The 57,671-nt window shown below is 53.1% G+C and carries 44 protein-coding genes (2 of these 44 running past the window's edge); 20 read left to right on the top strand and 24 right to left on the bottom strand.

Annotated features, from left to right (window positions below):
- The 3 genes in view from J2I46_RS22720 to J2I46_RS22710 are tightly spaced (at most 37 nt apart) and all read left to right on the top strand, a layout consistent with a single transcriptional unit that may run on beyond the window.
- A protein-coding gene (locus J2I46_RS22720; protein ID WP_207331353.1) for a DinB family protein crosses the window boundary here: on the top strand, nucleotides 1-21 show its end. 435 nt of this gene lie to the left of the window's left edge; the window shows 21 of its 456 coding nt (coding positions 436-456); its start codon lies off the left edge, out of view; its stop codon occupies nucleotides 19-21.
- Between the two features lie 37 nt (nucleotides 22-58).
- Complete coding sequence (locus J2I46_RS22715) at nucleotides 59-595, top strand: DUF4442 domain-containing protein (protein ID WP_207331352.1); 537 nt, start codon at nucleotides 59-61, stop codon at nucleotides 593-595.
- Entirely contained in the window at nucleotides 592-1,281 is a 690-nt protein-coding gene (locus J2I46_RS22710) for an alpha/beta hydrolase (RefSeq protein WP_207331351.1), read from the top strand. The genes J2I46_RS22715 and J2I46_RS22710 overlap by 4 nt, the downstream gene beginning before the upstream one ends.
- Here J2I46_RS22710 and J2I46_RS22705 read toward each other — a convergent pair.
- Nucleotides 1,264-1,752, bottom strand: a complete 489-nt coding sequence (locus tag J2I46_RS22705; protein WP_207331350.1) for an FKBP-type peptidyl-prolyl cis-trans isomerase — start codon at nucleotides 1,750-1,752, stop codon at nucleotides 1,264-1,266. The genes J2I46_RS22710 and J2I46_RS22705 overlap by 18 nt on opposite strands.
- A gap of 272 nt (nucleotides 1,753-2,024) precedes the next feature.
- Here J2I46_RS22705 and J2I46_RS22700 point away from each other — a divergent pair, with 272 nt between their 5' ends.
- Nucleotides 2,025-4,346, top strand: coding sequence for a PAS domain-containing hybrid sensor histidine kinase/response regulator (locus J2I46_RS22700; protein ID WP_207331349.1), 2,322 nt, complete (start codon nucleotides 2,025-2,027; stop codon nucleotides 4,344-4,346).
- A 220-nt stretch (nucleotides 4,347-4,566) separates the two neighbouring features.
- Here the strand turns inward: J2I46_RS22700 and J2I46_RS22695 are convergent, their stop codons facing one another.
- From J2I46_RS22695 to J2I46_RS22655, 10 genes are all read right to left on the bottom strand, one after another.
- On the bottom strand, nucleotides 4,567-6,555 hold the full coding sequence (locus tag J2I46_RS22695) for a heavy metal translocating P-type ATPase (RefSeq protein ID WP_207331348.1): 1,989 nt from the start codon (nucleotides 6,553-6,555) through the stop codon (nucleotides 4,567-4,569).
- A gap of 8 nt (nucleotides 6,556-6,563) precedes the next feature.
- Nucleotides 6,564-7,184, bottom strand: a complete 621-nt coding sequence (locus tag J2I46_RS22690; RefSeq protein ID WP_207331347.1) for a hypothetical protein — start codon at nucleotides 7,182-7,184, stop codon at nucleotides 6,564-6,566.
- A 27-nt stretch (nucleotides 7,185-7,211) separates the two neighbouring features.
- Complete coding sequence (locus J2I46_RS22685; RefSeq protein WP_207331346.1) at nucleotides 7,212-8,438, bottom strand: efflux RND transporter periplasmic adaptor subunit; 1,227 nt, start codon at nucleotides 8,436-8,438, stop codon at nucleotides 7,212-7,214.
- Nucleotides 8,438-12,886, bottom strand: a complete 4,449-nt coding sequence (locus J2I46_RS22680; protein WP_207331345.1) for a CusA/CzcA family heavy metal efflux RND transporter — start codon at nucleotides 12,884-12,886, stop codon at nucleotides 8,438-8,440. The genes J2I46_RS22685 and J2I46_RS22680 overlap by 1 nt, the downstream gene beginning before the upstream one ends.
- Before the next feature lie 112 nt (nucleotides 12,887-12,998).
- A complete protein-coding gene (locus tag J2I46_RS33365) occupies nucleotides 12,999-13,466 on the bottom strand; it encodes a DUF6660 family protein (protein WP_310589072.1) in 468 nt (155 codons plus the stop codon).
- Between the two features lie 175 nt (nucleotides 13,467-13,641).
- Nucleotides 13,642-14,805 (bottom strand): molecular chaperone DnaJ, encoded by a 1,164-nt coding sequence (gene dnaJ / locus J2I46_RS22675; protein WP_207331344.1) that lies wholly within the window; start codon nucleotides 14,803-14,805, stop codon nucleotides 13,642-13,644.
- An 83-nt stretch (nucleotides 14,806-14,888) separates the two neighbouring features.
- Nucleotides 14,889-15,452, bottom strand: a complete 564-nt coding sequence (locus J2I46_RS22670; protein WP_207331343.1) for a nucleotide exchange factor GrpE — start codon at nucleotides 15,450-15,452, stop codon at nucleotides 14,889-14,891.
- A gap of 110 nt (nucleotides 15,453-15,562) precedes the next feature.
- Nucleotides 15,563-16,444, bottom strand: a complete 882-nt coding sequence (locus J2I46_RS22665) for a DNA/RNA non-specific endonuclease (RefSeq protein WP_207331342.1) — start codon at nucleotides 16,442-16,444, stop codon at nucleotides 15,563-15,565.
- Nucleotides 16,445-16,621: 177 nt separating this feature from the next.
- Entirely contained in the window at nucleotides 16,622-19,081 is a 2,460-nt protein-coding gene (locus tag J2I46_RS22660; RefSeq protein ID WP_207331341.1) for a TonB-dependent receptor domain-containing protein, read from the bottom strand.
- 417 nt (nucleotides 19,082-19,498) lie between these two features.
- Nucleotides 19,499-20,380, bottom strand: coding sequence for an SMP-30/gluconolactonase/LRE family protein (locus J2I46_RS22655; RefSeq protein WP_207331340.1), 882 nt, complete (start codon nucleotides 20,378-20,380; stop codon nucleotides 19,499-19,501).
- 236 nt (nucleotides 20,381-20,616) lie between these two features.
- Between J2I46_RS22655 and J2I46_RS22650 the strand changes: the two genes are divergently transcribed.
- From J2I46_RS22650 to J2I46_RS22635, 4 genes are all read left to right on the top strand, one after another.
- Nucleotides 20,617-20,841, top strand: a complete 225-nt coding sequence (locus J2I46_RS22650; RefSeq protein ID WP_207331339.1) for a hypothetical protein — start codon at nucleotides 20,617-20,619, stop codon at nucleotides 20,839-20,841.
- Between the two features lie 80 nt (nucleotides 20,842-20,921).
- Nucleotides 20,922-21,821 (top strand): phosphogluconate dehydrogenase (NAD(+)-dependent, decarboxylating), encoded by a 900-nt coding sequence (gnd, locus tag J2I46_RS22645; RefSeq protein ID WP_207331338.1) that lies wholly within the window; start codon nucleotides 20,922-20,924, stop codon nucleotides 21,819-21,821.
- Nucleotides 21,822-21,992: 171 nt separating this feature from the next.
- On the top strand, nucleotides 21,993-23,345 hold the full coding sequence (locus J2I46_RS22640; protein WP_207331337.1) for an OmpA family protein: 1,353 nt from the start codon (nucleotides 21,993-21,995) through the stop codon (nucleotides 23,343-23,345).
- Nucleotides 23,346-23,418: 73 nt separating this feature from the next.
- Nucleotides 23,419-24,306: a trypsin-like peptidase domain-containing protein gene (locus J2I46_RS22635; RefSeq protein WP_207331336.1), complete on the top strand. Its 888-nt coding sequence runs from the start codon at nucleotides 23,419-23,421 to the stop codon at nucleotides 24,304-24,306.
- A 152-nt stretch (nucleotides 24,307-24,458) separates the two neighbouring features.
- On the opposite strand, the gene J2I46_RS22630 is transcribed toward J2I46_RS22635, so the two are convergent.
- Nucleotides 24,459-25,730 carry an MFS transporter gene (locus tag J2I46_RS22630; RefSeq protein ID WP_229379892.1) on the bottom strand — a complete coding sequence of 424 codons (1,272 nt, stop codon included), beginning with the start codon at nucleotides 25,728-25,730 and terminating at the stop codon, nucleotides 24,459-24,461.
- Nucleotides 25,731-25,842: 112 nt separating this feature from the next.
- A complete protein-coding gene (locus J2I46_RS22625; protein WP_207331335.1) occupies nucleotides 25,843-26,688 on the bottom strand; it encodes a M12 family metallopeptidase in 846 nt (281 codons plus the stop codon).
- Nucleotides 26,689-27,139: 451 nt separating this feature from the next.
- On the opposite strand from J2I46_RS22625, the gene J2I46_RS22620 reads away from it, so the two are divergent.
- Nucleotides 27,140-29,578 (top strand): PAS domain-containing sensor histidine kinase, encoded by a 2,439-nt coding sequence (locus J2I46_RS22620; protein ID WP_207331334.1) that lies wholly within the window; start codon nucleotides 27,140-27,142, stop codon nucleotides 29,576-29,578.
- A 314-nt stretch (nucleotides 29,579-29,892) separates the two neighbouring features.
- Nucleotides 29,893-30,891, top strand: coding sequence for a glycoside hydrolase family 43 protein (locus tag J2I46_RS22615; RefSeq protein WP_207331333.1), 999 nt, complete (start codon nucleotides 29,893-29,895; stop codon nucleotides 30,889-30,891).
- A 115-nt stretch (nucleotides 30,892-31,006) separates the two neighbouring features.
- Here J2I46_RS22615 and J2I46_RS22610 read toward each other — a convergent pair whose 3' ends face one another.
- Nucleotides 31,007-31,543, bottom strand: coding sequence for a pyridoxamine 5'-phosphate oxidase family protein (locus tag J2I46_RS22610; RefSeq protein ID WP_207331332.1), 537 nt, complete (start codon nucleotides 31,541-31,543; stop codon nucleotides 31,007-31,009).
- 723 nt (nucleotides 31,544-32,266) lie between these two features.
- Between J2I46_RS22610 and J2I46_RS22605 the strand changes: the two genes are divergently transcribed.
- The 6 genes from J2I46_RS22605 (at nucleotide 32,267) to menD (ending at nucleotide 42,314) form a co-directional block, all read left to right on the top strand.
- A complete protein-coding gene (locus tag J2I46_RS22605; RefSeq protein WP_207331331.1) occupies nucleotides 32,267-35,425 on the top strand; it encodes a SusC/RagA family TonB-linked outer membrane protein in 3,159 nt (1,052 codons plus the stop codon).
- 69 nt (nucleotides 35,426-35,494) lie between these two features.
- Nucleotides 35,495-37,024 (top strand): RagB/SusD family nutrient uptake outer membrane protein, encoded by a 1,530-nt coding sequence (locus tag J2I46_RS22600; protein ID WP_374758101.1) that lies wholly within the window; start codon nucleotides 35,495-35,497, stop codon nucleotides 37,022-37,024.
- A 183-nt stretch (nucleotides 37,025-37,207) separates the two neighbouring features.
- Nucleotides 37,208-37,711 carry a (2Fe-2S)-binding protein gene (locus J2I46_RS22595; RefSeq protein WP_310589074.1) on the top strand — a complete coding sequence of 168 codons (504 nt, stop codon included), beginning with the start codon at nucleotides 37,208-37,210 and terminating at the stop codon, nucleotides 37,709-37,711.
- Nucleotides 37,708-39,909, top strand: a complete 2,202-nt coding sequence (locus tag J2I46_RS22590; protein ID WP_207331328.1) for a xanthine dehydrogenase family protein molybdopterin-binding subunit — start codon at nucleotides 37,708-37,710, stop codon at nucleotides 39,907-39,909. The genes J2I46_RS22595 and J2I46_RS22590 overlap by 4 nt, the downstream gene beginning before the upstream one ends.
- Nucleotides 39,910-40,042: 133 nt before the next feature.
- Nucleotides 40,043-40,465 (top strand): EVE domain-containing protein, encoded by a 423-nt coding sequence (locus tag J2I46_RS22585; RefSeq protein ID WP_207331327.1) that lies wholly within the window; start codon nucleotides 40,043-40,045, stop codon nucleotides 40,463-40,465.
- Between the two features lie 124 nt (nucleotides 40,466-40,589).
- Nucleotides 40,590-42,314 (top strand): 2-succinyl-5-enolpyruvyl-6-hydroxy-3-cyclohexene-1-carboxylic-acid synthase, encoded by a 1,725-nt coding sequence (gene menD, locus J2I46_RS22580; protein ID WP_207331326.1) that lies wholly within the window; start codon nucleotides 40,590-40,592, stop codon nucleotides 42,312-42,314.
- 62 nt (nucleotides 42,315-42,376) lie between these two features.
- Here the strand turns inward: menD and J2I46_RS22575 are convergent, their stop codons facing one another.
- From J2I46_RS22575 to J2I46_RS22550, 6 genes are all read right to left on the bottom strand, one after another.
- Entirely contained in the window at nucleotides 42,377-42,952 is a 576-nt protein-coding gene (locus tag J2I46_RS22575; protein ID WP_207331325.1) for a DUF4142 domain-containing protein, read from the bottom strand.
- A gap of 112 nt (nucleotides 42,953-43,064) precedes the next feature.
- Nucleotides 43,065-43,877 (bottom strand): class I SAM-dependent methyltransferase, encoded by an 813-nt coding sequence (locus tag J2I46_RS22570; RefSeq protein ID WP_207331324.1) that lies wholly within the window; start codon nucleotides 43,875-43,877, stop codon nucleotides 43,065-43,067.
- A gap of 229 nt (nucleotides 43,878-44,106) precedes the next feature.
- Nucleotides 44,107-44,946 (bottom strand): DUF2911 domain-containing protein, encoded by an 840-nt coding sequence (locus J2I46_RS22565; protein WP_207331323.1) that lies wholly within the window; start codon nucleotides 44,944-44,946, stop codon nucleotides 44,107-44,109.
- Between the two features lie 190 nt (nucleotides 44,947-45,136).
- Entirely contained in the window at nucleotides 45,137-45,319 is a 183-nt protein-coding gene (locus J2I46_RS22560) for a hypothetical protein (protein WP_207331322.1), read from the bottom strand.
- Nucleotides 45,320-45,437: 118 nt separating this feature from the next.
- Nucleotides 45,438-46,223 carry an MBL fold metallo-hydrolase gene (locus tag J2I46_RS22555; RefSeq protein WP_207331321.1) on the bottom strand — a complete coding sequence of 262 codons (786 nt, stop codon included), beginning with the start codon at nucleotides 46,221-46,223 and terminating at the stop codon, nucleotides 45,438-45,440.
- A 280-nt stretch (nucleotides 46,224-46,503) separates the two neighbouring features.
- On the bottom strand, nucleotides 46,504-48,987 hold the full coding sequence (locus J2I46_RS22550) for a S9 family peptidase (RefSeq protein WP_207331320.1): 2,484 nt from the start codon (nucleotides 48,985-48,987) through the stop codon (nucleotides 46,504-46,506).
- 212 nt (nucleotides 48,988-49,199) lie between these two features.
- On the opposite strand from J2I46_RS22550, the gene J2I46_RS22545 reads away from it, so the two are divergent.
- On the top strand, nucleotides 49,200-50,357 hold the full coding sequence (locus J2I46_RS22545; RefSeq protein WP_207331319.1) for a sensor histidine kinase: 1,158 nt from the start codon (nucleotides 49,200-49,202) through the stop codon (nucleotides 50,355-50,357).
- On the opposite strand, the gene J2I46_RS22540 is transcribed toward J2I46_RS22545, so the two are convergent.
- From J2I46_RS22540 to J2I46_RS22530, 3 genes are all read right to left on the bottom strand, one after another.
- Nucleotides 50,324-50,629 (bottom strand): helix-turn-helix transcriptional regulator, encoded by a 306-nt coding sequence (locus tag J2I46_RS22540; RefSeq protein WP_207331318.1) that lies wholly within the window; start codon nucleotides 50,627-50,629, stop codon nucleotides 50,324-50,326. The genes J2I46_RS22545 and J2I46_RS22540 overlap by 34 nt on opposite strands.
- Before the next feature lie 292 nt (nucleotides 50,630-50,921).
- Entirely contained in the window at nucleotides 50,922-52,937 is a 2,016-nt protein-coding gene (locus J2I46_RS22535) for a c-type cytochrome (protein WP_207331317.1), read from the bottom strand.
- Between the two features lie 6 nt (nucleotides 52,938-52,943).
- Nucleotides 52,944-54,809, bottom strand: a complete 1,866-nt coding sequence (locus J2I46_RS22530; protein ID WP_207331316.1) for a 3-keto-alpha-glucoside-1,2-lyase-like domain-containing protein — start codon at nucleotides 54,807-54,809, stop codon at nucleotides 52,944-52,946.
- A gap of 157 nt (nucleotides 54,810-54,966) precedes the next feature.
- Between J2I46_RS22530 and J2I46_RS22525 the strand changes: the two genes are divergently transcribed.
- The 3 genes from J2I46_RS22525 to J2I46_RS22515 all read left to right on the top strand — a co-directional run bounded on the left by J2I46_RS22525 (nucleotide 54,967) and on the right by J2I46_RS22515 (nucleotide 56,569).
- Nucleotides 54,967-55,758 carry a 3-keto-disaccharide hydrolase gene (locus J2I46_RS22525; protein ID WP_207331315.1) on the top strand — a complete coding sequence of 264 codons (792 nt, stop codon included), beginning with the start codon at nucleotides 54,967-54,969 and terminating at the stop codon, nucleotides 55,756-55,758.
- A 107-nt stretch (nucleotides 55,759-55,865) separates the two neighbouring features.
- Nucleotides 55,866-56,369: a SixA phosphatase family protein gene (locus J2I46_RS22520; protein WP_207331314.1), complete on the top strand. Its 504-nt coding sequence runs from the start codon at nucleotides 55,866-55,868 to the stop codon at nucleotides 56,367-56,369.
- The gene (locus J2I46_RS22515; RefSeq protein ID WP_207331313.1) at nucleotides 56,366-56,569 is read left to right on the top strand and encodes a hypothetical protein; all 204 of its coding nucleotides are present in this window, start codon (nucleotides 56,366-56,368) and stop codon (nucleotides 56,567-56,569) included. The genes J2I46_RS22520 and J2I46_RS22515 overlap by 4 nt, the downstream gene beginning before the upstream one ends.
- A gap of 64 nt (nucleotides 56,570-56,633) precedes the next feature.
- Here the strand turns inward: J2I46_RS22515 and J2I46_RS22510 are convergent, their stop codons facing one another.
- On the bottom strand, nucleotides 56,634-57,671 hold the 3' portion of the coding sequence (locus tag J2I46_RS22510) for an aminotransferase class V-fold PLP-dependent enzyme (RefSeq protein WP_207331433.1). It continues 135 nt past the right edge of the window; only the last 1,038 of its 1,173 coding nucleotides appear in the window; its start codon lies off the right edge, out of view — the gene reads right to left on this strand; the stop codon is at nucleotides 56,634-56,636.

Here is a 57,671-nt window from a genome sequence, read left to right as displayed (position 1 = left end):
AAAGGAAAGCTCCACGCTTGATCATATATTTTAATTCTTTCTCAACGTTTCTACCCGTATGAAACCGGCTTTCCTGCAAACCACCCGAACGGAGTCTGGCAAAACCTGGCGATTCAGAACGTTCATGAACTGGTATCCGATGTATTTCGGCACCGGTGGGAAAATCCTGTTCTGGTCGGGAGACTGGCGGGAGGTGCACCTACGCCTACGCCGGAACATCTGGAGCTATAACTACGTCGGGACAATTTTTGGCGGCAGCCTGTTTTCGGCCTCTGACCCGTTCTACATGCTGATGCTATATCATGTGCTGGGTCGCGATTTTGTGGTGTGGGATAAAGCAGCCAGCATCCGTTTCCGGAAGCCCGGCCGTACAACCCTCTATGCCAGGTACGTCCTCACTGAAGATCTGATCGACGGAATCCGGGCCGATGTGGCTGCCCATGGCCAGACTGAACGCGTGTTGCCACTGGAATGGGTCGATGCCAATGGGGTTGTGCACGCGCAGATCGAACGGACGCTCTACGTGGCCGATAAACAACATTACGAACTGAAAAAGCAGGATCGCCAGTCGTCGCGGTTTGATCGGAAAGCATGATCACAGAACATCGGGTAACGGTTCAGCGAACGGCTCGCTACTACACACTGGGCGCATCTGCCGAGACGTCGGACCGGCCGGGTACGTTGTCGAAGCAGACGCGCCGGATTTGGTTTGTCCTGCATGGCTATGGTCAGCTGGCTCAGTACTTCATCCGTCGGTTCGACGTAGTAGCCAATAACGAAACGCTGATTGTGGCCCCTGAGGGGCTATCGCGGCTCTACACTGACCAGCAATCCGGGAAAGTAGGGGCTTCGTGGCTCACCCGCGAGGATCGCGACAACGAAGTGATCGATTACGTAGCGTACCTCGATCAGGTACTGGCTTCGGTTCTCGGCGAACACTCGCTTGATGGGCTGGAAGTAACGCTGATGGGCTTTTCACAGGGGGCGTCAACCGTCTGTCGCTGGCTCGATAACAGCAGGCAGATTCGTGCCGATCGATTAATTCTCTGGGCAGGCTATTTCCCCAACGGCCTGAGCGACATTCTGAGCCCGAAAACAATCATTGATCTGCCGGTGGCTTACGTGTATGGCGATCAGGATGAGTACATCAGCCAGTTGAGCGACATCGGGCAGTACCTAAATCGGCTAAAGACCGATGTCCCACAACTGGAGTTGATTCCTTTTCACGGCAGGCACGTTGTGAACCGGGACGTATTGAAAACGTTAGTTGACCGACACTAAGTCGATCTGAAAAACCAGAATTGAATTGGCGGGGATACCGGCCTGTTCCTGATCGCCGTAGGCCAGGCTGGGTGGTAAATAAAGCGTAATACTACCCCCCGGCGCAATGAGCGGAATTCCTTCCTGCCAGCCAACAATAAGCTGATTCAGGCCGAAGCTGACATCGTTACCACTATCAAAGCTGGTTCCGTTGGTGAGCGCTCCTTTATAATTGACCGTCACCGTTGAACAAACTGTTGGCTTCGTTCCCGAACCGGGCGCCTTCACTGAATAATAAAACCCACGCGGATCGGCAGTGGCGCTGATGTGATTTGAGCTGATGTATTGTTTGAGGGTGGCCAGTTCGGCTTCGGGTGCTTTGATCGTAACCGCTGCAGTATCGCAGGGCCTCTGATCGCCCGTTTGGCAACTGCTACTGAGCCAGATAAGGGCCAGAAAGGCAATTGAACTCTTTTTTACGCGCTGTATCATAAACGGCAAGTTACTCTTTTTCGCGGAGGAGGTCGGCATCATAGTGCTATAGAAAACGGGTTTTTGTTGCCAGCCGTCCCGGTCAAAACTGTCAGAACACCCGTCATTCGTGCTCGATACGACTGGCTGAGCGGCTGAAATAACCCTGTTTATTTTTCCGTGCGGCAAGGAGTTCAACAACCTTATACTCATTAAATGAATTATTTATCATCTTGGTCGACAGTTGCCCGGTTCATCTACCTGGTATACCCCCGAGAAACATTCAATTTAGTATGACTGGTGAGGAGCAAGAGTTCATTGCTGCCGAGAACGAGCGGTTAACATTTGCGCTTGAGGCAGCAGGCGTTGGTACCTGGGACTATGATCTGCAGACCGGACAGGCGCAGTGGTCATCGCTTTGTAAACAATTTTTTGGATTGCCTCCCGATGCTCAGGTAACGGCAACCGATCTCCTGGCGCGGGTTCACAGCGACGATCGGGCCTGGGTTGACCAGGCCAACAGGCAGGCGCTTAGCCCGGATGGCACGGGGCAGCACCGCATCACCTATCGAACGATGAACCCCGACGGTACGCTGCGTTGGGTAGAAGCCAAAGGAAAAACAGTACGTAATGCGCAGGGGAAGGCCATCCGATTTAGTGGCATCGTGCAGGATGTTACCCAGACGGTTACGGCCAACCAAAAGATCGAACAAGTCCAATGGCAGGTGCTTGCTTCGTTCGAGCAGGCGCCGGTTGCTATGGCCTTATTCAGTGGCCCTCAGTTTGTGATCACCATGGCCAATGATCGGGTGCTGGAATATTGGGGGCGAGTGCGTGAACAGGTGCTGAACAAGCCGCTGTTCGACGCGCTCCCCGAAATTCGTCAGCAAGGGTATGAAGAGTTGTTGACGGGTGTGTATACGACCGGAAAGCGGTTTGTGGCCAAAGAGCTTTCGGTCATCCTGGAGCGTAAGGGAAAACTGGAACGTACCTACATCGATTTCGTCTACGAGCCATTTTATGGGGTAGACAGCGCCATCACAGGGGTGAGCGTGGTCTGCATTGAAATTACCGACCAGGTGCTGGCCCGTCAGAAGATGGACGATGAGCAAAACCGGTTAACTACTATTCTGAACGAAATGCCGGTTGGGGTACTGATCGCCAGGCCAGTTGGCGAACTGATCTTTATCAATCAACAGGTCGAGCGAATATTCCGCCAACCAATTCCGAAAAGCCGCCACATCGAGGCCTATGAGCAGTGGCCGCTCTTCAACCCACTGACGGGCGAGCCCTTTACCGTTGCGGAGCTGCCAATGACCCGCACGTTGCGGAGTAGGGAGGTGGTTACCGGCGTAGAGATGAAACTTCGGCGGGGTGATGGTTCGTGGGGCTATGTCAGCGTGAATAGTGTACCCGTTCTGGATAACGACGGACAGTTGCTCTACGGGGTGCTTGCCTTTGTTGATATAACAGAGCGAAAACAGGCTGAAGCAGCCGTAATAGAGGCCGATCGGCGGAAAGGTGAATTTCTGGCCACGCTGGCTCATGAGTTGCGCAATCCACTGGCACCCATTCGGAACACCTTACAGATACTGAGGCTGACAGACCAGACGAAGCAGTTGGTCAGCGCAGCCGTAGAGCTGATGTCGAGGCAGGTAGACCAGTTGGTACGCATGGTCGATGATCTGCTTGATGTGAGCCGTATCGGGCAGCGTAAGCTTGGGCTCCGGTTAGAACGGGTTGAGTTGAATCAGGTAGTGCGGCAGGCCGTAGACGCAAACAGTATGCTCTTTGAACAGAGCGACCGTGAGCTTACCGTATCAATACCAATCAGCCCTGTTTATCTCCAGGCAGACGCTACTCGCCTGACGCAGGTAATCAGTAATCTGCTGAACAATGCCGTTAAGTTCACTCCTCAGGGCGGCCATATCTGGCTGTTGGTAGAACGACTGGAAACCGAAGCCCTGTTGTCTGTCCGGGATACGGGAATAGGAATAGCGGCCGAGCAGTTAGAGGCAATATTCGAGATGTTCGTGCAGGCTGATACATCGCTTGAGCGTAGCCAGAGTGGGTTAGGACTTGGACTGACCCTGGTAAGGCAACTGGTCAGTTTACACGGCGGCCGGGTTGAGGCCCATAGTAATGGCCCTCAGCAGGGCAGCGAATTCAGGGTGTTTCTACCCCTATCGGTTGAGCCGGTGCCCACACGGCAGAGCGGCAGTGCCAGTCTCGAACGGCCGATAACCGGCCGACGTATTTTGGTGATTGACGATAATCCGGACGCTACAACTACGCTGGCAATGCTATTGAAGGTTAAAGGCCATCAGGTAACCACCAGGAACGATGGCAGAGAAGGCATTGCTGCTGCTGAATGTGAACGGCCCGAAGTCATTGTGCTTGATATCGGCATGCCAAATCTCAACGGCTACGAGGTATGCCGGTTGATTCGTGGACAACCCTGGGGACAATCGATGCTGATCATCGCTCTGACGGGTTTCGGATTCGATGAAGACAGGCGGCTCAGTAAAGAAGCAGGATTCGACGCACACCTGGTTAAGCCACTGGATCTGGCGGCATTAACCCAATTACTATCAACCCTGCCTGACAATCAGTAATGGTACATACTAAACGAACCCCCCCGCACACAATCTGTATACGGGGGGCGTATTTGCGTATTCATCGGCGGCTCGAGCCATGGTCTCTGCCGTGAAGTAAGTAAAAAGAGCCTTTATATGGTTGATAATAAAGGAATTGTAATTTTTCTGTATTGCCAGGGCACAAACTGTGCCCAAATACGAACGAAAGCTGAGACACAAGACAGGAATGGCGTAACGGTCATCGGTCAAACTTTAAATTCTGTACCCGTACGGCATTGAGAATGGCCAGCATAGCTACGCCTACATCAGCGAAAACAGCTTCCCACATCGTTGCCAGACCACCCGCTCCTAACATCAGCACAATTCCCTTGACAACCAATGATAGAGTGATATTCTGCCAGACTATTCGGCGTGTGGCCTGGCCAATTGCAATAGCCATTGCAATTTTTGCTGGTTCGTCATTCTGGATAATTACGTCGGCAGTTTCGATAGTGGCATCTGAGCCTAGACCGCCCATAGCCATTCCTACATCGGCCAGCGCCACCACTGGCGCGTCGTTGACGCCGTCGCCCACGAAGGCCAGTTTTGCCTTTGGGTTAGTAGCCAAGTCGGCTTTCAGCCGCTCAACCTGAGCTACTTTATCTTCGGGCAGCAGATCGCCGTGCCATTCGTCAACGCCAACCTGCTTAGCTACCACCTCGACGACGGCCGATTTATCACCCGACAGCATGACCGTGCGAATACCGTCGGCCTTCAGCCGGTTTACCGCCTCGGCAGCATCTGCTTTTATCTCATCGGCAATGGTGAAGTACCCGGCAAATTGCCCGTCAATGGCAGTCATGACAATGGTGTAGGGAATCGTTGTCAGGGCCTCGTCAAACGTGACCCCGAACTTCCTGAGCAGTTTGGCATTACCCGCCAGCATCTCTTTCCCCTCAACAAGACCTTTCAACCCGTGCCCGGCAATCTCCTCGACATTTTCAACCGGAACCGATTCATAGCCTTTCCCCGCATACTCGATAATCGCCGTAGCGACGGGGTGAGTTGATTTACTTTCCAGCGCCGCCGTTAATCGGGCCAGTTCTTTGGGGGCGAGGCGTACGGATTTTACCTCCTGGACCTTAAATACGCCTTTGGTCAACGTACCTGTCTTGTCCATGACGACCGTCTTCAACTGAGTCATCAGATCCAGAAAGACGGATCCCTTGAAGAGGATACCCTGTTTCGACCCAGCCCCAATACCGCCGAAGTAGCCCAGAGGAATGGAGATTACCAGTGCGCAGGGGCAACCGATGACCAGGAATACCAGGCCCCGGTAGAGCCAGTCGGCAAAGCGGTAGTCAGCCACGAAGAAGTAAGGCAATACGGTCACTAGCAGGGCCAGAACACAGATCGCCGGAGTGTAGATTTTGGCGAAACGGGCAATAAACTCCTGGGTCTGCGCCTTTCGGCCGGTAGCCTGCTGCACGAGTTTGAGAATGCGCGACAGTTTAGAGTCCTGATAGGGCGTAGTCACGTCCATCTCGACCAACGACTGCCGGTTAATCATACCTGCCAGCACCGCCTCTCCTTTGGCAATGGAGCGGGGAACGCTTTCGCCTGTCAACGCCGCCGTATCGAACGTACCTGACTCGGAGCGCATGGTACCATCAAGCCCCACTTTCTCTCCGGCTTTAATCTGGATGACGTCGCCAACGCCAACCGTAGCCGCTTTAACGGTTTGGGCCTGTCCATTTCGGAGAACGGTCACCTCATCGGGTCGTACGTCCAGTAGGGCTTTGATTGAGCGACGCGCCCGAAGCACGGCGGCATCCTGAAACAACTCTCCGATGGTATAAAATAACATCACGGCTACGCCTTCGGGGTATTCCCGAATCCCAAACGCGCCTAGTGTCGCTACGCCCATCAGGAAAAATTCGGTGAACACGTCACGGTTCAGGATACTGCTCCACGCCCGCTTCAGCACCGGCCAGCCAACGGGGAAATAGGCCACTATGTACCAAATCAGCCGCCATGGGTCGCGGAACCAGCTTTGAGCGTAACTATCCAGTGCAATGCCCCCCAGCAGGAATACCAGGCTACTAATAGCGGGCGTATAGGTACGCCAGGTTTGCTCCGGTCCTTTTTTGGCAGGAGCAGCGTCGGCGGCTGGCGTTGTGCCATCTTCAATTAAATCAACATCGTCACCGTGATCGTGTCCGTCGCCATGGTCATGTTCGTGTGCCATACGTAGTTTTAGAGTTCTATAAAAAATGTAATAATGCCGAGGCCAATCAAAATGCCTCCGGTTATGCGTTTTTCGTTGCGGTCAAGCCAGTGCCAGTCGACGCGGGCTAATCCCCGGTACGACAGGGCAGTTAGCCCCGCCATGAAGGCGATGGTCACGGTGGTATAAGCTATCGCCAGCGTGGTAATGGCGGGCCAGCCCAGCGTTCCAGCGGAGAAGAAGAAGGTTTCAATCTCCAGACAGGGAGAGAACAGCATCGCCACTGACAGGGAAGTAATGATGGTTGCTTTGGAACGGCCGGCCAATCCCCTGGGTACGTGCTCGTGGGGCATGTTGGCGTTGTGCATGGCAACATAAATGAGACCCATGAAGACCAGCAGCGATGAGGCCATCAGCCGGGCCTGCGCTTCCAGTTGCTCGGATACATTCATGCCGATAGCGCCGATAGCCACCCCCAGCACCACTGTACTAAGCGTGTGGAAAAAGCCGCTTATGACCACTACACCCAACGTTTCCCGTTCCGACCAGTTTTCGGCGCGGCCAATAAGCACGACCGGCAGCCAGTGGTTAGGGATTGCGGCGTGGGTTGATCCTAGTAAAATGCTGCCTATCAGTAAGTTCCAGAGCATCTGTTCCGTGTTTATCGACGCTTGCTATTAATGGTCGTGGCCACCCCCTTCATCACCGCCACCGCTCGCCGACAGGATGTCGTAGGCACCAGCCAGTACTACCTGCGCATCAGCCGTCATACCACTGGGCAACGCCACAGACCGGTAGCCGTTTTGGGCTGTTCCGGCCCGTACAGGCACCGGCCGGAAACGGTAGTGGGTCTGATCCTGGCGGGATTCTTTTCCGGCAAACACAAAAATTTGATTGCTGGTACCCGCCTGCACCACCGCTGCCTCAGGCAGGGCAGGTTCGGTAGCGGCGCCCGTCTCGATAGATGCTTTCAGAAAGGTGCCTGGTCGTAGACTACCGGACACCGGATTGTCGAGACTTGCGTAGACCTTGACCGTGCGGTCGGGACTAACTTCCCGGTTGATGAGCTTGATGCGCCCCATCCGTTCGCCCGCCGTGCCGACTACCGACAGCCGCACACGCTGGCCAACCTGCATCCGGGTCAGATCGGCCTCAAAGACTGTCAGTTCAGCCAATAAGCCAGTAGTGTCCATGATCTCAAACAGGACGTCGTTGGCCGCTACGAAACTGCCCCGGTTCACGTTGACCTGGGTAAGCGTGCCGCCAATGGGTGCCCGAACGCTGAGGCTGCGGGTAATGGTTTCGGGCGTCAGGTTAGCCGGGTTCAAGCCCAAAATAGCCAGTTGCTGACGCAGTCCGCCCGCCCGCGCCCGCAACGTACCCAGCTGTGCGGTTGCCTGTTGCAGCGTTTTCAGAGCGCCTACGTTCTCGCGGCTCAGCTCATTTTGCCGCTCAAACTCCTGCTGCTGGTAGGTCAGTTGACTGATCGTTTCCAGATACTCCTGCTGGATGCGAATAAACTCGGGGTTTTCTAATATTGCCAGCGTTTGTCCCCGCCGCACCGCTGTGCCAGCCAGCAGATTAGCCGATCTGAGAATTCCCCCGTATGGCGTGGCGATCGACACCTGTTGACCGGGCGGCACGGTCAGCGACCCGTTAACGCGGATCAGCTGGCTCATTTGTCGCCTTTCCAGTCTGCCTAGTTTTACGCCGACGGCCTGGTATTGGGCTTCGGTCAGCTCGATCAGACCGGCTTCGTCGTGGTCGGCTTCAACCTTGGCCGTATCTGTTTGGGCGGTAGTAGAACCCTTTCTAGCCGCGTTTTCGGCTGATTCGTGCTTACAGGCAGTTCCCATGAACAGGGTAAGCCATGTGGCAGTAATAATGAGGTGGCTTCGTTTCATTAGTCGGTTTGCCCCAACAGAAAGTCGAGGCTGATTAAGGTTTGATTGAGGTCATTGCGCGCAGCCAAGTAGCCGGTCTGGATCTCGCTGACGGTTCGCAGGTTTTGTAGCAGTTCGACGTTTCCGATCTCGCCAGCCCCGTAGGCTCTGGTTACCTGCTCTCTAATCAGGGTGGCCTGTGGTAGCGCCGATTCGCGGTAGTAAATCAATGCCTGCTTGTTTTTCTGGTAGGTTTGAACGGTCGTGGCTAACTCTCCTTCCAGGGTATGTTGCCGAGCGGTGCGCTGCGCTTCAGCTCGTCGCTGACTGATGCGAGTGGCTTCTAGGCGAGCTTTGAGGGGCTTGGCGAATAAAGGGATCGATACACCCACTTGCCCATAGGTAAAGCGGTTGCCAAACCCATAGAACTGCTCGCCCGCTCCGTCGGGAAGCGTCTGGAATCCCTGTAGTGACTGATTTGCTATCCCCAGCGTAAAGTCGGGTTTGAGCCGGGCGGCTTCTACGTCGGTTTCACGCCGGAAAATGTCGATCTGGCTGTTCAGCTGAGCCAATTCCGGGTTTTGGGCCAGCAATGAGGAATCGATCTGGGGTAGTATCCGTTCAGTTAATGGCGTGTCGGGAAGGGTAGGCGGGGTCGGCAATGCCAGCAGCGTCTGTAACTGTCTGGCCAGTATCTGCGTGTCCAGCTTATTCTGAAGCAAAGCAGTCTGCGCCTGCCGGCACTGCACCTGGGCGGCGGTCAGTTCCAGCAGGGTACCTTCGCCGGTTCGTCGACGTACCTCTGCTCCCCGGGCTATGGCGTCGTACAAACTGTCCTGACTGCGCAGAAAACCGGCTAACGATTGTACGTACCACAACTGATGGTATGTGGCTTTCACCTGCCGGGTCAACTCAACGTAAGAAAGGCGACCTTCGGCTTCGGCTCCCCGGGCGCGGGCATCGGCCAGCGAACGTAGCCCCCGCACCAGCGCTGGATTAGGCAAGCGCTGAGCCACAGTAAACGACTGGTCGATGTACCGACTGTTGTACTGGCCGAAGGTCATGCCCACGTCGGTTTTACCCACATCACCCGCCGTACCTCGTAGCGCCTGCTGATAGCCAACGCTGAGCTGCGAGACGCGCACCAACGGGTTGTTGGCACTTGCCTGCCGCAGGGCCTCAGCCAGCAGTATACCTTTGCCGCTGCCTGGCGAAGGGAGAGTAGCCCCTTGAGCCGCAACCTGTGCTTTAACCAGGGGTGACCACAAACTACTTATAGCGAAAAGCCCCAGTATGAACCAGCCTGCTACCGAGGCGGGGACAGATACGGATGCTGAATTGGGCTTTGGCCGACCAAATTGCCGACCAAACCGCCGCTCGACCAGTACATATAGCACCGGCAAGACAAACAAGGTCAGTAGGGTAGCCGAAACCAGGCCCCCAATGACCACCGTTGCCAGCGGTTTCTGCACCTCGGCCCCGGCCGAACTCGACAGAGCCATTGGCAAAAAGCCCAGTGAAGCTACCGCAGCGGTCATCAGTACGGGTCGCAATCGCACGGCCGTTCCCTCGAAGATGACGTTAACCAGATCGGCTTCACCCGCCAGCCGGAGCCGGTTGAACTCACCGATCAGCACGATGCCATTCAGTACGGCTACCCCGAATAAAGCAATGAAGCCCACCCCCGCCGAAATGCTGAACGGCATACCGCGCAGCCACAGGGCCAGCACTCCGCCAATGGCTGCCAGCGGAATAGCTGAGAAAATCAGTAATGACTGCCGTACGGAGCCTACGGTGAGAAACAGCAGGAGAAAGATCAGGGCCAGCGCTGCTGGCACGGCGATCGACAAGCGTTCGCGGGCTTCGATCAGGTTCTCGAACTGGCCGCCGTAGGTGACGTAATAGCCGGGTGGGAACTTGATCTGACTAGCCAGTTTCTCCTGCAACTCCAGCACCACGCTTTCCACATCTCGTCCCCGAACGTTAAACCCCACCGTTAACCGTCGTTTGGCATCTTCACGCTGGATCTGGTTCGGGCCGGGTTGTAGCTCTACGCTGGCCAGTTGTGACAGCGGCACAGCGGGACCGTCGGCAACAGGAATAGTAAGAGCCCGCACGTCGTCAATACTGCCCCGTTCATGTTCGGCCAGCCGTACCGTTAGTTCATAACGCCGTTCACCTTCATACACCAGACCCGCACTCTGTCCGGCGAAAGCTGACGCCACAGTCTGATTTACTTCGTCTACGCTCAAACCGTGGCGGGCCAACGCCTCCCGATCCACCTTCGCCACGATCTGGGGCAACCCCGACACTTGTTCCACGTAGCGGTCGGTTGCGCCTGCCACGCCCCCAACCAGGTTATTGATCTTTTTGGCCAGCCGGGTCAACTCGGTTAGGTCTTCCCCAAAAACCTTGATGGCTACATCTTGTTTGGCGCCCGAAATAAGCTCGTTAAAGCGCATCTGAATGGGTTGTTGAAACCCGAACTCTACGCCCGGAATGGATTCGAGGGCCTCGGCCATTTTAGCGGCCAGTTCCTCCATACTGCTTGCCGATTTCCACTCGCTTTGGGGGGTGAGAAGTACCATCAGGTCGCAGGCTTCTACGGGCATGGGGTCAGTGGGGATTTCGCCTGCCCCAATTTTGCCGATGACCTCGCGCACTTCGGGAAACTGCTTGCGCAGCAACCGGCCTGCCTGAAGGGATTTGTCGATGGTTTGGGTCAGCGAGCTGCCCGTGCGTACCCGAAGCTCAACAGCAAAGTCACCCTCATTGAGTTGCGGAATAAATTCGCCTCCCAGCGTGGTAAACAACCATACCGCACCCGCCAGCAGTACCATAGACATGGCCAAAACGAGAGCTTTCAGGCGCATCGTTCTACGCAACAGTGGCTGGTACCGACGCTGAAAGAAGCCCATAAGGCGATCGGAGAACGTCTGTTTGTGGGTGATCGTCTTGCTTAAGAAAAGGGCCGACATCATGGGGACGTAGGTCAGCGACAGGATAAATGCCCCCGCAATGGCAAAAACGACTACCTGCGCCATCGGCCTGAACATCTTGCCTTCAATGCCTACTAACGCCAGAATGGGCAGGTAAACAATCAGGATGATAATTTCGCCGAAAGCCGCTGAACTGCGGATGCGGCTCGCCGATTCATACACCTCCTCGTTCATTTGCTGCTGCGTGAGCCGGGCTACCTGAACCAGCCCTAAATGGTGCAGCGATGCTTCGACAATGATAACGGCTCCATCTACGATCAGGCCGAAGTCAATGGCACCCAGGCTCATGAGGTTGCCCGATACACCAAAGAAATTCATCATACTGATTGCAAAGAGCATAGCCAGCGGAATCACCGAAGCCACAATCAAACCCGCGCGCAGATTGCCCAGAAACAGGATCAGGACGAGAATGACGATCAATGCGCCTTCGATCAGGTTCCGGCTTACTGTACTGATCGCTCGATCGACGAGTTCGGAACGGTCCAGAAAAGCGTGAATATCTACGCCTTCGGGTAGGGTTCGACGAATTTGCTCAATGCGGGTTTTTACCTGCCCGATCACCACATTGGCGTTTTGCCCTTTGAGCATGAGCACCAGACCGCCGACTGCTTCCCCTTCGCCGTTCCTCGTCAGAGCCCCGTAGCGTACGGCTGAGCCAAACTGAACAGTGGCCACATCGCGAATCAGGATGGGGGTACGTCCGCTGGTGCGCCGAACCACAATCCGCCCGATGTCGTCCAGATTAGTTACCAGCCCCTCAGTACGAATAAAGTAAGCGCTGGGCTTTTTGTCGATGTAGGCCCCGCCGGTATTCTGGTTGTTGCGCGAGAGGGCGGTAAACAGATCGCCGATGCTCAGACCGTAAGACCGCAGCCGGTCGGGGTCGATCGCTATTTCGTATTGCTTTACTAATCCGCCGAAACTGCTCACATCAGCCACGCCGGACGTACCCAGAAGTTGCCGCCGAACCACCCAATCCTGGATAGATCGAAGTTCAGTGGGCGAGTAGCGGTTGTCGAAACCCGGTCTGGCATAGAGGACGTACTGGTAAATCTCACCCAGTCCCGTTGATACCGGCCCGATGGTGGGCTCGCCCGTTCCAGCCGGAATCTGACTGCGAGCATCAACCAGCCGCTCGCTAATTTGCTGCCGGGCCCAGTACAGATCGGTTTTATCGTTAAAAACGATGGTGACAACTGATAACCCGAATCGCGATATAGACCGTACCTCAACAACTTCAGGTACGGTAGCCATCGTCTGTTCGATTGGGAAGGTAACGAGCCGTTCAATCTCCTGGGCGGCCAGCGATGGGCTGCGCGTAATGATCTGTACCTGGTTGTTGGTAATATCGGGCAGTGCGTCGATGGGGAGGCGACTGAGTGAATAGCCACCCCAAATCACCAGGGCTAGCGTTAGTAGCCCCACAATGAGTTTATTCTGAATGGAAAATAGAATGATGCGATCCAGCATAGTGAGATCTGAACAGGTTGGTAACAAGAAGATGCTGTATATGCGCAATCGCACAACTGCGCCCCTCGCAGAAGGGTGTAGTCGAGTCAATAGCCATAAACGGAAAGGGTGTTCAGACCCGAAGTTGGGGGGGCTGCCAAATGGCAGTGATCGGATTGAGCGGGTGAACCGGCGCGTAGGTAAATAAAGCTACGGCTATCGTCACTAGGTCGACCGAAGGGAGAAGTGAGTAGTGAAAGCGAGAAACAACGGTAATAGTGACGGCGCAGCAGGCACAGGTGCAGAAAGGCGTGCACCTGTCGTGTTCGTGATGAGACCGTTCCGATCCTGCAGCCGCTACGATCATGGCTTGCTCCGTCTGCCCATCGAGGAGCAGAGGTCCATCTGAACAGGGCCATAACGACAACCCAAGCAGATACACAGACAGTATGAGGGTGAGCCACTTCACAGTCTCAAAGGTACGCCGCCAGCTTATGCAACAGGTAGTCAAAAACCAACTTGTCCTAAATAAGCTGCTGGAACGTTCCACGACCGCCCGATTCCCAACCTCTGAGTGGGCCAGAAAATGGGAGAGGCTCATACAGGGCAAAAAGTACACGGGCGCTCATACCCTGTTAGGTACACTAAAGGTTTAAATCAGAGCTAAATGAACGCCCCGTTTTCCTGTAATAAACACCCGGACATTTACTAAAAAACCCTGTATACTAGCCGTATACAGGGTTTTGCTGCAGATTCTTCAATGAACGAATTAAGACTCAACCGTGGAAGAAATCTTTCATCTTTTCGAAAAAACCTTTGTCGCTTTTGTTTGGCCTAGGGTGGAAGTTTGGTGATACCCGCAGCTTCTCCAGAATACCACGTTCTTCGGAACTGAGTGTTTTGGGCGTCCAGACATTCACATGAATCAGCTGGTCGCCGCGGCCGTATCCGTTCAGGTCTTTAATACCTTTGCCTTTCAGGCGAAGTATTTTGCCACTTTGCGTACCGGCTTCCAGCGTAATACGGGCCCGCCCGTCGATTGTCGGCACTTCAACACTGGTGCCCAGCGCTGCATCGACAAAATTGACATACAGATCGAACACCACGTTAGTACCGTCGCGTTTCAGATCGTCGTCCTCTTCTTCTTCAACAACGATCAGCAGGTCGCCGGCTACACCGCCGCGTGGGGGTACGTTACCTTTACCGCCTACCGACAGTTGAATGCCTTCCGATACGCCCGCCGGAATTTTAATCGGGATAACGTCTTCCTGCAGTACGCGTCCTTCGCCGTGGCAAACGTCGCACCGGTCGGTTACCAGTTTGCCTTCGCCGTTACAGGTACCACAGGTAGCCGTAGAAACCATCTGCCCCAGCATGGTATTGACCACCTTGCGGGTTTGGCCCGTTCCCTGACAGGTTTGGCAGGTTTGAACGGCCGTGCCGTTTTTTGAGCCGTTTCCGCCGCAAGTCTGGCAGGCAACGTGCCGTTTAACCTTAATCTTTTTCTCAACACCGTTCGCAATTTCCTGGAGGTCGAGTTTCAGCTTGATACGCAGATCAGAACCGCGACGAACGCGCTGCCGTTGCTGACCACCGCCACCACGCCCACCGCCGAAGAACGACCCAAAGGGAGATTCATCGCCGAAAATATCGCCGAACTGACTGAAAATATCATCCATCGATGGCCCACCAGCGCCGCCGCCAGCCGCTCCGCCAAGTCCGGCATGCCCAAACTGATCGTAGCGCGCCCGTTTATTATCGTCGCTCAGGACATCGTATGCCTCCGCAGCCTCCTTGAATTTCTCCTCGGCAGTGGGGTCATCCGGGTTTTTATCCGGGTGGTGCTTGATCGCCATCTTGCGGTACGCCTTCTTAATGTCGTCCGCTGAGGCTTTCTTGTCAATCCCCAGAATCTCGTAAAAATCGCGTTTCGTTGCCATCTCTTAAGAAATTAAGAAGTAAGCGTTAAGAAGGTAAGAACAGTCCGCCGCTCTCACTTCTTAACGCATACTTCTTAATTCATCTATGCTCCTACAATCACTTTAGCGTAGCGGATAACCTTATCATTAAGCAGGTACCCTTTTTCAATTTCGTCAATTACTTTGCCTTTCAGGTCTTCGGTAGGGGCGGGGAACTGCGTTACAGATTCGTGCAGATCGGCATTGAATGGCTCGCCTTTGCTGGTCATCGGCTTCAGGCCTTTGTTTTCCAACACCTTCGTAAGTTTGCTGTAAATCAGATTGATGCCTTCCTTGGCAGCGGCAACGTCAGTTGTAGAGTCGAGCGCCTGCATGGCTCGCTCGAAATCATCGACTACGGGCAGCAGGGTTACCATCAGACCTTCGCTGGCGGTTGATATCAACTCCAGCTTTTCTTTGGCCGTGCGCCGACGGAAATTCTCAAAATCAGCGTATAGGCGCAGGTATTTATCTTTCATTACCGCCAGTTCAGAGCCAATGGCTTCGGCCGGTTCAGTTACTTCGTCGGTCACGCCGCCGTTAATAACTTCTGCCTCTTCGGTTGTAATGGGTTCGGTTGAGTTGTCAGGTTGTGGTACAGACTCGTCCACAATGTCTTTATTTTCCATACAAACAGGTCGTATTTCTCGCTAAATCGGGTTGCAAAGGTAGGTGCAAATCCACTGCCAATTCTATTCAGGCTGACAAGATGGCACATTGGGAACGACAACGCACGCTGCTACTGTACGGTCAGGTACAGCGATTGAACCGTTGCCTGGTCTGTTTTAGCTTCGATTACCCGTTGTATGGCTTCAGGAAGGTTTGCCAGAAGATCGTATCCTGTTCGTTGCTCGATCTGATCAACATTCACCCGGTAGTCTGACCACTTCTCGTCGCCAACGGCGTTGGTATTGGGCATCCAGACGGCAATTACGCGGGTTTGTCCGTTGATCCGTTGCAGATCATTACTGCCGACGGGTAACACCACGATGACTTTCCAGAGAGCAGCCGGTACGGTTAGCTTGCCTCCGGCTAGTGTGGTTGCTGCCCCGTTATTGCCCGTTCCGCCTTGTCCGGTGCTTCCGGCGATGATATAGCATTCGTTGCCGGATGCCAGCAATGACCGGGTGTAATCTTCCAGTAACCGCCAGCTTTGCTGATTAAAGCGTGGCGCCTGTGGTACAATGTTCGAGAGGGTGAATGTCACGCGGTTTTCATCCGCCGTTGAGTCGCGATCATCTGACGGACACAGATGCCCCCGGTCGAAACCAGAGTTGGTGTAATCAGCATGACGTACCTGGTAGGCACCAGCCGGTAGCGTTGTTTCGGGAATAAAATTGCCGCTGTAACGGTCAGCTGCCCCTTTCCAGGCCGTAGACAGATGCCAGCTTACCCAATTGGCACCGCCGCGACCGGCGTTGTAGCCAATGACAAACATCCCTTTATCAATCAGGTAATTGTTCACATCCGACGTACCTGCGTTTGAGGGGTTTCCCAGGGCCAGGTTATTATCCCGCGTTGGAAGAGTCGAACCTGATGTGTTTACGTCGGTTTGCTTACAGCCGGGCAGGCTCATAACCAGTATGAGCAGGCTGGTCATGTATATTGAAACTAACTTCATATGTTGAATGATGCTTGTAGGCAAAGTTCACTCAACTATGGTTAGTTAATGTACTATATGTTCATTTATTCTTTAAAGGCGTAAAAACAGGTCGGCCAATAAAAAAAGCCAGTCCTCATCATGGGACTGGCTTTTTGGTTTACTTAACCTAAACTAATCAAAAAAAATCTTGTAGGCTTAACTGCCTGATTGCATGCGGTTTTTCAGATCGTCGGCGCCGGTGTTACGCTGGCGGGCGGCTTTCACGTTCTGGTTGCCGAAGCGGTAAGTGAACGAGGCCCGAACAACGCGACTTTGCCAGAAGGATTTAATAGCAAAGTCGATATCCTGAAACTTGGCAAGGCCGCTGAATTTATTGCCCCAGAAAATGTCGTTGATATTGAGGCTAAACCGCCCTTTCTTTTCCCAAACCTGCTTTTGAATGCCTATCGACAGGGCGCTTTGTGGCTGGTACCGGTAAAACCCGTAGACGCCGGCGCCGTTGTAGTAGCCACTTACCTCAACCGACATTGTTTTGCTCAAGGTGAGGTTCTGGCTGCTATACACATTCCACGAAGTCTGTTGCAGGGTCAGCAACTGATCATTGTAGTAGGTCTTGTAATTGTTGTAGAAGCCCGACAGGTTGGTCTGCATCTGCCACCACTTCGTCACCTTCACCGGAAAGCTGATCGTCAGATTGATGTTATCCTGATGGTCAATGTTTTCGCTGGTCACATACGTTTTGTTCTCGGCCGGGATCTGGTGGGGCACTTCGCTAATGATGGCGTCGCTGATGCGGCTGTAGGCGAGCGTGGTGATGAACACCTGCTTGAACGTATGCGTCAACTGGAGCGAGTGGGTAAACTGAGGCCGAAGGTTCGGGTTACCCTGCTGATACGTGTACGGATCGAGGAAGAAGATAAAGGGGTTCAGCGTCTGGTAGTTCGGACGGTCGATCCGGCGGCTGTAATTTAGCGACAGGGCGTTGTTCGTATCCAGCTGCTGCGTCAGGAATACGCTGGGGAACAGGTTGGTGTAGGTACGTTCCCGAAGGTCATTCAGCGTTACTGAGTTGCCAACCGATTGGGTATGCTCAAGGCGCAGGCCTGTTTGTAACTGTGTTTTCTTGCCCAGTTTAGTACTGTAATTGGCATAGGCCGCCGATATGTTTTCTGTGTAAATAAATCGGTTCGAGCGGGTTTGGTCAACGGCCCATACGTCTGATTTTGTTTCAAACGTAAGATCGTTGTCTGACTGTACCCGGCTGCTTTTCAGGCCCGCTTCAAACTTTCCAGTCCCTAGTGGGTGGGCGTAATCAAGTTTGGCCACCAGAATGTTGATGCTCGAGGGCATGGTGTTACGCACTGAATCGGGGCGGCCGGTAGCACTTCCATCGGGAGAGAAATACTGCGTACCCAACGTATTGCGCGAACGGCCATCGTAAGTAACGTAGTCGACATCGGCGCTCAGCTCCCGGCCCTTATCGTCAAACTGGTGCTTGGCATTCAGGTTATAATTCAGATTGGTCAGGTTGTTTCCCGTCACACCATTGGTAGAAAACCGGCGTGTCACGGTAAGTTGTTCGTTCAGGATGTCTGTATTGCTTTGTGAGTTGGGCTGATTCCAGGCTTCTGAAAATCCACTGAACAGTAGGCCAATAGTAGTTTTTTTCGACATTGACCAGTCGGTACCCAACTTGAAGTTATGGTTTTGGCTGCTGCTAAACCGGCTGCTGTGTTGATCGAAATACGTTACGTTGCCCTGGTATGGAATGCGGCGATAGATGTCGTTCCGGTTGAAGTTGTTGTATTGCCCGAAACTGTAGGTGCCAAACAGGTTTACTTTCCCTTCGCGGTGGTTCAGGTTCAATGAGGTTGATGCGCGGCCACGACCATTCGGTTGCAGTGTCTGACCGGCACCAATCGTGAAGGTGCCGTTGGTGCCGAAATTCTTATTCTTCTTGAACTTGATATTGATGATGCCTGAGTTACCCGCCGCATCGTACTTCGCTGACGGATTAGTGATTACCTCTAGTTTTTCGACGTTATCGCTGGGGGTATTGCGTAGCAGATTCATCAATTCCTGCGTAGACAGGTAAGAACGTTTGCCATCTATTTCAACGATAACACCACTTTTGCCCCGCACTTTGAGTTCCTCATTCTGCTGATCAACCGTGACACCGGGGGCTTTCTCAAGTACTTCCAGCAGCGTATTGCCTGCAGCAACGGCGCTGTTCTCAACGTTCACAACCATGCGGTCAACCTGTTGCTCAATGAATGGCCGCTTGGCTACCACCGTTACTTCGGCAAGTTTCCGTTGTTCTTCAGCAAGCTTCAGTACGGGCAACTTGATGGTTAGATGATCGGCATCCAGCGAGAATGCCGCCGTGTAGTTTTTCGCGTAACCGACCTGTTGCGCAGCCACCAGATACTGACCGGCTGCGATATGATCAAACAGGTACGTTCCTTCTGCGTCGGCAACGGCACCTTTCACCAGTGTTGAATCACTTGCTTTGACGAGCAGCATCGTTGAAAACGGCAGTGGCTTATCAGCCTGGTCGATGCACTGACCGGAGATTGAGCCTCTGATCGCCTGCTGAGCGTTTGCCAGCGTAGATGAATACCAGTATAGAACGGAGAGTAGAATGACTAATCGCATAAGGAAAGGTGGCCTCGGCCGTTATTGATAGTGTAAAACAAAGGTACTATGCAGTACATAGTACCTTATCTTACATGAACGGCTGGTTTATTGGGATTAGTGGTTTCTGATGATGTGGACTGCCTGGGCGTACTGGGTAGTAGGGCCAACTATACAATAGATGAGCGCATGGGCGGTGTGCGTTGCATGGAGCATGATAAAAAGTTGACCGGGCAATGAAACGGCTCAACAGACTGGCAGCGTACGCACATGAAAAAACCCGGCACTGTGCAGCAGACCGGGTTTAGAATAGAGGCAACGTATGCGGTTACGTCCAATCGAGAGACCACAAGCGCGAAGCAAATCCGCCTGCGTCGTCTTACTCTGGTTAGCTACGTTACTGCCGACAGGTAGATGCCTCGGAAAGGGTAACCGTGGCTACTCGACACGATAGGCAACAACCGTGTTTTTAAAGAATGTTGGAACGAGGAGTAACTTTCCGCGTTTGATGTACTCAATATCGGCCGAGTTGATTTTGCTGGCGCGGGTATCCAACAGACTCTGCTTTTCCCCCAATTTGTCGACGAAAAATACCTGACCATTCCAGTCAGATACGAAAAAGCCCGCTTTCCCATCGGAGACGATGCCGTCGGTAACGGTCATTCCCTCGGCAATGGTTGTTATTTTTTGCGTTGCCAAATCTACCCGACGCAGGGCACCGATCTTGGTGCTGCCAATTAGCAGGGAGTTTTTTCCTTCGGCAAGCAGACCGTTCGGTTTGTTTAGTTGCTCGCCCGACATGACGACTTCCCAGTTACCGTCTTTGAGTCGGTAAATTTTATCGAACCGGCTATCCGATACGTAGACTATGCCATCGTTGGTCACCGTGACATCATTCAGGAAGGCATTTTTGGGGTCAATGGCGTCATATGTTTTTTCAACCTGACCCGTTGCTGTGTTGATTTCAACCAGCCGATACACGTCCGTTACATAAAGTTTCCCTTTAAACAGCCCCATGCCTTTAGGGGCGTTTAGGCCAGTGGCCCAGCGCAGATTCGTGACTTTACCGTCGGTTGTCATCTGGCTAATGAAACCGTTGCCATCCAGTTCGTCAGCTTTGCCGTCGATGTTGGCCACGTAGACGATCTCCGATGCGGCATCGAACAGAACCGATTCGGGCGTACGCAGCAGGGTAGAGTCTGACTCCCAGACTTTTACTAGTTTTTTTGGCTTGGGTTTTGCTACACTAGCTTGGCTGATTCCCAGAAAAAGCCCGGTGGCTATAAACAGGCATGAAATAGAGCCTGACAAATTGATCATGATGTGTTTGTTTTCCGGGAGCAAAAGAAAGGCAGTTTTCAGCCACTACAACGTCGATTGGCATATTTTCAGCAATCGGCAGGCCAGATTCGCCCTTAGTTCCTGTTTATCAGTAAACTAACAAAAAAGTAATCGTTGTCTCGTTTGTTCAGGTAAATTAGAAATTGACTGTATTTTTTAATAAACCTTCTCACTATGAACAGGTTATTGACCTGCTACCCTCTAAACATTCGACCATGTTTACCCAACACAACCAACAAAACGTGGCTTCTCCGCTGAAAGCAAGTATACAGGATCTAGCCCGCCTGCATCAGTTCTACGACCCATCCGACGAAATGCTCTGGGCATTTTTCAACGCACGTGTGCTGATGAATCAGCCGATTGAAGTAGATGATTTCGTGTTGCAAATTGTGTTGTCTGATGAACCATATGGGCAGATTCCGACGACCGCCGTGGGATAAATGCCGGGCTATGCGTAACATTACGCGGCTTTTCGGGGCTATTTCCGGCATTTAGTTTCACTCCACTCTCCGTCTGTTTTATGCAAATTGGATTTGTTGGCCTTGGTAAAATGGGCTTTAATATGGTGCTCAACTTACTGCGCCATAAGCACGAAGTAATAGGTTATGACATCAACGAGGGGTTGGTGAATGACATAAAAGCAGAAGGTGCTCAGGGTGTGCTTACGCTACCCGACCTATGCAACTCGCTACAGGGGCGACGCGTACTCTGGCTGATGATTCCGGCTGGTCCGCTGATCGACCGGGTGATCGACCAACTGTTGCCACTTGTCAGCGAAGGTGATATTTTAATTGATGGAGGGAATTCGCATTACAAAGACACGATGCGCCGCTACGCAATGCTGAAAGAAAAAGGCATCAATTACGTAGACTGCGGCACAAGTGGCGGTATGGAAGGGGCACTGAACGGGGCCTGTACGATGGTTGGTGGTGATCCTGATGTAGTATCGTACATCGCACAGGTGTTTACCGATATGTCAGTTGAGAACGGTTACCTCTACACGGGGCCGGCTGGTAGTGGCCACTTTACCAAGATGGTCCATAACGGAATTGAGTACGGCATGATGCAGTCGATTGCCGAAGGCTTCGAGGTGCTGGAAAAAAGTCCGTTTCCGTATGATTATCAGGCTGTTGCCAAGATGTGGAACAACGGTTCGGTTATCCGTAGCTGGCTGATGGAGCTGACGGAAAGTGCGTTCACGAAAGATGCAAAGCTGGAAGGTATTCTGGGCCGGATGCACTCGTCGGGCGAAGGAAAATGGACGCTGGAAACGGCGCTGGACATGGGTGTTCCAACACCGGTCATCGCCATGTCGGTGCTGATGCGGTATCGGTCACTGCAGGAGGATACGTTCTCTGGCAAAGTGGTGGCAGCACTGCGAAATGAGTTTGGCGGCCATGCAGTAGATAAGAAGGGGTGATTGATTAATCGGTTGATTGGTTGACTGCTCCGCAGACCGTTGCTGTTTCCTGACAGCGCCAGTCCGTAAGCCAACCAATCAACCGATTAACCATTCCCCAGTAGCCTAAGTATCCGTAACATTCCCCTTTGCCCCGCGGTTGATAGCCTGATTCACTATTCTAAATCAGACATGGCTGTTAATCTGCTTACTTATCTATCCGATCAGTTCACGCCCTCGGTCATTGACCAGCTAGGCCAACGGATTGGCGAGTCGCCTGCCAATACAGGCACGGCCATCAAGGCAATTATTCCTATCGTACTTGGTGGTTTAGCACAACGTACCCACACGCTTTCCGACGCCGACGAAATTGTCGACTTTCTCCGTCATACGTCGTATACCAAATCCGGTACCCCGCTCGACATCGCCCAGGTGAGCGACACGGCCGCCGAAACGCACGAAGCCGTGTCGTCGGGAAGCACATTCATTGAACGGGTGCTGCCAACGAATGTCGATAAGGTAGCCCGTGCAATTGCCCAGCACAGCCACATCAATCGGACCTCGGCCCTGAGCCTGATGGATCTTGTTGGGGCGGTTCTCGAAGGTGTACTGGGGCGGCAGTCTCTCGAAAACGGAATGACGGGTCTGAATATGAGTACACTCGTTGGTGGGCAGGTGGCCGACATCCGGGCTGGTATTCCGGCTGGACTGGCTGGCCTGGCCACATCGCTCGGATTCGATAAGCTGGGTGGCCCGGACACGGGCGAAGGGCAGCAGGTGACTACGTTTATGAGTACACCTGTTAACCCTGATATTCCCAAAAGTCCGCTGGTTGAACGCGAACGGGAAAATGTCAACTGGCTGCGGTGGGCAATGATTGCCGTCGGGGCACTCATCCTGTTCCTGATCATTCAGAAGTGCAGCCAACCACAGACAGCTACAGACGGCGTATACACCGATACCACAGCCCGGTCTGAGCCAGACAACCGAGAAGATACATCCGCTACAACCCGGGCCAACGTGGCTGAGTCGAACGGAACGCCCGCAGGTACGTTGCCGGGTGGACCGGCGGGTGCCGCTGCGGCTGCGGCTGAAGAAAAGCGGCAGATGGAGTTGCCCGGTGGTCGCCGGATCAGGGTGATTCCCAATACCTTCAACGCAAATCTGGCGCAGTTTCTGGCTGGGAAAACCCGGCCATTGCCCCGCACGTTCACGTTTGAAAACCTGACGTTCGAAACCAATTCGACCCGGATTACGAGTGAATCGCAACCGAACGTAAACGACCTGATCGAGATTATGAACGCCTATCCGACGTTGCAGATCAATATTCAGGGGCACACCGATAACACAGGTGATGCGGCGGCGAACAAAAAGTTGTCGCTCGATCGGGCAAATGCCATTCGGTCGGTACTTACGTCGGCCGGGGTGGCAGCTAACCGAATCACCACGCAGGGGTTCGGTGCTGAGAAACCAACGGCTTCAAACGATAATACCGAAGGCCGACAGCAGAATCGGCGCATTGATGTAGTGCTGACGAAGATTTAATTCGTGGCTGTCTGTAGCGATGCAAGCGCTTGCGTCGCTACAGACGCTATTTTTGCAGCTTAGATCACAACCTATGTTTGCAGACGCGATTGACCTTGTCGATCCATTTACCCGCCCCATTCATTCTATTATCCGGCTTTATGGCCACAATGAAGTTATTCCCGGCTCGGCTACCCTTTTCTTTGTCAACGATGAAGCCTGCGCCATCACCTGCAAGCATGTTGCCGAGCTGATTGTTCAGTCTGATTCAATTTTTGGTCAGTTCAACGCCTTCAGAGCTGAACTCCGGCAGTTTCAGCGCGATAAAAACTACGCCCATCTATTGCAGAAACTGGAAACGAAGTACGGCTTCAAGGGTGAAACTGTTATCCGGGTCCGGAATATGTTCATGAACTGTGTGGATCAGTTCACGGAACTGAAAGTAGACCTGCACCCGCTGTATGACCTGGCCCTGATTCGGTTTATCGGGTACAACCGCACCCTGTATAAAGGCCACGCCACCTTCCTACGGGATAGCTCACGGGCTCGTCCGGGCCGGTCGCTATGCCGACTGGGTTATCCGTTTCCTGAGTTTACCAATTATCGCTACAATGAGCCCAACGATGATATAGAATGGGTGAGCGATGGACGGGATGTTACGCCGAAGTTTCCGATCGACGGGATCATTACCCGCTTGTTATCGGATAATGGCACTAACGTAACCGGTATAGAACTGAGCACGCCGGGCCTGCGCGGTCAGAGCGGCGGTCCTTTATTTGATGTGAATGGGCTGGTTTACGGCATGCAGGCCGAAACGCGTCATCTCCATTTGGGCTTCGATATCGAGGGGCGCGACGTGATGGTCAATGGCCGAAAAGCCCGCGTTTCGAACTATCCATTCCTGAATGTAGGTGCCTGCGTACACGTCGACGTTATTAAACGGTTCCTGAGCGACCATAACGTTGCTTACTCCGAGGGGTAAAAAAGCGACCGTCATGGAATCAGGATGAGGGCTACTCCCGCCGACCAGCAAGCGGCACTGACAGCAGGCGTTGACAAACAGGAAAAAGCAAAGCGTGAGCAGCTACAAAGCACGATTGACCAACTACGATCAGCCGCAGTCAGGTACGTTCCTTAGCTAAGTCTGACTTTAAACAGATCTTTTGAGCGTGTATATATGTAGCTGACAACCAGAACGGTAACCACGCCGCCCGCCAGTACTGACCGGACCGTGCCTAGTATCCGTGCCGCCACGCCCGATTCAAACGCGCCAATCTCGTTGGACGAGCTAACGAAAATGCCATTCACGGCCGCCACCCGTCCGCGGAGATGATCGGGCGGGAATATCTGCATGATCGTTTGGCGGATAATGACGCTAACGCTGTCGAACGCACCGGTAAGCGCCAGCATAATCAGCGACAGATAGAAATTGGTTGAGAGGGCAAAGACAATGGTTGCCACACCAAACGCCACTACCGCTAGCAACATATTGCGCCAGGCATTGTGGGTGGGCGGGTATTTTGCCATGGCCAACATGGTAATAACCGCCCCGATCGATGGAGCAGCCCGCAAGGCACCCAGCCCTTCAGCACCAACTTTCAGAATGTCTTCGGCGAAAATGGGCAGGATGGCCACCACGCCGCCAAACAGCACCGAGAACAGGTCCAGTGAAATAGCGTAGAGAACGATCCGGTTGCTGAAGACGAATGCAAACCCCTCGCGTAGGCTACTCCAGAAGCCAACATCGGTTAGGGATTGAGTACTGACAACCGGATGCCGCTTGATTAATGACAGGAAAATAAAGCAGAGTATGTACAGAAAAATGGCGGTCAGCAGCGTATTCTCAAAACCGATCGTGGCGTAGAGGACTCCCGCAACGCCAGGCCCGACAATGGCCCCGGCCTGCCAGAATGAACTGCTCCAGGTCGAGGAATTAGCGTACAACTCACGGGGCACCAGAAACGGTTTGAGCGACGAACTGGCCGGCGAATAAAAGCCACGGGCGGTTCCGATCAGCATGAGCACGCCGTAAATAACGGCTAATCGGGTTGTCTGCGAAAACTGACTGACAACGGCCGGCTGAAAGGCAGCATACAAAATAACCGACCCCAGCATAACGACGAGCAAACTGATCTGAAGGATCCGCTTTTTATCACGCCGGTCGGCTAGGTGACCACCAAAAAGGGAAAGTGCGATGAACGGAATGGCTTCGGCCAGCCCAACCAACCCTAAAGCCAGTGGGTCGCGCGTGATTTTGTAAAGTTCGTAGCCCAGAATTACTTCCTGAATCAGGAGAGTGATCGTAAAGAAAAACGAGTTGAGGATATAATACAGAAAATCGGGTATGCGTAGCGATGCAAAGGGGTCGTAGGGTGGAATTGCGGCGCTGGAGTCGGGAGAAGCCATGAAGAAATGAGCAGTGTCTACAGGTAAAAGCCCAAAGTTGCGCCACAGGTTCATCGTGCAGCGCAACTTTGGGCTTTAAACAAAACGTAGATTGACAGAGCAATTAGACGCCCTAGGGGTACATAGCCTGTACCGTAGCAATATCCAGCGGCGAGAGCGCATCACGCTGACCGGTAAAGGTAGAGCCGTCTTTCTTGGTGATGGTTGGTTGCCCGTTCACCGAGAAGCTCCAGGAGTGGTACATCATCACCGAATTGAAGTCGAACCCACCCGGCTGATCAAAGCCATCCTTGTTTTGCTGCACATACGTCTGAAAATCGGACTCGTAGCCAGGCTGAATATTTTGCGTCAAAATGGTGACCGAGTTGTCGCGATCGGCGCGGCTGTGTTCGTGGTATAGTCCAACAGTATGCCCAATTTCGTGGATAGTATTCCCCGTTGTGCACCAATCGCCCAGCGTGATAAACTGCTGACCCCCAAGCCGCCCTACATACGACGAGCAACCGCCACCTGGTTTGAAGGTAACGTAGCTGTATTGGGTTGTACGCTGCACAAACCGAATGGCGGTGTTGGCTTCCCAATGCGCAATGGCTGCGGTGACACGATCCTGATAAGGTAGGGTAGGATCAATGGTGTAATAAACAATTTTTCCGGTCCAGCGCAGGCTTTTCAGCGTTCTGCCTGTTCCTTCTGTGGCGTGGTCTGCGTCGGATAAATCGCTGGTAGACAGAATGATATCTCCCTGATATACAGCTTTTCCATTGATGGCCCGGTAGGTTATTGGCTGGCCACGATACGTACCTGACTGCACAGTGCCTGACTGGCGGGGGTAAGCTGTTTCGAGCGGGTCGCCATTATGCTTGGGCGCCAAATTGGTTTGCTGCTGGTCTGATGAACAGCCGATGAGACATAGAGCTGCCATGGCAGCTCCCGCGAAGGAGAGTGTAGAAGTTTTCATTAAAACAGTTGAATAAATGTGTAAGCGTTCATTAAAATACTACTCAATTTCTAGGCCAGAATATAAATTCCCCAATCTCTAATAATATACGTTATGGCCATTTTTTCTGGATTTATATACGAGTAAAAAAGATGAAATAAGTTGATCGACTCCGGAATTAACAATAAAACTCTACTTAAGTAATAGACATAGTTCTTATTTTTGCTGGCAAACTTATTGAGACAGTGCGACCAATTTACTGGTCAGCTTTTCATAATTTTTTGTATAATAAAACACAGTGTTGATAAAAAAACAGGCTGATTCACTTGCTCAAAGCGAGCAACTGGTAGCCGTATCCAAGCGAGTGACAAACACGTCTAAGCCTACCCAGTTATTGTTAACTCCGATTAGTGAAAATCAATTGATTCCTCATTAGATCAGGCAGCTACTCAACCATCCGTCTTTTCCATCGATGAACCACTTGCCAAAACAACCCGAGCAACTGACCGCATTAAATGAACGGCTTGATATCAACTTCGCCATCCAGGCTGCTGGGTTTGGGGTTTGGGAACTGGATCCCAGGACGAATCAGGTGGTCTGGGATGAGCGGTGTCGAGAACTTTTCGGGTTTGCCAGGGCTACGTCCCTCACCTTCGAAGAGGCTGTTCAGGGCGTACATCCCGATGATCGCGATCGAATCACTCAGGCAATAGAGCGAGCGATCGATCCACACTATAAAGTGAACTATGATCAGATATTCCGCACAATTGGCATCGACGATGGCCAACTGCGCTGGGTGCATTTTCGGGGACAAAGCTATTTTACGCCAGGCGGTGAAGCGTACCGTTTTGCGGGTATAGGTCAGGATGTAACCCAGCAGGTGCTTGACCGTCAGGTGTTGGAAGATAGCCGCACCCAGCTACGCCGTGTGATCGAGGTATCGCCTGTGGCTATGGCGCTTCATGTGGGACCTGACCATCGGATAGAGCTAGCCAATGATACGATCCTGATGTTCTGGGGTAAAGACCGCTCGGTGCTTGGTCATCCGTTTCGTGAGGCGGTGCCTGAGCTGGCCGGGCAAAACTTTTTTGAACTGATCGACCAGGTATATGCTACCGGAGAGCCGTACCAGGCCCTGGCAACGCCGGCGCAACTGGCCATAGATGGGCAGGTGAGCACCTACTACTTTAATTTCTCACTCAAGCCACTACGAAATGGCCAGGGCCAGGTATACGCCACCCTGAATACGGCCGTCGATGTGACCGAGCAGGTATTGGCTTACCAACGGCTGGCGGATAATGAAGCGCATCTGAAACTACTGCGCAACACGGTTCCCGCCATGATCTTCTATCTGGACGATCAGCAACGGTACCAGTCATATAACGAGACGTTTAGGAAGTGGTTTGGTGTTGATGCCACCGAAGCGCTTGGCAAAACGGTGCGGGAGTTTCTTGGCGAGGTTGCGTATCAGAAGGTATTGCCGCAGTTAACTGCAGCCTATGCAGGGCAGCAGGTGGGGTATGAATTGTGGAGCCCGTCGCGAATGGGTGAAAGCCGTTGGCTGGCTATCACCTACACCCCGCATAAGTCGGAGTGGGGAAACGTCCTTGGCCTGATCGTTCATGCGGCCGATATTACCCAAAACAAACAGATTGAGCTCGATTTACGGGAAAGTGAGGATGCCCTGCGCAATGCCATCAACCTGGCTGAACTTGGTAACTTCAGCATCGACCTGACCACCAACCAGGTTACTGTATCAGCGCGCGTTGCTGACTGGTTTGGCTTCGATACCCAGACAGTCGGGACCGAATCGTTTCTGAGGGGCGTTGGTGAGCGCAATCGGGACCATGTACGGGCCAGCCTCTTCAATACACTGCTGCCTGGTTCGGATGGGCGCTACGACCTCATTCACTCGGTTGTCAGTGCCCGAACTGGCCAGCGGCGTATGCTGCAGGCAATAGGACAGGCTTTTTTCGATACTAGCGGAAAGCCCCTCCAAATTGAAGGCACAGTCAAGGATATAACAGTACAGCGGGAATTACAGATGGTGCTGGAACAGCAGGTGCAGAAGCGTACCGAAGAGCTGGATGCCGCCAATGAAGAGCTGCTGAAGATCAATGAGGAGCTGCAGGAGAGCTACGACGATATGGCCATGACGAACGACCAGCTCAATGAGTTAAACCACCTGCTGAGCCGCTCTAACGAGAATCTTCAGCAGTTTGCCTATGTGGCCAGCCACGATTTGCAGGAGCCTTTACGCAAGATTCAGTCGTTTGGGCAGCTATTGCAGGAACAACATAGTGGAGACCTGGGCGGTGGAATCGACTACCTTCAGCGCATGCAGGCCGCCGCCAGCCGGATGTCTATCCTGATTCGGGACTTACTGGCCTATTCGCGGATTGCCACCCATCAGGAAAACAGAGTGCCGCTCTCCCTGAACACGGTTGTTAGTCAGGTGCTTCTTGATCTGGACCTATTGATTGAAGAGACAGAGGCAACAATCACCGTTGACCCATTACCCACCTTAACGGGAGATGAAACCCAACTGAAGCAGCTATTCCAGAACCTGCTTGGCAATGCCCTGAAGTTCCGCCAGCCGACTGTAGCTCCTCAGATCAGGGTGCGTTACCAGCAGCTTGACGCAGGTACGTTGCCACCCAGCCTGAAACTAGCCCGTTACGCCGACGTGTATTACCGGATCGATGTAACCGACAACGGCATTGGCTTTGAGCAGAAGTACACTGACCGGATCTTTCACGTCTTTCAGCGCCTGCACGGAAGGGCCAAATATGGCGGAACCGGTATTGGACTGGCCATTTGTGAAAAAGTAGCGACCAATCACGGCGGAGCAATCGTAGCAACCAGCCAACCAGGCCAAGGCGCTACCTTCAGCGTATACCTGCCCAGCTAGTAGCCAGACAGTGCTCCATCTGGTTGTCAATAGGCCAGTTGCCCACCCAACAATGCCAATCACAACTAAGCCTGTAGAAAGCGCGAAGTAGGGTTCAAATCCCTGCGTCTCCACTATAAGCGTTCAAAAACCCCGAAATTAACTCTGTTTCGGTACTTTGAATACGAGAAACTGGCGGCTGGCCGCAGTCGCTGTTTCTATCTGTAGCGTCTTGATACTACTTTTTTACCAACAGTAACATCAAAGTTGGCCATGCTTTGATAATGATGGCTATCGGTTAGGGTAGCGTCGAACAATAGGTAGCGAACCGTTAAATGAGTGGAAAAGCAATAGTACTCGCAGTCATGCTATTAAATAGTATAACCTTTGTTTTCTCTCAAAATAGGGTGCCGACGCTTAGGCAGGACATTCCGCTGGATTCGATTCGCTTGAGCGACCCGTTTATTTTGGCGGATAAAAAGACTTCAATCTACTACATGACCGGTACGGGAGGTATGTTGTGGAGAAGCAGCGACCTGAAAAAGTGGACTGGTCCGTTCAATCCTGTTAAAACTGACCCTGAATCCTGGATGGGGAAGAATCCGATGATTTGGGCCGCCGAACTGCACGACTATAAAGGCAAATACTACTACTTTGCCACCTTCACCAATCGGGCCGTAAAAATTGATACCGTTGGCGAGAATGTCATTGAACGGCGGGCCAGTCATGTGTTAGTCAGCGACAGCCCTGAGGGGCCCTATGTACCCATGGCCGATCCTACTTATCTGCCTGCCAACAAACCGACGTTGGATGGCACATTCTGGGTAGATAAAGATGGAAAGCCCTATATGGTTTACTGCTACGAATGGCTGCAAAACCTGAACGGCACTATCGAGAAAATAGAGCTTAAGCCCGATTTAAGCGGGTCGGTAGGGGAGGGTAAGCTTCTTTTTCGGGCCAGTGATAGCCCGTGGAGCCGGCAAAAAGAGAATGGTAAGGTGGGCCCGAATAAAGTAACAGACGGACCATATCTATTCCGTACTGGTACCGGTCGGTTGGGCATGATCTGGACCAGCTGGATCTACGATGTGTATACGCAAGGGGTGGCCTACTCGAAAAGCGGTACACTGGACGGCCCCTGGGTGCAGGAAAACGACCCGATAACGCCACCAAATTACGGCCACGGCATGCTGTTTCGCACGCTAAATGGTAAGTGGTTGATGGCCATTCACAGCCATAAAAGCAGTAGCGGGCGTTCCATACGAATTCCTCATCTCCTTGAGGTAGATTTTTCAGGTGATAAGCTGGTTGTAGGTACGTCGTACATACCATAGGGGAGGCTTACTTGTAGATACGAAAATTGCTTCGCGTGCGGTCAAAGAGCCAGCACGCGAAGCAATTTTTGGTATAACTGGTTTTGTAAGGACGCCTTCGTCAGAATGGTGATTTTTACACCGTCAACTGCCCCTCAATGGAATCGTCGAGAGTTTTACCTAGCACAGCACCGGCAGCCATTTTCAGAAGGGCCACAGCATCACCATGCTTGTTGTCCCAGTAGTAGCCCTCCCGGGTTGCTACGTTGATAACGGTTATTCGAGGGTCGTCGACACCTTCGGTAAACCATGTTTTGAGAATTGGCTCCCACAGCTCTTTTATCAACTCCTTATCGGTTGAGATCGTGGCCGTGCCGTAGATGCTCAGGAAGTCGGAATGGGCTGATCCCTGGAATAGAAGCTGAACGTAGTCATCTGACTGAATTTCCTGATTCTTGTGGCTATCGTTTGCGCTCAGGAACCAGAAGTTTCCCTGCTCATCTACTTTCTGTACCGACATGGGGCGCACCGTCAGTGGCTGACCCGTGCTAATGTTTGTGCAGAAAAAACAGGTGTTTGTCTTGGTAGCCAACTCCTTTATTTTTTGGCCGGCCTGGGTACGTTGCAAATCCTGATGATTGTCTTCAGGCTGATTGCGGTTGATGCTATCCATATGTTGTTCGTTGAGTGGCCAACCGCGCGCAGTTGGCAAGTAACTAGTGTCTTCTCTAAACCTGTTTTAAGGGCATATGTTACCTGAAACCATCAGGTAATGGTGCAATGACTGCTTTTCGTTTTTGCATGAAACCCGAAAAATATGGAATCGAACTTGCAAACAGGTTAACTTTTTTCAAACCGGCAGCAGACATTCATTTCTCTGGTAGTTCGATTACGCCTGACCAGTATTTATACTTGATATGCCAGGCGTGTGCAATGGTTTTAACCTTCATAGATGAACACTGCTGGCAGCTATGAATTAGTTGTTCTGCCCTGATAGCCCAGCTTGCCGGTAAGCAGCAATCAAACGGAATAGTGGGGTTAATTGATGCATGTACTACAGGTATGTGGGCTGCAATCTGCTAGCTGCCAGTATAGTTATTGTTCCGAAAAAACACTGCGGCCTGATCACGTCAGGCACAGAGTTAAATTAACGGATTAATGCGTGGAATCTCATCTACCTGTGAGGTAATTGTTGACTAATCGACGTATAAGTATAAAATGGAATAGGGTTTAAAATTTTTTGGTAGTTATTACTTAAAAAAATTACGAAGTAATGTGAAAAAAAGAAGGATATATTAAAATATTTTAATTAGAATAATAAAATCGAGCTCTTCTGTGGATATACCCCATCTCGGGTAAACCCTAAACTATTCGTTCATTTTTCCAATCAACTATCATGAAAAACCATTTACAACGAGTGGCTCATGTGGCACGTATTCTTATAGTGAGCTGGCTACTGTGTAGCAGTGCTTTTGCCCAGGACCGACGGATAAACGGTCAGGTAAAAGATGAACAGGGGGCCGTATTGCCCGGTGTAAGTGTCGTTGTGAAAGGCACTCAGCAGGGAACAACGACAGACGTGCAGGGGAACTATGCCCTCAGTGTACCCAACGGAAACTCGATCCTGGTATTTTCGTATGTGGGGTATATGGCCAAGGAGGTAACGGTTGGCAATCAGACCTCGATCAATCTGGCTTTGATGAATGACAACAAAGCACTCGACGAACTGGTCGTCATCGGCTACGGTACGGCCCGGAAATCTGATTTAACCGGTGCCGTGGCTACGGTCAAGCAGTCGCAGTTGTACGAACGCCCCGCACCTTCGCTCAATCAGGCGCTGTCGGGTCGGTTGCCTGGTGTGCAGGTAAACACGAACTCAGGCCGTCCGGGTGGTCGCACAACCATTCGGATTCGGGGGTTCAGCTCGATCAACTCGTCGAACAACCCTCTGTATGTGGTCGATGGGGTGATGTTGCCGCAGGGTAACCAGAACCAGTTCAGCTCGGCCATCGACTACATTAACCCGAACGACATTGTCTCGGTTGAGGTGCTGAAAGATGCGTCGTCGACGGCTATTTACGGGGCGCGGGGTGCCAACGGCGTTATTCTGGTAACGACCAAAAAAGGGAAAGCCGGAGAAGGACAGGTTACCTACAACGCCGATTTCAGCGTCAATACGATTGGGCCCAACCGGCCGCATGTGCTGAACGCGAAAGAATACCTGGCAACGGAAGATCTGGCCTACGCCAATATCGCCAAGTTCGATCCCGCTGGCTGGGCTGCTGGTAAATACACGAACCTGGACCCGGTGGCCAGAAGACGGCAGTACAGCGCGGCGCATCCGGGCGTTTTCGACAGCAACCTGAACCCGCTGTACGACACCGACTGGTTTAAGGAAACCACGCAGAATAAACTATCGCAAAACCACCAGTTGGGCTTCAGCGGGGGCAATGAACGTACCCAGTATTCGCTGTCGCTGGGCTATCGGAACGACGAAGGCCTGATCAAAACGTCGTACCTGAAGCGCTATTCAGGGCGGTTTACCATTGATGATCAGGTGAAGAAATGGCTGAAGGTTGGGGGTACGTTAAGCTACAATAACCAGAGCGAGAACCTGGTCGATATCAACGATGCCGTTGCCCGCCAGATCGTGGAAGACTTCCCGTTCCTGCCTGTACAGTATCCCGACGGCTCGTATGCCAGCAACCGCGATTACCCAAGCGCCGAGGGGTCATTCAGTTCCATGCACCGGCTGATGGACCGGCGGTTTATTCTGAACACGCAAACGACGCTGGGTAGCCTGTACTCCAACATCAACATAGCCAAAGGGTTGGAAATGAGAACGGTGCTGGGGACGAATATTTTGACCCAGGAAAATGATGAGTCGCAGACCCGGACGTTGAACCCCGGTAGTTTTGGTAACGCCGCGGCCCGGTATCGCAAAGAGAGCTTCTGGTCGCTGGAAAACTATCTGACGTATAACAAGCAGATTAACGAGTCGAGCAACCTCACGGCGCTGTTGGGCCTTTCGTGGCAGGAGACCAACATTTTCAGCATGGGGGCCACGGTCAACAACTTTGCTACCGACTATTTCGGTTACAACAACCTGGGGGCCGGAGCAACCAATCCGCAGGTATCGTCGGGGGCGTCGCGGTTCGCGTTCAACTCGTACTTCGGCCGGGTCAACTACAGCCTGATGGACAAGTACCTGTTTACGGTTACGGGTCGGGCCGATGGTTCGTCTAAATTCGGTGCCAACCACAAGTTCGCGTTTTTCCCGTCGGCGGCCTTTGCCTGGCGCGTGTCTGAGGAAAGCTTCCTGAAAGGAAACTCCGTCATCTCCAACCTGAAACTACGCACCAGCTATGGGTTGACGGGTAACTCGGAGATTCCGCCTTATTCGTCGCTGGCGCTGCTAAGTTCCAACTACTCGGCCGTTTACAACGACACGCGGGTTGGCGGAACGGGCATCGACCGCCTGGCTAACCCGGATCTGCGCTGGGAAAAAACCGCCCAGACCGATGTTGGCCTGGAAATCAGCTTATTTAAGGGGCGGATCTCGCTGGAAGCGGATTACTATTATCGCCTGACGACCGATATGCTGCTCGATGCGCCGGTTCCACGCACCAGCGGTTATGCGACCATTCGCCGGAACGTGGGTTCAATGCAGAATGCCGGGTTCGAGTTTGGCCTCAACACGGTCAACATCGACCGGGGTAACTTCACCTGGAACACGACGTTCAATATCTCGATGAACCGCAACAAGGTGCTGTCGCTGGCTACGCCGTCGGATATTTTCAACGTGGGTGGTCCTAACTTCACCAACCCAACCAACGTCATTCGCGTTGGCGAACCTGTTGGTGCCTTCTGGGGCCTGACCCGTCTGGGTACGTGGAGCGAAGCCGAACGCGAAGAAGCGGCCAAGTTTACCAGCTACCGTAACAACCTGACGTTGCTGCCCGGCGACATCAAGTACCTCGACGTGAACGGCGACAAGGCGATCACCGATGCGGATCGCAGCATTATCGGCAATGGCAGCCCGAAAGGATGGGGCGCACTGACCAACAGTTTCCGATACAAAAAATTCGACGCCACGATCGAGCTTCAGTTCATGTATGGCAACGATGTGATGCTAATGAACCTGCACGCCAGTGAAGACCGGCAGGCACTGGCCAACAGCTATACCTCTGTCTTAAACGCCTGGACGCCGACCAACCAGAACACGCCGATTGCGCAGATTCGCGAAACCCGGGCTGGGTACGTGACCAACGTAGATTCACACTGGATCAAAGACGGTTCGTTCCTCCGTGGTCGCAATTTCCTGGTGGGCTACACCATGCCATCGGAAGTGACAAATCGCCTGAAAATGAGCCGTCTCCGTTTCTATGCTACGGTTCAGAACCTGTTCCTGCTGGTGAAAGACCCGATCGTTGGTGACCCGGAAGTAACGCCAACCAACCAGGGTGATGGCAACAGCGCTTTCTCACAAGGCATGATCTGGCACAACTATCCGAAGCCAACCACGTACCTGATCGGCCTACAAATTGGCCTCTAATTCAAGACACTGACCTCAACTTAGATACGTATCATGCGATCTTCACTGATAAATTCAATAGCTAAAACGATGTTGGTAGGAACCGTTTTACTCGGGCCGGTTGGTTGCACCAACTTCCTGAATGAAATGGCGCCGTCGAACCTGACAACCAATAGCTTTTATACTATTCCTGACCATGCCGAAGCAGGACTGGCATCGGTCTACGCCAGTCTGCGGTTCATCGGCGACGGGGCGAACATCTTCTCGAATAACTGGCAGTTGCTCGAAGCGATGACCGGTACGTCGACCACGGAAACGGCTCAGAACTCCGATCTGAATAACCTGTACAGTTTGGCGCACGATGGCAATACCACCCACATCGTCAACTACTGGAATGGCCTGTACCGGGTAATTGCCCAGGCCAACCAGGTACTTGATCGGGTGCCGGCCATTACGCCGATGGATGCCGCTCAGAAGACAAAAATTCTGGGTGAAACGCGGTTTCTACGCGCCTGGGCTTATTTCCAGGCGGTTCGGTTGTGGGGCGACGTGCCACTGATTACCAAACCGCAGCCCGATGCCACGGCCGCTGATTTCAGCCCGCCGCGCGCCTCGAAAGAAGATGTCTACAAACTCATCGTGGAAGATCTGCAAGCGGCTGAAGCAGCTGGGCTGGCCTGGATGGACGTGAGCGGTCGGGTGAATCTGGCGGCAGTTAAATCGCAACTGGCAACGGTTTACCTGACAATGGCCGGTTTCCCGCTGAGCAAAGGGGCATCCTACTATAAACTGGCAGCTGATAAAGCCTTCGAGGTGATCACTTATGCGAATGCGAATCCGTCGGTGATCAACCTGTTTACGACCTACGAAGACGTTCACCGCGAAAGTCAGAAAAACCGGGTGGAGCATCTGTTCATGATCCAGTACAACTCCGTTGTAGCGGCCAATCCGATGGATAACTTCTACGGAAACTTCAAGCCCATCAACTACAACGGACCAACCGGAACCGGCAGTTCGGTGCCAACGGCTGCGTTCTATAAGTCGTACGAAGCGGGCGATCTGCGGGCCAAAGATCAGGAAGGGTATTTCTACACGACCTACTACACCAATGGCACCGGCGCGCCCTTCAGTTTAGGGGCTCCTTACGTGTTCAAGCATTTCAACCGGACTGCCAACGGTACGGCAGGCGTAGCGGGTACACGGTTGAACAACCTAAACGTACCCCAGATTCGCTACGCGGAAACGCTGCTGTTGTATGCCGAAGCACAGAATGAACTGGGTGCACCCACGCAGGCCGCCTACGACGCCCTGAAACGCATCCGCGACCGGGCTAAGCTAACCACTCCAGCGCTGGGTACGTTCTCGCAAACCACCTTCCGGGAGGCAGTATGGCGGGAACGCTGGCATGAACTGTGCTACGAGCAGATCACCTGGTTTGACATGATCCGGCTGCGGAAAGTTTACAACGAGACGACCAACGGCTTCGACAATTTCGTGGGTCATATTAACCTGAGCACGAATAAAACGCTGGAGGCCAAACACCTGCTGTTGCCACTGCCAAGACCGGAGCTTCTGAATAACCCGAACCTTGGGCCGCAGAATCCAGGTTACCCGAACTAAGAGGGAATGGGAACCTACAAGTCTGCTTTACATAAATGACAAAAGCGCTGCTTGATGTACCATGATCCAACAAACAAATTGGTCAGGTACTAGTCCGTATCCATCGAAAACCCCGATAGCTTCCGGCTGTCGGGGTTTTTCGTTACCTTCGCTTTCCTCTGAAACGACTTAACAATCAGTTTACTGGTCATGATTAAACTCACCATTAATAATCAGCCGCAGTCGCTTGATGTTGACCCGGATATGCCACTGCTCTGGGCCATTCGCGACGTTGTCGGCCTGACCGGCACCAAGTTTGGTTGCGGTATTGCCCAATGCGGTGCCTGCACGGTTCATCTCGACGGGGCGCCTATCCGCTCATGCAGCGTACCGGTGTCGGCGGTGGCTGGCCAGAAGATTACGACCATTGAAGGGCTCTCGAAAAACGCGGATCATCCCGTACAGAAAGCCTGGATTGAGCATCAGGTACCGCAGTGTGGTTATTGTCAGTCGGGCCAGATCATGTCGGCGGTGGCGTTGCTGAAACAGATTCCGAAACCGACCGATGCCGATATCGATGCGGCCATGCAGGGTAACATCTGCCGGTGTGGCACGTATGTCCGAATTCGGGAGGCCATTCATACCGCCTCGGCAGAGATCAGTGCTGCTCCAAAAATGAAGAACGCATCTAAACTAGGCAAACGATGAGCGCAGACATACTACCAACAGCCAACCGCCGCGACTTCCTGAAAACGCTGGGCCTGGCGGGTGGAGCACTGGTGCTGGGCATCTCGTCGGCCAATGCAGGCGCACCGGCACCGGCTGGCAGCGGTATCCTCAATATCAATGCGGCTCCCGTTGGCACCGAGCTGACTCCTTATATCATCATCGAGAAATCGGTGGGAGGGAAGCCCGGAAAGATCACGATCATGAACCCCAAGCCCGATATGGGTCAGGGTACGTTCCAGGCGGTTCCGGCGCTGATTGCCGAAGAGCTAGGCGTGGCGCTGAATCAGGTGACGATTCTGCAAACGGGTGGTGAAAAAGCGTTCGGTGGCCAGATTTCGGGGGGTAGCTCGTCGGTTCGGGGTAGCTACATGGCGCTTCGCAAAGTGGGCGCGTCGGCCCGCGAGATGCTTGTAATGGCAGCCAGTCAGCAATGGAACGTACCTGCGGAGGAATGTACGGTGGCCAATGCGCAGGTTCATCATAAAGCGTCGGGACGCAGCATTGCCTATGGTGATCTGATCGACGTGGCATCGAAATTACCCGTACCGACTAGTCCGAAACTAAAATCTCCCAAAGACTTTACCATCCTGGGTAAACCATCGCCCCGGCCCGACGTACCTGCCAAAGTATCGGGCAGGGCGCAGTTCGGTATCGACGTGAAGGTACCCGGTATGCTCTATGCTTCTGTTGAACGTAGCCCAATTATTGGCAGCAAACTGGTTAGTTTCGACGACACCAAAACGAAGCAGGTGAAAGGTGTCCGGCAGGTAGTGAAGGCGAGTCGGGTGCTCGAACAGAACAAGTACGACGGAGTTGCCGTGGTGGCCGACAATTACTGGGCCGCGCTGAAAGGGCGTAGGGCGCTGGCGGTCAAATGGGATCATCAGGGGCTGGATGCGTTCAATACAGTCGCCTATGAAAAGCAACTTCATGAGCTGGCCAAACAGGACGGTGTGGTTGATCATACAACAGGTGATTTCAGCAAAGCCCTTGCCGAGGCGCCAACCAAAATCGACGCGTTCTACGAAACGCCGATGGTGAGCCACTCGCCTATGGAGCCGATGAACTGCGTGGTGAACTGGCCTACGCCCGATACCGTCGAACTGTGGACCTCGTCGCAGGCACCTGACTGGATCAAGTCAAAAATGGCCGACGAGTTCAAGATCAAACCAGCCGACATAAAGGTAAATATCACGTTCAACGGAGGTGGCTTTGGCCGTCGGCTATTCCAGGATTTCGTGCTCGAAGCGGCCCACATTGCCAGGTCGGTGGGTAAGCCGGTGAAAGTGGTCTGGACGCGTGAAGATGATACGCAGCTCGGTCCGTTCCGGCCCATGACGTTCTCGGCTATGCGTGCCGGACTGGGTGCCGACGGATTGCCCGTGGCCTTCCAGCACAAAGTCATCTCGCCATCGATCGATGCAACGCTGGGACGTACCCGGGATGCCGCCAAGCCCGACAAAACCATGACGGAAGGCATCAGCGAACAGAAATACGAAATTCCGAACGTCGACAATCGCTACATCTTCGCTGACTTGCAGGTACCAACGGGCTACTGGCGAGCCGTAACCAGCACGACGCTGGCGTTCTCGCATGAGTGCTTCATCGACGAGATGGCGCATCAGGCGAAGAAAGACCCGATGGATTACCGGATGGCGATGCTCACCAAAGACTCGGACACGAAAAAGGTGCTGGCCAAACTACGCGAAGTGTCGAACTGGGATAAGCCGCTTCCTGCCGGAAAAGGACGGGGGGTGGCGCAGTGGGAATTCTTCGCTGGCCTGGCTGGTCACGTGGTCGAAGTGTCGAAGCAGCAAGACGGGTCGGTGAAAGTCGACAAGGTGTATTGCGTCATCGATCTTGGCACGGTCGTTAACCCGGATATGGTTCGCAATCAGGTGGAGGGGGCCATCTGTATGGGGCTGGTGGCTGCTACAAAAGAGGGCATCACCTTTGCCAACGGCCAGGCGCAGCAGACCAACTTCGATACCAACCAGATGCTGCGAATCAACGAAATGCCAGCCGTTGAGGTGCACATCCTGGCCGATGGCGGTAATACGATCAAAGGAGTAGGCGAGCCAGGGCTGCCACCAGTAGCACCCGCCCTGGCCAATGCCATCTTTGCCGCAACGGGAAAACGAATGCGCCGCCTGCCAATTGATTTGGCGAAGGTGTAAAAGAAAGGAGGAAGGAGGAAAGGGAGGAAAGGGAGGAAAAGGAGCTTACGCGCCAGCATTACTTACGCGTCAGTTCCCTTTCCTCCCCTTCCTCCCTTTCCTCCTTTCCTCCCTAAAACCTACTTTTGCCTTCATGAATTATTGGTTGGTAAAGTCAGAGCCGGAGACCTACGGCTGGCATCATTTCATTGAGCAGGGCCGCGCTACCTGGGATGGGGTTCGTAACTATCAGGCCCGCAATAACCTGCAGGCCATGCGACAAGGTGATCAGGTACTGTTCTATCATAGCGTCAACAATCCACAGGTGGTTGGCTTGGCCAGCGTTGTCTGCGAGTCGTATCCCGACCCCACGGCTCAACCCGATCCAACCGGTAAACCAACGCCCTGGTGCGTGGTGGAACTGGAGCCGGCCATGGCGTTTGAGAAACCCGTTACGCTGGCGCAGATAAAGGCCGAGCCCATGCTGGCCAATGTGGCGCTTATCAAACAATCCCGTCTCTCGGTCATGCCCATCAAGCCTGATGAATTTGACCTGATTGTGAAAATGGGGAATTAAGTTTCAGGTTTCATGTTTCAAGTTTCAGACGGTCTGATGACGCGATCCGCTGCATCATCAAGAGGTGGTTGATCAGCAGCTCACCTTTCGACACTTTAAACCTGAGACTTGAAACTTCTATTTCATGCCTGTTCTTCAACCCATTCTGAATCTTGTTGAGCTGCTGCACCGGAAAGGCCTGCGCGATGTCGTTGTGTCGCCGGGGTCGCGGTCGGCACCGTTGACGATTGCCGTTGCCCGGCATCCTGGCTTGCAGGTACGTGTTGTACCTGATGAACGGGCTGCTGGCTTTACGGCGCTGGGCATGGCGCAGCAAACGCAGACGCCCGTCGCCCTGATCTGCACGTCGGGCAGCGCGGTATACAACCTGAGTCCGGCGGTGGTAGAGGCCTATTTTCAGCAGGTTCCGCTGCTGCTGCTCACTGCCGATCGGCCCCACGAGTGGCTGCACCAACAGGATGGCCAAACGATCGACCAGGTCGGCATTTTCGCCAATCACGTAAAACGGAGCTATGATCTACCTGCCGACTATATGCACGCCGATTCGCCCTGGTTTATTGAACGAACCATCAACGAAGCGTTTGATCTGAGCCGTTCAGGGCCAGCCGGACCAGTTCATATAAACGTGCCTCTGCGGGAGCCTTTTTACCCCAAACCGGGTGATGTGTTTCGGCCAGAACGTGGACGGGTCATTGAGCAGGTAGCTGTTTCGCCGCAACTGCCGGCAGAGACGTGGCACCGGTTGCTGGCCGATTGGGAGAGCACCGAACGAAAACTGATTCTGGTTGGTCAAACCCCGTTTCAGCCCGATCTGCACCAGATTCTGACGCAAATAGGGCGCGAGTTGAACGTACCTGTGGTGGGGGAGATTATCAGTAACCTCGGCCGGAGTGATGCGTTCATTAGCCAGACGGATACGATTTTGGGGCAACCGGACGAAGAAGAACTGGAAAACCTGCGCCCCGATTTGCTGATCACGCTGGGTAATTCGTTTTTGACGCGAAACCTGAAAACGTATTTCCGTAAATACCCCGCCGCTCAACACTGGCACGTTCAGCCATACGGCGACCGGCTAATCGATTCGTTTCAGTCGTTGACAACGCGTATCCCGGTTGAGCCGGTCTATTTTTTTCAGAAGCTATTTGCCGATCTTGATTACCAGCATTTTCGCGAAGGGGTGGAGGATGATGACGAAGAGGCTGAATTTCTCACGGTCTGGCAGGCTGCTGATCAGGCGGCCCGACGAGTAGTGGCTCAGTCGCTTCGTGATTCACCCTTCACCGACTGGGTGGCCACGCAGGCTGTTCTGGACGCGCTACCAACCAACTCGCACCTGCAACTGGCCAATAGTATGCCTGTTCGATACGCTAATATGTGTGGGCTGGAAACAAGTCAGGCAGTGCAGGTGTGGGCAAATCGGGGAACGAGCGGTATTGACGGATGCCTGAGCACGGCCGTAGGGGCGGCGCTGAAAACGCGTGCTATCGTTACGGTACTGATCGGCGATGTGGCGTTTTTTTACGATCGTAACGGGCTGTGGCAGAACGGCCTACCGGGAAACCTGCGTATTGTGCTGCTCAACAACGCGTCGGGGCATATTTTCCGAATCATCGACGGATCATCACAGCAACCAGAACTGGAAACATACTTCGAGACGCCCCATCAGCTAACTGCCGAACGTACCTGCGCCGACTTTGGCGTTGCCTACGAACAGGTGACTGATTCAGGTACGTTGGCCACCGCACTGGGTACGTTCTTCGAGGCGTCGGATAGACCTAAGCTGCTGGAAATTACAACGGATAAATACGTTAATGCCGAAGCATTCAAAGCCTATAAGCAGCGGTTATAACAAAAGAAAAGCTTCGCGCAGCAACTAGCTTCGCGAAGCTTTTTTACTACATACGGAACGGTTTAGTTCAGCTTCTTGTCAATGGCGGTTACCATATCCAGGTGCATCTGGAGCGTGGGTAGCGTTTTAGCAGCGAACTCTTTGATCGATTGATCTTTCGCGTCCTGAGCGGCTTTTTTGAACTCCTTCACATCTTCCTCATGATCGTCTTTCATGTAGCTGATGTACTTTTTGTCGAATTCAGCACCCGATAGTTTACGCATATCGTCGATATCTTTCTGTTTGTCTTCGCCCGGTGTTGAGGGAATCGTGATGTTCTTAAGCGTTGCCAGTGCTTTCAACTCGTCGTTGGCTTTGGTATGGTCTTCCACCATTTTGGCCCCAAACTGTTTCACCTCGGCGTTCTGCCCTTTTTCCTGCGCCAGTTTACCCAGTTCCACTTCCAGCAGTCCACCACTGGCCGCTTTCACCGCAAACTCGCTGTCATCATCTTCAGCACCTGCGCCTTGTTCTTCTTTTACTTCATTCGAGTTTTCTGCGTTTTCGACGCTATCACTCGTTGTCTTTTTTTCACTGTTGCAGGCCTGGAATGTCAGGCAGCTCATGGCCAGCAAATACACCAATGTTGTCTTCTTCATAACGTATGTGTTTAGTGGTACGACAAAGTACCAGTGCATAAACTCGCTCCGTACGAATTGGTTTTTTGGGCGTTAAGAACCTGATGGTGTGGCATGTCAGGGGCACAACTTATTAACGCATCACGGTCACTTTCAGAAACGTAGCGGATATGGATGTTCTGGCCGCTTCACCGCTTTTGTTCTGACTGTTGAAGAGCGCCGTCAGTTCACGGTGTAGCTCAGCGGCTTTGCCATTTTTTTCGGCTGCTTCAAACGCATTCATCGTGGGGCCGTAATACGATTTGAAGGTATCGACAAACGCGGAAGGAGGATATGGTACATTAAAGGTGAAGGTTTCCCGGCTGAACGATATGGCTTCTCTGGGTATTCCTGCCTGACCAAAACGATCGATCACCTGCTCGTCAACGCCCCACAACATCGGGCTGATAAATCCTTCTGGCGGGGGCGGTGTGTAAGCCGAACTGATTTTTAAAATCTGTGCAACCAACGTAGGGTCGCCTGGTATCCAGTTACCCATTACAATTCGTCCACCCGGACGTGTAACGCGCACCATTTCTCTGGCCACCTCAAGCGGCCTGGGCGCAAACATGGCACCGAATATACTGACCACCAGATCAAACGAGGCGTCGGTAAATTCGCGTAGGTCAGTAGCATCACCTTCCTGAAACGTGCAGTTGGTCAGCCCTTCTGCCTTTGCCCGGGCATTACCGGCCTCAACCAGGTTTCGGGCAATGTCGACGCCGACAACGATAGCGCCCCGTTTGGCTTCAGGTATGGCCGTGGTGCCGTCGCCACAACCAAGATCCAGTACCTTGAGACCGTTCGTGATCTGAAGTTGATCAACCAGTGCTTCACCACTTTCCCGCATGGTGCGGGCAATCTGTGTGAAGTCTCCTTTCTCCCACAGCGCTTTATTTGGATTCATTTCGCTTCGAGTTTAGCCAGTTCATTGATTACGTCGGTTGATAACATGGACGTAAGCGCTTGAAAAGTAAGCGTCCGGCTAACCTGCAAGGCAATTTGTTGAGGCTAAGGTGGCTGTGTTGAGTCAGCGGTAAACAGGAGGAATTAATAAAGGAAGTTTACGGACGTACCCAATAAAAAGACCAGCCACCAATAGCTGGGGCTGGCCTTTTTATTGGGTACGTTGCTGATCACAACTTGCAGTCTTCGAGAATCTTCTCGTTGTTTTTGATGTACGCATCGTCGCCCGCTTTTTTGGCCAGATCGAGCGACATCTGTGCATCCGCGCGCGCGGCTTTGCAGTTGCCCGACCGCGCCAGAATTTTAGCCCGCAGGTGGTATGTCCAGTATTCGTTGCTTTTCGCTACCACTTTATTCGACCATTCCAGCGCCTGTTTCAGGTCGCGGTTGGTATCCAGATAATACTGGGCTGCGCCGAAGTAGGTGTCAGTTGAAGCGGTTGGCGAAGCAGTTAATTCCTTGATTTGCGCCATCACGTGCGAATCGGCATCATCGGCAATGGTTAGTCGGGCCATTGTATTTTCCCAGCGTAGCTGAAGCACCGCCGATGAAGGTGTCAGGTCGACGAATTCGAAGGTCAGGGTTTCGGTCTTGGTCGCTGTCTTCTCGCTTTTTACCACCAAACGCAGCACATCGTTGGCTTCTTTATAGTCGTAGGCACCCCAGGCGTCGGCGTCTTTGTTCAGAATAAACGTGAACGAATCGGCGGTCGGGATGGAATACAGTCCGTATTTACCTGTTTCAACCGCTTTTCCTTCGATGTTCATGGGTTCAGAGAGTGTCAGGTCGGTGATCTTGTTGGCACCGGTACGCCAAACTTTACCATAAGGTATTCGGTCGCCAAACATGGTGCGACCTTTCAGCGATGGGCGTCCATACTCTACGGTGACCTTGCCCAGGCCAATCTGTTGACTGATGGTTGCGGCTGGGCTGGCGGCAGGAAGGTTAATCTGAGCGTGGCCAGCCGTTAGGCAGGCGGATAGGAATAGGGTGATGACAAGCTTGTACATGTGTCGAATCGATAGATTACAGATAGCAAGTTTACGACGAATATTTACAAAAAAAGCCCGGTCATGTGACCGGGCTTTTGACAAAACAATAGTCTATAGGGTTTAATGATACCCCAAAAATTTTTTCTGGCTGCAAACGGGCAGATTAACCGCTGCTCATTCAGATTGCTGGAACTGTGCTGCGTTCAGCTTATGCGGTGTCGCCGGTTGTACGAATGAGACTGATGCCGGTAAAAAAGAAAATGCCGCCCAATACCAGGTAGACAATTGATGCCTGAGCCACGCCGCCCGAGGTTAGGTCTTTGCCGCCCCAAATGAGGCCAATTAATCCTATTAGTGTCAGGATGACGCCGAATACACGCTTAATATTCATACGTTGAATGGTTGATACAGAGTGAAACTATATACCAAACCAGCAACCCCCTAATCTGTTTATCGGAACGTACCTGACTTAGCCACTGGCCCTCATACGTCGGCTACGATACAGAGTCTTACAGGTCAGCGGCATAACTTGCCTGCACGGTATAAACCGGGGTTTCGGCAAACCGGGATGCGATGACCAGTTCCGTTTCGTTCATGTGTGGCAGGAATAAATCGCGCGCAACAAACGGACTGTTATTGTCTTTCGACAGGTGAGACAGCAGCACGTGGCTCATAAACGCTGGCTTGTGTTCTTTTAACAGTGCCAGCGCCTGTTGATTGGATAAATGACCGAAATCACCCCGGATGCGCTGTTTCAGAAAGGCCGGATACCGCCCGTTGGCCAGCATGTCTTCATCATAATTAGCTTCCAGAAACACGGCGTGGCACTGGCTGAAATGGCGAACGACGTGTTCGCAGGCGGTGCCAATGTCAGTAAATACGCCGACCCGGGTCTCGTCATCTTCAACCAGAAAACTGTGCGGGTCAACAGCGTCGTGCTGCTTGGGGAAGGCCGTAACTCGTAGAGCGCCGATCGCCACTGGTTCGTAGGCGGTCAGTTCACGAACGGGAAATTTGGCAGGTAATAACCGGGATGAACGAAGGGTCTGGGTGGTGATGTAAACCGGAATCTGGTATTTACCCGACAGCTGAGCAAGACCGCTAATATGGTCGCTGTGTTCATGGGAGATGAAGATTGCATTTACGTTTTTCAGCGACAGGCCCAGGCGCTGCATACGTACCTCAGTCTGGCGGCACGACAGACCCGCATCAATCAGAACGGCTTCCTGCTCATTGCCAACGTAATAGCAATTGGCATTGCTGCCTGAATTCAACGAGGTAATATAAAGGGGCATGATACGGTCGGCTACGGAAGATACTACAATCAAAAATCGGGAGTCCCTGATTGAAAAGCCAGAAAACACCTGATTTCGTTCGCTAAAAAGCCAGAAGTGAGCGAGGGTTTTCAACTGCCGGTTACCGGGATTAACGCACCGGTCAAGTCAATCCGCTAACGCCCACGCTACCACCAGACACCCCGGCCATACTGATGCCATCACCAACAGGTAATCACAGAAACGCCGCCCCGGTCAGCCTGTTACGGCGGTCGGGGCGGCGTTTGTCGTTGAAAAGGGGCTAATTCTTCCCGCCCGACATTTTTGCTGGTGATGCAGCCGCTGCCGTTCCGCCAGCAGGCGCATTCTTAACATATTTGTCCATCCAGCCATTCATCTCCCACAGCATGTGTAGCAATGATTCTTTTGCCGCGTAACCATGTGATTCGTAGGGAAGGAATACCAGGCGGGTTGTGGCACCAAAGCCTTTCAGCGCATTGTAATACCGCTCCGACTGAATCGGGAACGTACCTGTGTTGTTGTCGGCCTCACCGTGAACCAGCAACAGTGGCGTTTTCATCTTGTCGGCATTCATAAAGGGCGACATCTTATTGTAGACATCCGGAGCCTGCCAGTAGGTACGTTGTTCGTTCTGGAAACCGAACGGTGTCAGGGTCCGGTTATAGGCACCGCTCCGGGCAATACCGGCTTTAAACAGATTGCTGTTCGAGAGCAGGTTAGCCGTCATGAATGCGCCGTAGGAGTGGCCACCCACGCCCACTTTATTGGCGTCAACAACGCCTAGCCGTACGCCTTCGTCAATAGCAGCTTTTGCGCTGGCTACCAGCTGCTCCACGTAAGTATCGTTCGGTTCTTTATCGCCCTCGCCCACAATGGGAATGCTGGCGTTATCGAGTACGGCATAGCCCATAGTAGCGAAAACGGCACCACCCATGGCGGCAATCCGGTTAAACTGGTAGGGTGACCCCTGGGCCTGACCGGCTGCTTCTTTGCTCTTGAATTCGGCTGGGTAAGCCCACATGAACGTCGGCAGCGGCCCGTCCGACTTCTTGTAGCCAACGGGCAAATACAGCGTGGCTGTCAGGTCAACGCCATCGGCCCGCTTGTAGCGAAGTTGCTGCTTCGTAATGCCTTTCAATTGTGGGTACGGATGCGGAAACGAGGTGATCTGAACAGGAGCGATGCGTTTCTTCAGGTTGCGAATAAAGTAGTTCGGGTTTTCGTCGGGCGTTTCGCGGGTTGTCAGAATAACACCGGTGGCAGCATCCAGAACAGCAATAGGCCGCTCGAAAACGGGGGCTTCAGACCGCCAGAGTGGCGTGATTTTCTTGGTAGTCAGGTTCATGACACTCACAAACGGGCGGTCGCCTTCGGGCGAAGCGCCTTGCCCGTTCACGAGCATGATGTCGTTGTTGGGCAGAATGTTCAACACGTCGCGGCCATACTGGTTGGGGTGCGTGTCGGGCTGGCCGGGATTGGCGTAGCGGTCCTCAGATGAACGTTCGAACAGGGTCGTTGCCGCATAGTTGGCCGATGGGTTCACCAGTTTGGTAATCACTTTCCGTGTCTGCCACCAGCCCTCGGTAGCCAGCGCCGTGTTGGCATTTCCCCAGGTAAAGCCTCTAAACCGGAAAGCCGCATCGTAAATAGCTTTTGGCTCTGCCGTGAAAGGAGCTTCGACCAGAAACACCCGGTCGCGAACGTCGGCCTTTACTTTTGGGTCGCCTTTATCCTGCGCTACCGTGTAGTAGATTGAAGCGGGCGCATCGTTCCGCCACTCAAAATCACGCGGGCCACTGGGTGCACCATCCGAGCTATACGGAACACTTTCCTGTAACGGGCCATCGTTCAATGTCTTTACCAGTTGGCCATTCATCGCGAACACATCGGTCCGGGTTGGAAAGCGGTATACCGGAACAAGATAAGAGAACGGTGTATGTACGGTTTCCACCATCACCAGCTTTCCGTCGGGGGATGGAGAGGCTGTGGCAATGATGCCCGGCTGACCAATGGGTTGAGCGGAGCCATCCAGACCTAATTTGGTTACCTGTGAGGTAGCGAAATAGGCAAACTGTTTTTCGTCTGAAGGGCTCTTAAGCAAATCCTGATACGTGGGAGCCTGCCCCCTCGATCCGCTGCTGTTATCCTGCATGGTTGGGCCAACGGGAACCCGGTTGGCCGCCATGGCAGTACCACGCCCATCCGGAATCAGTTTGACGATCAGGTTCTTACTGTCAGACACCCACTGGAAGGGTGAACCGTAGGCGGCGTTCAAGGCCCGGTCAGTCAACCGGGTGGCGGTGGCCGTGGCTACGTCGGCTACATACAGCTCAATTCTGGTGTCGTTTGATACGGCGAAGGCGAATTTAGTCTCGTCGGGCGACCACTGTACGTACGAGATCAGGGGCATATCAGGTAACCCTTTCAGTGCGATCTCGGTGCCACCGGGCAGTTTTTTTAGCTTCAGCCCTGTAATGTATGCAGCGCGGCTGGGACCGTTATTGGCGGGGTTGATGCGCAGACCGGCGAGTTTCAACTCAGGCTGGGCCAGTTCGGCAATTGACGGTGATGAGGCCCGCTCCAGAATCAGCATCTGATCACCTTTAGAGGTCACACTGACGCCGGGGGTGGGAGGGACCGTTACCAGATCGGCCAGGGCTTTGGGCGGCGTCTGGTAGGTAAGCGCGTCCTGAGCAAATGAGGCTGTTACTGTCAACGTCAAGAGGACAGACGTACGCAATAAACGAAAATAACTGATTACCATGTTGATGCAGTTTTGGAGTTGATCAACCAAAAATAGTCAGAAATGCTATCCAGACTCGTGTCGATCCATCCAGTTATCAGGCTAATTAGCTATTTGGGTGTTTTTTTTAAATCTGAACATACATACATTCTAGTGGGCCAATCCGAATACTTAATTTAGCTGTTCGGAGTAACGAACCCCCAGCCCTAAACTACGTTTCTTATTTTCCCATTATGGAGCAACTTTACGATTTTTTTCAGCGGTTAACCGACATGAGCGACTGGCCACCCCGGTGGTATTGCGGCGCCTGGTCTAAGTTTCACGGCTGGCTGTACATCGCCTCTGATCTGACGATCTGGCTGGCCTACATGGCTATTCCCCTGGCCTTGATCCGGTTCATCTTCATCAAAAAGGGTGTTCCCCTGGCAGGTGTTTTCTGGTTGTTTGGCGCGTTTATTCTGCTCTGCGGCCTCACACACCTGCTTGACGCCATGATGTTCTGGTACCCTGCCTACCGGATCAGTGCACTGGTTCGGTTTCTGACCGGCGTTGTTTCTATATTAACGGTCATTGCGCTGATTCGTTACTTTAACGAGGCGGTTGGCCTGCGGACATCGCAAGAGTATGATCGAGAGCTATCCTACCGTCAACTGGCTTTGCAGGAACTGACCCGCTCAAATGAGGAACTGCAGCAATTTGCTTATGTGGCCTCCCACGACCTGCAATCACCGCTTAAAACAATTGCCAATTACCTGACCCTGCTCGAAGCCAAATATGGCCATCAGCTCGATCCGGAAGCGCAGCGGCTGGTCGGTGTGTCAACGGCTGCCGCCGAGCGAATGCGCGGGCTGATCAATGATTTGCTCGAATTCTCAAGCCTGGGTAGTAACGTTGCCCTCGAAAAGCTGAACATTAAAGAAATCGTCGACGAGATTCTGGAAGAACAGCAGGCCGAAATACTGGCTACCGGTGCAACCATTGATGTAGGACCGCTACCCACCATCATGGGCCACCGGACAGACGTGAAACAGGTGTTCCAAAACCTGATCACCAACGGCCTTAAATACCGCCGTCAGGGGGTAGCGCCTCATCTGGTAATCTGGGCTACCAACGAAAAAGACCAGTATCAGTTTTCGGTGGGTGATAACGGAATTGGTATTGATCAGCAATATTTCGACCGGGTATTTCAACTGTTTCAGCGGCTGCACAGTCGTAATAAGTACTCGGGAACAGGAATCGGCCTGGCTACCTGTAAAAAAGTGGTGACAAGCTACGGCGGCGAAATCTGGCTCGACAGTACAGTTGGCATTGGAACAACGTTCTACTTCACCATTCCCAAAGTGATAAAAACGCTGCATCAGTACGCCGAAGCAGACACCAATGCTCGCTGACAATCTGAGCAGGCAGATCGCTGCGGGTGATAGTTAAAAGCTGACGGTAATGTTCCGAACTGATCGCGAAAGGCTTTGGTGAAGTAAGACAGGCTTTCGAAACCTACGTCATAGGCAATTTCCGACACGCTGGCACTGCGCTGCCGCAATAGCTCTGCAGCCCGTTGCAGACGTAGATGACGCACGATTTCGGTGGCCGACTGGTTGGTTAACGCTTTCAGCTTGCGGTGGAGCTGCATCCGGCTCAGAGTAACATCCCCAGCATAAGGCATAAATTGTGTATCAGCGATAGGCCCGCTCGCCCGTTACAATGGCCTGCCCGCCCACGTAAACCGTCATCATGCCGATCATACCAAGAAAGACTAGATTGGCATCTGTGAAGTGCATGCGAGAAGGTGGGACCTACTAGTGTATGACCGGGAATGTTAGCTAACCTATTGATTATGAGGGGTAGAAACTGCTCAGCTAAATCAAGATTTAATCTGAATCGGGCTCCGCCTGATCCATAAAAAAAGTCCTTCCAACAAGGTCGGAAGGACTTCTACAAGTTAAACAGACCAGGAGCTACTGCGCTTTGGGATTATCCTTATCGTCTGCTGGATTCACACTGCCTTTTGTGGCTGGTGACAGCGAGTTGATCCAGGCGGCAATTTTCAGCGCATCGGCTTTCGGGACCTGCGGCATCGGCGGCATTTCCGTCGCATAATCGGGCCAGTTGGCTGGTTTGGGGTTGTAGATCAACTCCACCAACTGATCGTTGGTATAACCCCGCTTCGCCACGTCTTTGTAGGCCGGGCCAACCTGCCGTTTGTCGGCGTTGTGGCAGGCCAGACACGTGTGCTTGGTCAACAGTCCTTTCACTTGTTCATACGTCGGCGCTTTGGCCAGCGAAACGGCTTGTCCCAGTTGCAGCGCTGGTTTCCCCTTCGTACCGGCTTTTGTTGGTTTAGCTGTTGTTGGTTTGGTTGATGGAACCGTTGTAGTTGCCTTAACTGCCGAATTTTTAACGCTCAGTTCCGACATGGCCAGCTTCTGCCCATCGGGAATATTATTGAGCGTATAGTAGGCAATTGGGTGAACGAGCGAATATGAACCATCTTCCGAACGTACCCCGTCGAGGGTTAACTGATGAATGTAATTTTTACGCAGATTATCAACCACCACCCGTGCCCGCATACCATCGTCCGACAGTTTCACGCCCTTAATCGCGTGTTTCTCTTTGTTGATAGTTGGGCTGCCGTATACCGGGTGGTACTTATAAATAAAGCTTTCAACCGAATAAGACGCCAGATCCTCGGCCGAGAGTTTGGTGACAGGCTTGGTAAATTCCACCTCGAAACCGTCGGGCATTGCCTTTACCGTGCGCATTTCAAACGGAATGTTATTGTTCCAGACGAGGCGTTGTAGGCCCTCGTTGGCATCCCCGGCTGAACCCCAGCCCCGGTTGGTTTCGCCCACAAACAGCGATCCATCCGGCGCGAAAGCCATCCGCATCACCCCCGACCGGAAGCCCGACCGGAATTCAATCGCAGCACCCTGATATTCGCCGTTCACTTTCTCGAGCATCACCCGCGAAATTTTACTCATACCCTGATCGCCAACAAGTTGCTGCCCGGAAAAAGGCCCAAACGTACCTGCCGGAATCGTGACGATCTCTGAGTTGGAAATACCCAGGATGCCGTGTGGCAACCAGACCGCCGGCGTCTGGATATTTGGGAAAGTCTCCTTTACCTTAAATAGCAGATCGGGCGTTTCATTGACTACATTTTCTGGTTTGATCATTCGCCCGTTGGCATCGCGCTTTTGCCGGATATCAACTTTGGCGTAGAATTCCGTGTCAGTCAGTCTCAACGGCGAGTTGGGCATGCCGGTCCAGCGCAGACCCGCCGGATGGCCGGTGAATGCTCCTTTCTTTACGTGCACAACGCCACCAGATCCCTGCCAGTCGCCCTGATTATCAGCGTAGAAAAATTCGCCGTCAATCATGCCCTGTCCGGCTGGCGAGCGCATGCCTGTGGCCCAGGGCTGCATCTGGCCGTTCTCCGAAATCTTCATTGTCCAGCCGCGCCAGGGCACCCGGCTTTCGCCCCGCCACCATTCTTCGTCGCCAAAGGCCACATTACCCGTCACGAAGAACGTGCCGTCAGGAGCGATTTTTGGGCCGAAGCTATATTCGTGATAATGACCCGACAAGGGCCAGGCGTAGACCGTCTCGAACAGGTCGGCTTTGCCATCATTGTTGGTGTCGGTCATCTTGGTCAGTTCGCCGCGCTGGGCACAATAAAGCGACCCGTCTTTGTAGACCAGACCCAGCACTTCATGCAGCCCTGAAGCGAACTTTCTGAAATAAGGCCGCTTGCTGGTTGGGTTTTGTACGATAAAAATATCGCCCCGACGGGTTGAAATACCCAGGTCGCCGTTGGGCAGCATGGCCAGGCCGCCCACTTCGAGGAGTGTTCCCTCGGGAGCAGACACTTTGGTAATACGGAAAAAATCTTCCTCTTTGGGTGACTCCTGCGCCCAAACCGCCGTTGGTAAAGCCAGGGCAGCGAGCAAGAGGTATTGATGTATCGTTTTCATAACTGCTTAGAAGAGAATCGAGTAGGTCAGTTTGCCGGAAACAGGAATAATTAACTCCTGCGCGCCATTGCTGGTGCGAACAACGGGCTGGGCGCCGCCTGCTTCGTTTAGTTGAATCATGTATGATTTTCCATCGATCAGGTACGTGTTATTGGGCATCGCCTCGATAGACGTACCTGCAGCCAGGCGGGCGTAAAGACCAGCGCCAGGCTGCGAAACGGTCAACTGGCGACGAAGGCCGTGACCATCGGGCAGCGCCTGAATCTGGTCATCGACGCTGGCTCCTGCCGTCATATAGCGGAATGTAGGCCGGTCTTTATCGTCTAGCTGATAGCCTTTGGGCCGGAAACCGCTGCCCATGGTATCGGTTGGCCAGGGTGCCTGCGGAGACGCCAGTCGGGTCAGTGCCAGTTGTGGTTTTCCACCGAGGTAATTCACGGCCCCCATTGGCCGGGAAGAGCCATCGCCCCGGTTTTCCCACATTGGTGTAGCGTCGAGGAACATACCGCGCCACACCTGCACGACGTTGCCAAAATCAGCGTCGTAGGTATAATGTACTTGTTCGGGGCTACCAACTGAAATGCCGTGTGTGACCCGGTAGGTACGTCCCTGATCTGTTTTCGTGCGGGGAAGGTCCATAAAACTACGGAGGATTGTGTTTCCCTCGGCCGTAACCAGAATTGGGTCGGTTTCGCCCTGTTCGCTGATGGTGGCCGGTGTAAGCATGAATTGCCGGATGCCGGGGCCGGAAACGGCGAGTTGAAGATCAGGGCGGTTCCACTCCACGTATTTGCTGTAAATGGCCTCGAATGGCAGATCGCCGACCGGGAGGGTCGCTTTCCCGGATTGGTTATTGTCTGACCATTTACCGAGGGGCTGGCCATTTACCCGAAGCTGACCACCGCCACCGGCCGTGTTCATGGCAAAGGTGTACTCGCCCGGATCTTCTACGTGCAACGTACCTGTGTAACGCACCAGAAAATCGTTGGGTATCCGCGAAACGGCCGCCGACAGAACCGGCGATGTTCCTTTCGATTCGGGCGCCATGCCGCCAAAAGAAACCTCGTCGCGATACTGACCCTTGTAGATCATGTAGGACAGATTGGTGAGACGTGGCTTGTTCTTGTCGAAGAGCGTGTAACTGATGTTACGGATAGCTACCGCGCCGTGGTCGCCCTGAAAAACGAGTGGGCCACGGGCCGCCTCTGTGGCACTTATGGCACCACGCGTTGGTCCTGAAAGGTCAACATTGTCGTGGATGAGTACGCCGTTAAGTTCGGCCCGAAGGATTTTGGCATTTTCTGTTTTTTTGCCAGACGCATCGAAGCGGGGCGCCTGGAAAGAAATTTTGAGGTGTTGCCACAGGCCGGGAGCTTTACCTGCATTTTGCCGGGCGGGGTGCCCTTCGTACCCCTGCTTACCGTCGGGCCGACTATCATCCCAGCGTTCGTAAATCGAGCCAACGTCAGCCGATTTTGGAACGGTTACGCCCCAGCTATCGAACAGTTGCACTTCGTAGCGTCCCTGCAGATACACCCCCGAGTTGGCCCCTTTCGCCATCATGAAATCGAATTCCAGATCGGCATCGCCGTGTTCAAGCGTCGAGATCAGGTTTGCCTGCCCCGTATTTTTAGAGGCGGGCGTACAGACCAGTACCCCTCCGGTGGCACCAGCTGTGGCGGGTTTAAGCTGTACTGTATTGGGCTGGTTAAGATCGGCCATTACATCGGCAGCAATTCGCCAGTTGGCTGAAACGGGCGGTCGAAAAGCGCTTAAATCGTTGAGTGGTACTTTACTAGCTGTCTGTGCCAGCACTATACTTCCAAGCAGACAACTGCCCACAGAGAGGGTCAGAATAGATGCTATTCGCATGAAAAGAGTTGATTAAAAGCAAAAAACGACTTAAAAATACATGGTATATCGTTTGAAATAGGAAGCAGCGCAAAATCCGCTACCTAGCGGGTAAGATTGCCGATCGTTTACTTTTTATTCGGTAGGCCACTATATTTGACTCATACCTTATTACATCATGAAAAAATTAACCTCCACGTTTGCGTTCCTGCTCGTTTCTGCCGGCTTTGCTTTTGCCCAGAACGAAGCGGCTAAAAAAACACCTGAATCTTCTGAAACCTGGACGCCTGTTCCGCCAATCGTTACGCCGGGAACGATGGCTGCAAATGCCTCCGGCCTGACGGCCCCATCAGATGCCATTGTGCTGTTCGACGGGAAAAACACGGATGAGTGGGTCTCCGTAAAAAGTCACGTGTCGAAAGATTGGAAGAGTACCAATATGGGGCCCCTGAAATGGGCCGTAAAAGACGGTGCCATGTATTCGACCCTTGGTTCGTACGCCCGAACCAAGCGGGAGTTCGAAAACTTTCAGCTACACGTAGAATTCCGCACGCCTGAAAAGCCGGAAGGGAAAAGCCAGGCCAGAGGGAACAGCGGGGTGTTTCTGCAGGGCTATTACGAAATTCAGGTGCTGGATAACTACGAAAACCCTACTTATTCAAACGGGCAGGTTGGTTCGGTCTACAAGCAGGCAATTCCCCTGGCCAATCCCAGCCGCAAACCAGGCGAGTGGCAGACGTATGATATTGTGTATCAGGCTCCCCGTTTCAATAAAAGCGGCATTCTGGCCGAGCCTGGGTACGTTACGGTTTTGCTGAACGGTATTGTTGTTCAGAATCACACCGCTATTAAAGGAAATACCGACTATATTGGGTACCCAACCATGGAACCACACGGAGCTGGCCCGATCCTGCTTCAGGACCACGGTAACCCGGTTGGCTTCCGCAATATCTGGATCAGAGAACTTTAATCAGTTAAGAATTGGGAATTAAGAATTAAGAGTTGTTCTGCTTGCTTAAGACTCTTGGCGAGCGGAGCAACTCTTAATTCTTAATTCCCAATTCTTAATTTTCTTTTATGAAGCGTACTTTATACGTTGTTCGGCATGCGAAGGCAGAAGACCGGGCTACTTTTATGAGAGATCATGACCGCGAACTGCTTCCGGAAGGTATCATGGCCGCAGCACGTGTTGGCCGGTATCTCTCTGAGAAGGGAGTCGTTGCCAACCGACTGATTAGCAGTACGGCTCATCGGGCAAAAGACACGGCCAAGGTGTTTGCCGAACAGTTGGGCGTTGAGACCGAAGCGGTTGAACTCGACGAAAAACTCTATGAGGGTGGCCCTAAAGCCTATCTGGCAGCCGTTAATAGCCTGCCGGATTCCTGCGAGTCGGTGATGCTGTTTGGCCATAATCCCGACGTGTCGTACTTCACGGAATACCTGACCCATCAGGACGTGGGGTCGATGAGTAAAGGAAGCGTGGTGGCCATCACGTTCGAGAATTTGCACTGGGCCGAAGTCTCAGGCCGAACGGGTTTCCTGCAGTTCTACGTTACTCCGAAAGAACTACTGAAACAATGAACCGTAACCGCCGCATCTTCATCATTATTTTCATCGCTTTCACGCTGGTGGTCGTGATGCTCACCGTCGATATGGCCAGCCGGACAACGGCTCCCTGGAATAAGAAAAAGCAGGCGTCCCGTGCCCTTCCCGGCAACCGTGTCGAAGACAGATCGCTCCTGATCGACACGACTGGCCTGGATTCGGTAAGCAGAAAATAAGCGTTGAGGTAGTTTCAGGTACGTTGCTTTTGGCCCACTCTGCTACTCGGCAACGTACCTGAAACTACCTTAACGCCTCAAGTAGTGCCTGCGCGTCGGTGTCTGTGTTGTACACATGTGGTGATACACGAATGGCCCGCCCGCGCGCCGAAACAGACACATTACGCGCCAGTAATGCCCGTGATATAGCCATCGAGTCTGCATTTTTGGGTACCCAAACTCCCAGCAAATGGTGACCACGGCCCGTTTCGGGCTCAATCTGATAGCCCAGCGATTCCAGTTCCGGCAAAACATCAGCCATCAGGCTGCGGCAATAGTGCTGGATACGCTCGGGCTGGTAGTCTATAATCTGGCGCAGGGCCGCTTCCAGCATTGGCATCTGGGTAAAGTGTGTATGCTCCCCCACATTGTACCGATACGCACCGGGGCGGTATGTAGGCTGGTACTGGTCGAGCCGGTGAAACTGGTTACTATCGAGCCGGTTCATCCAGGCTTCTTCTAACGGAATGCCGCCGTCGAAGGCAGGCCCGTAACAGGCCAACCCCTGTGAATAGGGGCCCATCATCCATTTGTAACTGGCGCAAACCAGGGCATCGGGCTGAATACGTTGCCAGTCGAAGGGCATGGCCCCCACACTCTGCGTTCCGTCTACCGCCAGCCAGGCACCAACTTCCCGGCAGCGTTGGCCGATGGCCTCCAGATCGAACCGAGTACCATACATCCAGTGAATCATTGGGGCCACAACCAGCGCTGTTTCGGGCGTAATAGCGGCCAGAATAGCCTCGTTCCAGGCATCAGCTGCGGGCAGGGTGTCGGGCATGTCGACGGTATGAATCGTCAGTTTCTCGGTCACGCTGACCCGATCCCAGGCATACACATCTGACGGGAACTCACTGCCGATGAGAACGATGCGTTGCCCGGCCTGCAAGCCGGGTTTGTTGGGCAGGTTGCGCGCCACCACCGCCATACCGTAGGAGATAGCCGGAATAATGGCAATTCGGTTGGGGTCGGGCTGGTTGATGAGTTGGGCAAAAAGCTGCCGGACAAGGATCCCTCCACTGAAAAAATCGTCGGGCGTTAAGCCCATCGGGTTCGTCTGCAC

Origin of the sequence: Fibrella forsythiae, assembly GCF_017353175.1 — a bacterium.
GTDB classification, from domain to species: Bacteria; Bacteroidota; Bacteroidia; order Cytophagales; family Spirosomataceae; genus Fibrella; species Fibrella forsythiae.
Note: the sequence above shows the minus strand (reverse complement) of the source record. Positions and strands in the feature narration are given on the sequence as shown.

Excerpts from the sequence above, each read along its gene's own strand:
- J2I46_RS22715 (WP_207331352.1), top strand. The coding sequence starts at position 59 with ATGAAACCGGCTTTCCTGCAAACCACCCGAACGGAGTCTGGCAAAACC.
- J2I46_RS22710 (WP_207331351.1), top strand. The coding sequence starts at position 592 with ATGATCACAGAACATCGGGTAACGGTTCAGCGAACGGCTCGCTACTAC.
- J2I46_RS22705 (WP_207331350.1), bottom strand. The coding sequence starts at position 1,752 with ATGATACAGCGCGTAAAAAAGAGTTCAATTGCCTTTCTGGCCCTTATC.
- J2I46_RS22700 (WP_207331349.1), top strand. The coding sequence starts at position 2,025 with ATGACTGGTGAGGAGCAAGAGTTCATTGCTGCCGAGAACGAGCGGTTA.
- J2I46_RS22695 (WP_207331348.1), bottom strand. The coding sequence starts at position 6,555 with ATGGCACACGAACATGACCATGGCGACGGACACGATCACGGTGACGAT.
- J2I46_RS22690 (WP_207331347.1), bottom strand. The coding sequence starts at position 7,184 with ATGCTCTGGAACTTACTGATAGGCAGCATTTTACTAGGATCAACCCAC.
- J2I46_RS22685 (WP_207331346.1), bottom strand. The coding sequence starts at position 8,438 with ATGAAACGAAGCCACCTCATTATTACTGCCACATGGCTTACCCTGTTC.
- J2I46_RS22680 (WP_207331345.1), bottom strand. The coding sequence starts at position 12,886 with ATGCTGGATCGCATCATTCTATTTTCCATTCAGAATAAACTCATTGTG.
- J2I46_RS33365 (WP_310589072.1), bottom strand. The coding sequence starts at position 13,466 with ATGAGCCTCTCCCATTTTCTGGCCCACTCAGAGGTTGGGAATCGGGCG.
- dnaJ (WP_207331344.1), bottom strand. The coding sequence starts at position 14,805 with ATGGCAACGAAACGCGATTTTTACGAGATTCTGGGGATTGACAAGAAA.
- J2I46_RS22670 (WP_207331343.1), bottom strand. The coding sequence starts at position 15,452 with ATGGAAAATAAAGACATTGTGGACGAGTCTGTACCACAACCTGACAAC.
- J2I46_RS22665 (WP_207331342.1), bottom strand. The coding sequence starts at position 16,444 with ATGAAGTTAGTTTCAATATACATGACCAGCCTGCTCATACTGGTTATG.
- J2I46_RS22660 (WP_207331341.1), bottom strand. The coding sequence starts at position 19,081 with ATGCGATTAGTCATTCTACTCTCCGTTCTATACTGGTATTCATCTACG.
- J2I46_RS22655 (WP_207331340.1), bottom strand. The coding sequence starts at position 20,380 with ATGATCAATTTGTCAGGCTCTATTTCATGCCTGTTTATAGCCACCGGG.
- J2I46_RS22650 (WP_207331339.1), top strand. The coding sequence starts at position 20,617 with ATGTTTACCCAACACAACCAACAAAACGTGGCTTCTCCGCTGAAAGCA.
- gnd (WP_207331338.1), top strand. The coding sequence starts at position 20,922 with ATGCAAATTGGATTTGTTGGCCTTGGTAAAATGGGCTTTAATATGGTG.
- J2I46_RS22640 (WP_207331337.1), top strand. The coding sequence starts at position 21,993 with ATGGCTGTTAATCTGCTTACTTATCTATCCGATCAGTTCACGCCCTCG.
- J2I46_RS22635 (WP_207331336.1), top strand. The coding sequence starts at position 23,419 with ATGTTTGCAGACGCGATTGACCTTGTCGATCCATTTACCCGCCCCATT.
- J2I46_RS22630 (WP_229379892.1), bottom strand. The coding sequence starts at position 25,730 with ATGGCTTCTCCCGACTCCAGCGCCGCAATTCCACCCTACGACCCCTTT.
- J2I46_RS22625 (WP_207331335.1), bottom strand. The coding sequence starts at position 26,688 with ATGAAAACTTCTACACTCTCCTTCGCGGGAGCTGCCATGGCAGCTCTA.
- J2I46_RS22620 (WP_207331334.1), top strand. The coding sequence starts at position 27,140 with ATGAACCACTTGCCAAAACAACCCGAGCAACTGACCGCATTAAATGAA.
- J2I46_RS22615 (WP_207331333.1), top strand. The coding sequence starts at position 29,893 with ATGAGTGGAAAAGCAATAGTACTCGCAGTCATGCTATTAAATAGTATA.
- J2I46_RS22610 (WP_207331332.1), bottom strand. The coding sequence starts at position 31,543 with ATGGATAGCATCAACCGCAATCAGCCTGAAGACAATCATCAGGATTTG.
- J2I46_RS22605 (WP_207331331.1), top strand. The coding sequence starts at position 32,267 with ATGAAAAACCATTTACAACGAGTGGCTCATGTGGCACGTATTCTTATA.
- J2I46_RS22600 (WP_374758101.1), top strand. The coding sequence starts at position 35,495 with ATGTTGGTAGGAACCGTTTTACTCGGGCCGGTTGGTTGCACCAACTTC.
- J2I46_RS22590 (WP_207331328.1), top strand. The coding sequence starts at position 37,708 with ATGAGCGCAGACATACTACCAACAGCCAACCGCCGCGACTTCCTGAAA.
- J2I46_RS22585 (WP_207331327.1), top strand. The coding sequence starts at position 40,043 with ATGAATTATTGGTTGGTAAAGTCAGAGCCGGAGACCTACGGCTGGCAT.
- menD (WP_207331326.1), top strand. The coding sequence starts at position 40,590 with ATGCCTGTTCTTCAACCCATTCTGAATCTTGTTGAGCTGCTGCACCGG.
- J2I46_RS22575 (WP_207331325.1), bottom strand. The coding sequence starts at position 42,952 with ATGAAGAAGACAACATTGGTGTATTTGCTGGCCATGAGCTGCCTGACA.
- J2I46_RS22570 (WP_207331324.1), bottom strand. The coding sequence starts at position 43,877 with ATGAATCCAAATAAAGCGCTGTGGGAGAAAGGAGACTTCACACAGATT.
- J2I46_RS22565 (WP_207331323.1), bottom strand. The coding sequence starts at position 44,946 with ATGTACAAGCTTGTCATCACCCTATTCCTATCCGCCTGCCTAACGGCT.
- J2I46_RS22560 (WP_207331322.1), bottom strand. The coding sequence starts at position 45,319 with ATGAATATTAAGCGTGTATTCGGCGTCATCCTGACACTAATAGGATTA.
- J2I46_RS22555 (WP_207331321.1), bottom strand. The coding sequence starts at position 46,223 with ATGCCCCTTTATATTACCTCGTTGAATTCAGGCAGCAATGCCAATTGC.
- J2I46_RS22550 (WP_207331320.1), bottom strand. The coding sequence starts at position 48,987 with ATGGTAATCAGTTATTTTCGTTTATTGCGTACGTCTGTCCTCTTGACG.
- J2I46_RS22545 (WP_207331319.1), top strand. The coding sequence starts at position 49,200 with ATGGAGCAACTTTACGATTTTTTTCAGCGGTTAACCGACATGAGCGAC.
- J2I46_RS22540 (WP_207331318.1), bottom strand. The coding sequence starts at position 50,629 with ATGCCTTATGCTGGGGATGTTACTCTGAGCCGGATGCAGCTCCACCGC.
- J2I46_RS22535 (WP_207331317.1), bottom strand. The coding sequence starts at position 52,937 with ATGAAAACGATACATCAATACCTCTTGCTCGCTGCCCTGGCTTTACCA.
- J2I46_RS22530 (WP_207331316.1), bottom strand. The coding sequence starts at position 54,809 with ATGCGAATAGCATCTATTCTGACCCTCTCTGTGGGCAGTTGTCTGCTT.
- J2I46_RS22525 (WP_207331315.1), top strand. The coding sequence starts at position 54,967 with ATGAAAAAATTAACCTCCACGTTTGCGTTCCTGCTCGTTTCTGCCGGC.
- J2I46_RS22520 (WP_207331314.1), top strand. The coding sequence starts at position 55,866 with ATGAAGCGTACTTTATACGTTGTTCGGCATGCGAAGGCAGAAGACCGG.
- J2I46_RS22515 (WP_207331313.1), top strand. The coding sequence starts at position 56,366 with ATGAACCGTAACCGCCGCATCTTCATCATTATTTTCATCGCTTTCACG.